The sequence below is a fragment of the Mesorhizobium amorphae CCNWGS0123 genome (genome assembly GCF_001686985.1).
In the GTDB taxonomy this organism is placed as follows: domain Bacteria; phylum Pseudomonadota; class Alphaproteobacteria; order Rhizobiales; family Rhizobiaceae; genus Mesorhizobium; species Mesorhizobium amorphae.
The window spans coordinates 173,014-230,684 of the sequence record NZ_CP015322.1; the positions used below are offsets into that span (position 1 = coordinate 173,014).

Genomic DNA, 57,671 nt, shown 5'->3' on the forward strand with positions numbered 1-57,671 from the left:
TTCTTGATGATCGACGCCATCCCGCCCCCATCTCCCGGACTACTTGGTCAACGAAAACCACTTGGAGTGGTCGGCGGAATGGGAAGCTTTGCGACTGCTAAATTCTTGGAGATTCTGGCTCGCAAAAGCCGCGTTGAAAGAGACCAGGATCACATCCCGTTTATTTGTCTATCGGTTCCCAATATCCCTGATCGTTCGCAGGCAATTTTAGTCGGCAGCGACGCCCCCTTGCGGCAAATTTTGGAACGCGCGTATTGGCTAGAGAAAGTTGGATGCGGAGCAATCGCTATCCCCTGCAATACTGCACATCTCTGGGCCACAGAGATTAAAAAAGCGCTGTCAGTAAAATTGATTGATATGGTAGAGATAACAAGACAAGCCATAGAGGACTCGCGTGGCAGCGAAGCACGCAACCTTCGCTCAATTTCCATCGGAACGAGCGCGTCAATGCACAACGGGCTTTACGCCGGACAAACTGAGAGCGACTTCGGCAAAGAATGTTATCGCAGCAACCCGAAACTTCAGAAAGACACCATCAAGATCATATCTGACGTCAAGTCAGGCAACATGGCAAATGCACAGGACAATCTAACGAGGCTTGTTCAAGCCGTACGATCTTTCGAACCTGACAAAATTATTCTTGGTTGCAGTGAACTATCAGCGATCTGCGGAGACCTCGCATACGACAATGATATTGTCGACCCGATTGATATCCTTGCTGACGCCTGCATTGACTGGTGGGTAGCAGAAAGCCAATCACTTCCGGACACGTTGGCCAGCCGATCATAATGTAGAAAAGATGACCGCGTTAGTAATAGGAAATGTTGGCTCCGACGCCATGGCCACAGCAGTTCCCTCGTTGTCTGACAAGTATTTGCAGAATAATGCAGCGGAAGCAAAAAGAATGATATGGCTTGCTAGGGACGACGACATACTTATCACCTCGACGGCGCCTATATCGCAATCATTTCTAAACTATGTTAATACCCTAAAGAGCGGAAGCAACATCGTGTCGCTAACGACTTCAGGGACATCCACCAAGCGTCCGTTGCCGATCTCGAAAAAAGACCTCCAGGCTGGCAGTCTTTTGTTCAACTCTCTGAGTTTGTTGCCTTCGGACCGCGTTTCGTGTTTGGAGCTGTGAATCGGCCCTTTAATTGCGGGTGATTGTCAATCCGAGTTTCGCTCTGTCATCGCCGGGGTCATGGTCCTTTCCGAGGTCGAATGCCTCATGATGATGTTCGGGTTGGGCGCCTCAACGTGTGCAACGAAGTTCGAAGTCGACGTCAGCCGATTCAACGAGGTCACCACAACCACCGTCCCGGCGGGGACATCACGGGTTTCGGAAGCGGACCCGCGATTGGGATCGAGCGCGGATCTGTCACGCCATCTTTTCGCCGCCCCACTCAAAGCTGGTGGCGTCAACCCAGAGGCAGTGGAGCAGAACCGCGATCTTGCGAGCTACCGCCACTTTTGCCTTTTTCATACCTATCCGCTTCGACAGGCGAACGCCCCACGCCTTCAGCGTCGACCATTTCTTTGTCCGGTGCATGAGGACGCTGGCCGCTTCGTATAAATAGGTCCGCAACAGCCGATCTCCCCAGCGTGAGACACGGCCGTTGACATCTGTTTCCCCAGATTGTTTTCGCCGCGGTGTCAGACCAAGGTAGGCGCCGACGTCACTGGCCGAGGAAAAGCGCGAAGGATCATCGATCGTGTGGCGGTAGGTCAACGCCGTCACGACGCCGACGCCAGGAACCGTCATAAGCCGGCGCGTGGTGTCATCCTCACGAGCAAGGCGTCGTACCTGCCGGTCCAGCTTTTCCTGTTCCCTGCAGGCCTGTTCATGGACGGTCAGAAGCGGCTCGATCACGGATCGAAGCTGATGCCCGTCGACAACCAACGCCACGACCTTTCGCCGAAACTGCGCACCGATTGAGCGACTGAACTGCAGCCCGTACTCTTTCAGCATTGACCGGACTTGGTTCTCGAGATCGCGGCGGATGGCGATAAGTCGCGATCGCGCCACCAGGAGGGATCGGGTCGCCTGGCTCTCTGTGCTTTTGACCTTGACCTCCCGATACCAGCCGACGCGAACCAGCTCGGCCAGGCCGCGGGCATCGTTCTCATCACTTTTGTTCATTCGAACTGAAAGTGCCGCCTTCGCATGTCGAGCATCAATGCAGACAACCGGCATTCCGACCCGTTTAAGCTCATGCCAGAGCCAGCTGGACATGGCGCCCGTCTCGAATCCGATGCGCTCGGCGTGAGGTGCGCGTTTGCGGAGCAACTCGGTCAGTGCTCCCGGATCGGACTTCACTTTTCCTTGGAAGACAGACCTTCCAGCATCGTCGACGACGCAAACGCTGGTCTCTCGCTGCGACACATCCAATCCGACATATTGCTTCACTGCGGCCTCCTCGATCTCAATGGTCGGCGGCTTTTGCCGTCAGCCGAATCTTCGTTCAAAGGAGCGACGGCAGCAATTACGTCATCGTGTGCAAAATTGGCTCCTACGCAGCGCCGATGACGCGCGCCTGGAGTAGGTCGAGTTTTCCTCGGCCGTACATTTGGCGCTTAACGAGCTTGAGTTTGGAGTTCGGCACCGGCTTTCAAACTGGCCCGCTTCTTGCGACCTCTCCCTATCATGCCTGCCTAGGTATCTCATCCGGGTGAGTTGACTGGGGACGGAGCGCTAGAGGAGCACGATGCGCAAAACAGAAACCTTTTATGATGTCATTCGCCGTCAGGGGATTACCCGACGCAGCTTCATCAAATTCTGTAGCCTGACGGCGGCGAGCCTGGGTTTTGGCCCGGACGCGAAAACGGCGATGGCCGAGGCACTCGAAACCAAGGAACGGGTTCCTGTCATCTGGATGCACGGCCTCGAATGCACCTGCTGCTCGGAGAGCTTCATCCGCTCGGCCCATCCGCTGGTCAAGGACGTGGTCCTTTCGATGATCTCGCTCGATTATGACGACACGATCATGGTCGCAGCCGGCCATCAGGCAGAGGCCATCCTCGAAGAGACCAAGCAGAAATACAAGGGCAAGTACATCCTCGCCGTCGAGGGCAATCCGCCGCTCAATGAGGACGGCATGTTCTGCATCGACGGCGGCCGACCCTTCGTCGAGAAACTCAAATATGTGGCCGAAGACGCCATGGCGATCATCGCCTGGGGCGCCTGCGCCTCCTGGGGCTGCGTCCAGGCCGCAAAGCCCAACCCGACCCAGGCAACGCCGATCGACAAGGTGATCCGCGACAAGCCGATCATCAAGGTCCCGGGCTGTCCGCCGATCGCCGAAGTGATGACCGGCGTCGTCACCTTCATCACCACCTTCGGCCGATTGCCCGAGCTCGATCGGCAGGGCCGGCCGAAGATGTTCTATTCGCAGCGCATCCACGACAAATGCTACCGCCGGCCGCATTTCGACGCCGGCCAGTTCGTCGAGGAATGGGACGACGAGGGAGCACGCAACGGCTACTGTCTCTACAAGATGGGTTGCAGGGGCCCGACCACCTACAATGCCTGCTCGACGGTGCGGTGGAACGGCGGCGTCTCCTTCCCGATCCAGTCCGGTCACGGCTGCATCGGCTGCTCCGAGGATGGGTTCTGGGACAAGGGCAGCTTCTATGACCGCCTGGCCACGATCAACCAGTTCGGCATCGAGGCCAATGCCGACCGGATCGGCATGACGGTAGCCGGCGTCATCGGCGGAGCGATCGCGGCCCACGCCGCGATCACCGCCGTCAAGCGCGTCACCACCAAGCGCGAAAAAACCGACGTTTAAAACTCTGGGCAGGGAACACTTATGTCAATCCAAACGCCCAACGGCTTCACGCTCGACAATTCCGGCAAACGCATCGTGGTCGATCCGGTCACCCGTATCGAAGGCCATATGCGGGTCGAGGTCAATGTCGACGCCAACAACGTCATCCGCAACGCGGTGTCCACTGGCACGATGTGGCGCGGCATCGAAGTCATCCTCAAGAACCGCGATCCGCGCGACGCCTGGGCCTTCACCGAGCGGATCTGCGGCGTCTGCACGGGCGCGCATGCGCTGACCTCCGTGCGCGCGGTCGAGAATGCGCTTGGCATCACCATCCCGGAAAACGCCAATTCGATCCGCAACCTGATGCAGCTTGCGTTGCAGGTGCATGACCACGTGGTGCATTTCTATCACCTGCATGCGCTTGACTGGGTGGACGTCGTCTGCGCGCTCAAGGCCGATCCGAAGGCGACGTCTCAGCTGGCCCAGTCGGTGTCCGACTGGGCACTCTCCTCGCCCGGCTATTTCAAGGACATCCAGACCCGGCTCAAGAAATTCGTTGAATCCGGCCAACTCGGTCCATTCAAGAACGGCTATTGGGGTAACGCCTCCTATAAGCTGCCGCCGGAAGCCAACCTGATGGCCGTCGCGCACTATCTCGAGGCGCTGGATTTCCAGAAGGAGATCGTCAAGATCCATACGATCTTCGGCGGCAAGAATCCACATCCGAACTGGCTGGTCGGCGGCCTGCCCTGTCCCATCAACATCGATGGAACCGGCGCGGTCGGTGCGATCAACATCGAGCGCCTAAACCATGTGTCGTCGATCATAGACCAGCTGATCGAGTTCAACGAAAAGGTCTATGTGCCCGACGTCATGGCGATCGGCTCATTCTACAGGGACTGGCTCTTTGGCGGCGGCCTTTCGGGCAAGAACGTGCTCGCCTATGGCGATGTGCCGGAACATGCCAACGATTATTCGGAGGCGAGCCTGAAACTGCCGCGCGGCGCGATCATCAACGGTAATCTTGCCGACATTCTGCCGATCGACCTCGCCGATCCGGAGCAAATCCAGGAATTCGTCATCCATTCCTGGTACAAGTATCCGCACGAGGCCAAGGGCCTGCACCCCTGGGATGGCGTCACCGAGCCGCATTACGAACTAGGCCCCAATGCCAAGGGCACCAAGACCAACATCCAGGAACTGGACGAAGGTGGCAAATATTCATGGATCAAGGCGCCGCGCTGGCGCGGACACGCCATGGAGGTAGGCCCCCTCGCCCGCTGGGTCGTCGGCTATGCGCAGGGCAAGCCTGAATTCAAGGAGCCGATCGAGAAGGTGCTGAAAGATCTCGGTCTTCCGATGTCGGCGCTCTTCTCCACGCTCGGCCGCACCGCGGCGCGCGCCCTAGACTCCGAATGGGCGGGCCGCCAGATGCGCTATTTCTTCGACAAGCTGGTCGCCAATATCAAGGCTGGCGACAGCGCGACCGCTTTCGTCGACAAATGGAAACCGCAGACCTGGCCGAAGGAAGTCAAGGGCGTCGGCTTCACCGAAGCGCCGCGCGGCGCGCTCGCCCACTGGATCAAGATCAAGGACGGCAAGATCGACAACTACCAATGCGTCGTGCCGACCACCTGGAACGCCAGCCCTCGCGATCCGAAAGGCGGTATCGGCGCGTTCGAAGCCTCGTTGGTGGATACCCCGATGTCAGATCCCACCCAGCCGCTGGAAATACTCCGGATAATCCATTCCTTCGATCCGTGCCTTGCATGCTCCACGCATGTCATGAGCCCGGACGGGCAGGAAATGGCAAAAGTGCAGATGAGATGAGGAGGGATATGCGATGAGCCTTTTCGACCCGCTTGCAACCTTGGACGCACACGGCGAAAGAGCCGTGGAGCGCCAGAGCGTCTATGTCTACGAGGCGCCGGTGCGTCTCTGGCACTGGATCAACGCCTTCTCCATCCTCATGCTTGCGCTGACCGGCTACTTAATCGGCAGCCCACTGCTGTCGATGCCGGGGGAGGCCAGCGCCAACTTTCTGATGGGATATATCCGCTTCAACCATTTCGCCGCCGGACAGATCCTGGCCATAGCCCTGATCCTGAGAATCTACTGGGTGTTCGTCGGCAATGTCGATGCCCGACAGATCTTCTACGTCCCGGTCTGGAGCGGCCGGTTCTGGAAGGAATGCGTGCATGAAGTGCGCTGGTATGCCTTCCTGATCAGCAAGCCGAAAAAATATGTCGGTCACAAACCGCTTGCCCAGTCCGCCATGTTCCTGATGTTCACGCTGCCGCTGTTGTTCATGGTCATCACCGGCTTTGCGCTCTACAGCGAGGGCACTGGCCGCGACAGCTGGGAATACAGCCTGTTCGGCTGGTTGTTCTCGATCTGGCCGAACAGCCAGGACGTCCACACCTTCCACCATCTCGGCATGTGGGTGATCCTGGTTTTCACAATGGTCCATATCTATGTGGCTGTGCGTGAGGACATCATGAGCCGGCAGAGCATCATCTCGTCGATGATCTCGGGCGAGCGCATGTTCAAGGACCTGGAGGACTAGGTGCGCAAACTGTCTTCGACACGGCCCCGGGTGCTGGTCCTCGGCATCGGCAACATCCTGTGGGCCGACGAGGGGTTTGGCGTACGCGTGGTCGAAGCTTTTCACCAATCCTATTCGGTGTCGGATAATGTCACCGTCCTCGACGGCGGGACGCAAGGGCTCTATCTCGTGCAGTTCGTGATGGAAACCGATTATCTCATCGTCTTCGATGCCATCGACTACGGGCTCAGCCCGGGCACGCTGAAGATCGTCGAAAACGACGAAGTGCCGAAATTCACCGGCGCCAGGAAGATGAGCCTGCACCAGACCGGGTTCCAGGAAGTGCTGAGCGCCGCCGACCTGCTCGGCCATTATCCGGAAAAGCTGGCGTTGATCGGCTGCCAGCCGGTCGATCTCGAGGATTGGGGCGGGCCGCTGACGGAGCCGGTGAAGGCGGTCATCCCCGAAGCGATCCGGACGGCGGTCGCCGTTCTCAAGGGCTGGGGCATCGAGGCAAGAGCGCGGAGCGGCGGCATCGTCCCCTCGCTCCTCGGCAACGATCTGGATTTTGACAATTACGAACAGCGCGCCAGCCGCATTGATCACCTGAGGACGCTCCCATGAAGTTTCGGAGAATATCGGCTGCATGCGCGGCCCTGGCGTGCTGGGCGTCGCCAATGCCCATACCGGACTTCATGCGGATGGCACGCTTGCCGGTCTCGGCCATCCTTTGGGCGGCCTCCACCATATCCTTGTCGCGGTCGCGGTCGGCTTCCGGCCCGGCACGCTCGGCGGCAGGGACAGCTGGATTGTGCCTTCGTCATCGTCATGACGATCGGCGGAGCGATAGGCATCTACGGCCTGCCGCTGCCGATGGTGGAAACGGGGATTGCCCTCACCGTAGTGGTGCTCGGCCTGCTCGTCGCCTTCGAAGTCAAGGTTCGGGCGCCGGTGGCGGGGATCGCGGGGTATGCGCACTCTTCCACGGGTCATGCCCATGGTTCAGAAACGCCTGCCATGTCGCATGCCACGGGCTATGTCACGGGCTTCCGGGCTGCATGCTGCATGCGGGCGGAACCGCGCTCGCGTCGCTTAGATTTCGGCAAGGCCCGGGCAGAGCGTCTGGCCGGGTTGCCGGAGCTGCCGTCGCCCTAACAGGGGCCGCGCTGCTGGCCGCTTGATATTTCGCTCCCAAGGCCGAGGCCTGCCGTGTGGGCGCTGTCCACACGGTTCCCGATTTCGTAGCTTGAATGACAGAAAAGAGACAACGCCATGTGCATAGGTCTTCCGATGCGGGTCGTCACCGGCGACGAGTGCGTGGCCCAATGCGAGCGTCATGGTACGATTTCTTCCGTGTCGATGATGTTGGTCGGCGCGCAACTGCCAGGCACATATCTATTGACCCATCTGGGCTCGGCCATTCGCGTCCTTGAGGGTGATGAGGCGCAAGCCATCGATGATGCCCTTGCGGGTCTGGCGGAAGCTGTTGAAGGCCGGCCCTTCGAAGCCTTGTTTGCCGATCTCATCGCCCGCGAGCCGGAATTGCCCGCGCATCTGCGTGAGGGGTGAGAGAATAGTGGCCGCATCTGGAAACCGGGATTCCAGCAATTCGACGCGAGCAACCGAGCTGGAAACTCTCCTTGCAGATCAATGGACTCCCCGGATCTGGCACACCGCTTGCTGCTCAACTCCCAAGAACGTTCTGCAAGCTGATTTCTGGAGGAGACAATGCCCTCTTACCTGGTCCGCGTCTTGCGCGAGCAGATGCGACTGCCCATCGTCGACGAAGCGAGCATCGACACCTTCCTGGCGCCGGCCGCGGACAAAGCGGAACATGCCATCCTGTTTTTCACCGGCGATCCTGCGCTGCGACCTGAAGCCGACGACGTCGCCGTCGTTCTTCCCGAACTCCTACGGGCGTTCCCGGGACGGGTGCGGGGCGCCATCGTGCTACGCGCCGCCGAAGACAAGCTCAAGCCGCGGTTCAATGTCGTGGTCATGCCAAGCCTCGTTGTCACGCGCGGAGCCCAGCCGCTTGGCGTGATCGGCAAGATCCGCGACTGGTCGGAATATATGGAGAAGATCGGCAACTGGTTATCTGCGGATGCGCCGGTCATGGCGGCATCCGGCGGGTCGAAGGTCGAGATCACCCATGCCGGCAACCAGATCGCCCGATGAAAGCAGGTTTCTGGGTCGCCCCCGAGGGCGCCGATGCGGCGATGACGGTCATGCCGATCGGCGCGGAGCCGCCGCAGAGCGCCCGCAAGCTCAATTATCTCGCGACCAGCAGCGCCGAGGAGATGATCCGCTGCTGTCGCCGGACGGCGATGCTGCTGCCGCAACTCGCCGATGCGCTCGCCGTGCAGACGGCTGACCAGCCGGGCCGCCTGTTCGACATTACCGATTTTCCGGATGACGAAAGGGAGCTGATCACCCAGACCCTCGGCGAAGGCGAAGTTGCGGGAATTGCCGCGCTGCCGTCCGGCATCCTGGCGCAGATCCAGGAAGCGGTGATGGCCGGCGTCTGGCGCATCCGTTTCACCGACCCGGATAGCCGGCTGCTTGCTGACTATATCGAGGTCGCGTCGATTCCCGCAGCCGTACGTCAGGCCTGTTCGGCACTGCCGGCATCGATTTCCCACGGACCGGCGCCGGCAGGCGCCATGAATGTCATGCCGGTGCTGACCGAGATCGGCGACCGCATCGGCCGCTATAGCGACGGCGATCCTGCTGATATCATCAACTTCTCGCTCTTTCCGATGAGCCCACAGGACATGGGTTTCCTGCAGGCGACGCTCGGCACCGGGCCGGTAAAGTTCACCTCGCGCGGCTATGGCACATGTCGGGTCGTGGCGGCCGGCGTCCGCAACGTCTGGTCGGTGCAGTTCTACAACGCCATGGACACGATCATTCTCGATACGCTGGAGGTTGCCGACATCCCGTCCGTCGTCATCGCTGCCGAAGAGGATTTCAGGGGTTCGGAAGCCCGGCTGCGCGACATCGAAGAGGTCTATTTCAAATGACGAGCTTCGAAAACTTCGGCAAGTGCGATCCGGCGTCCGATGACGACAAGATGGAGTGCGGCATCTGCTGGCATGTCTATGATCCCGCGCAAGGCGACCCGGTCTGGCAGATCCCGCCCGGCGTGCCGTTTTCCGCCCTGCCCAAGGTCTGGCGCTGTCCCAACTGTGACGCCCTGCAATCGAAGTTCATGAGGCTCGGCGATGCACGCTGACGCGGCGGAACGCACGGAAATCAATCCGGCCGAGATGTGCTATCGCCACATTCATGCAACCGCCATGCAGGACGTGCCGCGCTGCAATCCCGCCCTTCGCATCAAGGCGACCGGCTTCCGGATTTATGGCGAGAGAGCCCTCGGGATCATTACAACGCCGTGGTTCATGAACCTGGTGGCGGCAGATATTCCCGGTAGTGTGCAATCGGCTCCGGTTGCCGTAGGAACGACCGTCCGCATCGGTCTCCCCGTAGCCGAGGTCGAGTTCATCGCCGGTGAGCTCGATGCGATCGGCCGGGTCGCTTCCTGCTCGCTGTTTTCGCCGGTCTTCGCGTTTGGGACGATGGAAGCAACGCTGGAGACCGCGGTGGAGGCCGTCCGCGCCTTCTTCGACCCGGCTGCACTTACGCCGGCGTCGGTCCCGTCGACCAACGTCAAACGCCGCGACCTGCTGAGGGGGAATTTCCGCAAGCAGCAGAAGTTGGCGCAATGACCTTCGGTGCGGGCTCGATCCGGATCGACGTGACGGTGTCGCGGGCGCTGGCCTGTTGCGTGGAGATAAAGTCCAACCGCCCGCAGGGACTGGCACGCCTGTTCGTCGGCCGCCGCCCCGAAGAGGCGCCAGTGCTTGCCGGTCAGGTTTTTTCGCTCTGTGGTGTTGCGCAATCAGTGGCAGCGCGGCTTGCGGTGCTGAATGCGGCTGACCTGCCGATGCGCGGCGAGGAGCGGTTCGCTGCCACCGCCAAATTGCTTGCGGAGCGTATCTTCGAGACATTGAGAGCACTGATCCTGCACTGGCCTTTGCCGCTACCCGCCGCCATCGTCGCCTTGGCAGGCAAATATCTGCGCGAGGCGCTGGCCGCTTCGCAGGCGATTATTGCTGGTGCGAAGGCAAAGATCGCCAAATGCGCATTCGTGGCCGAACCAGCGGCGCGGCTTTCCGCTGCGGCTGCCGCCCTTGGCATTCCCGACGGTGAAGGTCAGCCGCCGCGGGATACAGCCTACGCAGCAATCCTCGGCAATATCGATCGTGACCGGATTTTCGTCAGCCGGCGGCCCAACCCGCTGACGGTTGCGGACGATGCAGAGGTTATCGCCCATCTCAGCCGTGAGGCGGGTTATGCCAGCCTGCCGTATCTGGCCGGCCGTGTGGTCGAGACCGGGGCCTATGCCCGGCTAAGCAGCGCCGGCATGCCCGAAGGCCCGCATCTGGCCGAGCGCTTCCTGGCGCGCATTAACGACGTTCGCCTTTGCCTGCAGCAGCTCTCTAATCTCGACCAGCAGGACACGGATGCGTGTTCCTCACTGATGGGCGGCGGACCGACGCCCGGCGCCGGCGGCTATGGTGCCGTGGAGTGCGCGCGCGGCAGGCTCTACCACCTGGCCGAGATCGGCATGGACGGGCATCTTTGCGCCTACCGCATACTCGCTCCGACCGAATGGAATTTTCATCCGGCAGGTCCATTCGTCGAAACCCTGCTGTCATCGCGGATCGGCGTGGGAGAGTCGGCCGCCCGGTCGGTATCCAGGCTGGCCACGTTGTTTGATCCCTGCGTTGCGTTCGAGATCGGCGTTCGCGAGGCTGCTTATGCATGAGATGTCGTTGATGGAGAGTGTGATCGAGATCGTCTGCGAGACGGCGCGGCAGAACGGCGCGAGCACGGTCAAGTCCGTTCGTCTTGATGTCGGAGTCTTGAGCCATGTCAGTCCGGATGCGCTGGTGTTCTGCTACGAAGCGGTACGGCATGGCACGATCGCGGAAAACGCGGCACTTGAGATCAATCGCATCGCTGGCGAAGGCTGGTGCCTCGATTGCACAAAGACGGTGGCGCTCGAGGAGCGGTTCGGAGCCTGTCCGGACTGCGGCCGGCTTCGGGTGCAGATGACGGCGGGCGACGAATTGAAGATCAAGGACGTGGAGGTCATCTGATGTGTACGGTATGCGGCTGCGCAACGGCAGCGATTGAAGGGGACAAGAGCAGGGCCGAGGCTCCTGGCCATGCCGGCGCGCGTAGTGACGATCACGATCATCACCACCATCATCACGATCATGATGCCCACCATTTCCCGGATCAGCATGACCACCACCACGCCGAGGACGGCAGCGTCCACTGCGGCAAGCGCATTGCCGGCGTGCATGTGCCGGGCATGAGCCGGGAGCGTATTATCCAAGTGGAAAAGGATATTCTCTCCAAGAACGACGGCTATGCCGCCGAAAATCGGGCCTTCTTCGTGCAGAACGGTATTTTCGCGTTGAATATCGTCTCGAGCCCCGGCTCCGGAAAGACGAGCCTTTTGGTCCGCGCCATCCGCGAACTCAGGGATCGTGTGGTGATCAATGTCATCGAGGGTGACCAGCAGACGTCCAACGACGCCGCCCGCATCCGCGAAGCCGGCGCCCGCGCCATCCAGATCAATACTGGCAAGGGCTGCCACCTAGATGCCCACATGGTTGGCCACGCGAGGCAAGACCTGGCGCCTGAGCCGGGCTCGATCCTGCTCATCGAGAATGTCGGCAACCTGGTTTGTCCGGCGGCCTTCGATCTCGGCGAGGCCCACAAGGTGGTGGTGCTGTCGGTTACCGAGGGCGAAGACAAGCCGCTCAAATATCCGGACATCTTTGCCGCCTCCGATCTGATGATCCTCAACAAGTCGGACCTGCTTCCGCATCTCGATTTCAATGTCGGGCTCTGCATCGCCAATGCGCTGCGCGTCAATCCGCGGCTGCGGACGCTGGTCGTCTCCGCCCGCAGCGGTCAAGGCATGGAGTCCTTCTGCGCGTGGCTGGAGGCCTCGGCCGCAACGCTGGCGAGGCGCGCCAAGGTGGCCTGACCCATGGCACGCGGCCAGGCATCGGCAGTAGAGGATCCGGTCCAGCGGCTGCGGCTGCGGGTGCGCGGTTGCGTGCAGGGCGTCGGTTTCCGTCCGTTCGTCTACCGGCTGGCGCGGACGATGCGCCTGACGGGCTTCGTGCTTAACGACAGCGCCGGCGTGCTGATCGAGGTCGAAGGCACTTGTGCAGGCCGGTTCGCCGAAGCTGTGCGCATGCAGGCGCCGCCCTTGGCACGAATAGACTCCGTCGACGTGCTGGAGATGGACGCAGCCGGCGGAGAACTCTTCAAGATACTTGAAAGCGTCGGCGGACACGGCGCGACGCGCATCGGCGCCGATGCCGCAACTTGCGCCGAATGCCGGCGGGAGCTGACCGATCCGCAGAGCCGCTTCTTCGGCTATCCCTTCGTCAATTGCACCCATTGTGGCCCGCGCTTCACCATCACCGGCGCCCTGCCCTATGACCGTCGGCAGACCTCGATGGCCGCCTTTCCGATGTGTCCGTCCTGCCGCGCCGACTATGCCGACCCCGAAAGCCGGCGCTTCCATGCACAACCCGTCGCCTGTCCGGCCTGCGGTCCGCAACTCAGTCACCCCGTCGGGGAGATTGCTGCACGGTTGCTGAAAGGCAAAATCGTCGCGCTCAAGGGGATAGGCGGCTTCCACCTGCTGTGCGATGCGCGCAACGATGCCGCCATCCGCCTTCTCAGGTTGCGTAAGGCGCGCCACCAAAAGCCGTTGGCCGTCATGGTGCGGGATATCGAGGCGGCGCGGCTTCTTGCGGATCTGACGGGGGTCGAAGAAGCGCTGCTCATGTCCGCCGCCGGCCCGATCGTGCTGGTGAAGGGTCTTGATGGGCTTTCCAACCTCATCGCACCCGGACTCAAGCGGATTGGCCTGATGCTTGCCCATTCGCCGCTGCATCATCTGCTGTTTGACGCACTTGCCCAGCGTCCGCAAGATGGCCCCGCCGCGCTGATCGCAACCAGCGCCAATCCGGGCGGCGAACCGGTGGTGGCCAGCAATGACGATGCCGAACGCCGGCTTGCCGGGATTGCCGATCTCATCGTCACGCACAATCGCGATATCGCCGTTCGCGCCGACGATTCGGTCATGCAGGTGATCGATGGTGCTCCAAGTTTCCTGAGGCGGGCACGCGGTTTCGTGCCGGAGCCTCTCGATCTCGGCGAGGACGGTCCGTGCGTGATCGCCACCGGCGCCGATCTCAAGAACACGGTCTGCATCACGCGCGGCCGGGAGGCGTTCCTGTCGCAGCATATCGGCGGCCTCGACAATACCGAAGCGATCCGCTTCCAGCAGGAGACGGTCGCGCATCTTAGTTCCATTCTCGATATCAGGCCGGACCATGCCGCCTGCGATCTGCATCCCGATTTCCGGTCAGTGCGGATGGCTGAGAGCCTGGGCCTGCCGCTCGTTGCGGTCCAGCACCACCTTGCCCATATTGCCGCTGTCGTCGTCGAGCATCACGTCACCGGGCCAGTTCTCGGGTTGTCGCTCGACGGGCATGGCTATGGCGCCGATGGCGGCAGCTGGGGCGGCGAGATGCTGATGGTCGACGGATACCGCTGGCATCGGCTGAGCTCGCTTTCGCCGCTGCCGCTGCCGGGCGGCGATCGTGCTGCGCGCGAACCCTGGCGCATGGGGGTCGCCGCGCTGCGGGCCGCAGACCGCATCGATCTTGCACCAAAGCTCTGGCCGGGACATCCCGGCGTCGCGCATCTCGAAGCCATGTTCGCGTGTGGCATGCAGCCGGGCCGGACGTCGAGCCTGGGAAGGCTCTTCGATGCGGCAGCTGCGGTCAGCGGAGTGCGCCTCGTGCAGAGCTACGAGGGACAGGCGGCGATGGAGTTCGAGGCTCTGGCTGAGAGCCCGCACTGTCTTCCCGAAGGCTACAGCTTTGTCGACGGCATGCTCGATTTCCGGCCGCTGATCGTTCATCTGGCCGAGCGGCATCTGTGCGGCGTCAGCGCCTCTAACCTGTTCCATGGCACGCTGATCGCCGGTCTTGCCGATTGGGCGGCGTGCGGGGCGTCGCAAGCCGGCACGAGCAAGATCATGCTCGGCGGCGGCTGCATCATGAACCGCGTCCTCGCTGAAGGCCTTGCGAACGCCTTGCGCAATCTTGGCCTGGAGCCACTTTTGCCGCGGATGATTCCCGCCAATGACGGCGGCATTGCGCTTGGCCAGGCCGCCTTCGCAAGGCAAGTCATCAAGAACGATAGAGGCCAGGTGGACAACCCGAAATGTGCCTAGCCATACCGGTCAAGGTAAAGGACGTGCTGCCAGACAACATGGCGAAGGTGACACTCGACGGCGTCTCGAAGATCATTTCGACCGCGCTTGTCGAGGACGTCAAGGCGGGCGACTATGTCGTGCTGCATGTCGGCTACGCCCTGGGCAAGATCGATCCGCAAGAGGCGGAAAGGACACTGGCCCTGATCCGCGAAGCTGCCTTGGCATGAAATATATCGACGAACATCGCGACGGCAGGCTCGCCAAGGAAATCGCCCGCCAAATCGCCGCGCTTGCCGATCCGGCGCGTTCCTATCATTTCATGGAATTCTGCGGCGGCCACACGCATGCGATTTCCCGCTATGGCCTTGAAGACCTTCTGCCGCAAAATGTGCAGATGATCCATGGTCCTGGCTGTCCCGTCTGCGTGCTGCCGATCGGCCGCATCGATGCGGCAATCGCGCTTGCCATGCGGCCGGAGATCACGCTTTGCACCTATGGTGACCTGATGCGCGTGCCGGGCTCGAACGAATCGAGCCTGCTCAAGGCCAGGGCCGCCGGCGCCGATATCCGCATGGTCTATTCGACACTGGATGCGCTACGGATCGCCGAAGCCGAGCCGGATCGGGAAGTGGTGTTCTTCGCCATCGGCTTCGAAACCACGGCGCCGCCGACAGCGCTGGCGCTCAGGGTCGCGATTGCCAAAGAGCTCAGGAATTTCTCGATCTTCTGCAACCACGTGCTGACACCGGCGGCGATCCAGAATATTCTCGAAAGCCCGGATGTCCGCAAACTGGGCACGGTCAAGATCGACGGTTTCATCGGCCCTGCCCATGTCAGCATCGTGATCGGCACCGAGCCCTACGAATTTTTCGCCGAGGAATTCCAGCAACCGGTCGTGGTGGCGGGTTTCGAACCGCTCGATGTCATCCAGGCGATCCTGATGCTGGTCCGGCAGGTGAACGACGGCCGCCATGAGGTCGAGAACCAGTATATCCGCGCCGTCACGAGGTTCGGCAACGAGAAGGCGCAGGCCCAGGTCGCCAATTTCTTCGAACTTCGCGAGAGCTTCGAATGGCGCGGGCTCGGAGAAGTGCCTTATGGCGCGCTGCGGCTCAGGCCGCAATATGCCGAACACGACGCCGAAAAGCGCTTCTCGATGGTGACGACGGCCGCGAAGGACAACCCGGCCTGCGAATGCGGCGCGATCCTGCGCGGCGTCAAGAAGCCGGCCAACTGCAGTTTGTTCGGCACCGTTTGCACGCCGGACACGCCGATGGGATCCTGCATGGTCTCTCCCGAGGGTGCCTGTGCCGCCCATTGGACCTACGGCCGCTTGCGCGAGCATGCCAAAGCCTTTGAATGAAGGTCCGTCAAACGACGTTATGATAAAAGCCAACAGGCGCAAGCTCGACCTCAAAAATGGCCGCGTCGACCTGTCCCACGGGGCCGGCGGTCGCGCCATGGGCCAATTGATCGAGGACATATTCCACAAGGCTTTCGACAATGAATGGTTGCGGGCCGGCAACGACCAGTCGGCCTTCATGGTGCCGGGCGGCCGTATGGTGATGACCACCGACGGCTACGTTGTTTCGCCGCTGTTCTTCCCGGGCGGCACTATCGGCTCGCTAGCCGTGTACGGCACGATCAACGATATCGCGATGGCGGGCGCGGTGCCGCTTTATCTTTCGGCGAGCTTCATCATCGAGGAAGGCTTTCCGCTAACCGATCTCGACCGCATCGCCGAAACCATGGGTGACGCGTCGCGCGAGACGGGCGTGCCGATCATCACCGGCGATACGAAAGTGGTCGAACGCGGCAAGGCCGACGGCGTGTTCATCTCCACCGCCGGCGTTGGCATGGTTCCAGCCGGGCTCGATCTCCGCTCCGATGCTGCCCGTCCGGGCGATGTGGTTATCGTGTCCGGCTCGATCGGCGATCACGGCGTCGCGGTGATGTCGAAGCGAGAGAACCTCGAATTCGACACAGGTATCGTCTCGGATTCCGCCGCACTGCATGGTCTGGTGGCCGGCATGGTCGAGGCTGCCGGAGCCGCGATCAGGCTGATGCGCGATCCGACCCGCGGCGGCCTTGCAGCGACGCTGAACGAGATCGCCAATGCGTCGAAGGTTGGTTTTCGTATCGATGAGGAGGCCATTCCGATCAAGCCCGAGGTGGCTGCGGCCTGCGAATTCCTCGGCCTCGATCCGCTGAATGTCGCCAACGAGGGCAAGCTCGTCGCAGTCGTGGCGCCCGAAGCCGCTGATGCAATGCTCGCCGTCATGCGGGCTCACCCGCTTGGCAGGGAAGCGGCGCTGGTCGGCCATGTCGTGGCGGACGACGATTGCTTCGTGCAAATGGCAACGTCGTTCGGCGGCGGACGCATCGTTGACTGGCTGTCCGGCGAACAGCTTCCCAGAATCTGCTGAGGAGTGCCGATGCGCATCCTGCTCCTCTGCCATAGCTTCAATTCTCTGTCCCAGCGCCTGCATGTGGATTTGCGCAGAGCCGGGCATGACGTGTCGGTCGAGCTCGATATCCATGACGACCTGACGCGGGAGGCAGTCGCGCTCTTCTGCCCCGATCTGGTGATCGCGCCGTTCCTGAAGCGGCCGATTCCGGCGGATATCTGGCGCAAGACGCTTTGTCTGATCGTCCATCCCGGCATCCGGGGCGACAAGGGACCGAGCGCGCTCGACTGGGCGATCCTCTTTGGGGAAGCCGTGTGGGGCGTGACTTTGATCGAGGCGCGCGAGGATATGGATGCGGGGCCGGTCTGGGCGTGGCGCGAATTTCCGACGCGCCGGACACGAAAATCCAGCCTTTACCGCCATGAAGTGACGGAAGCGGCAGTCGGCTGTGTCCTGGAGGCGATCGGCCGCATCGGGGGGCAGATGGGCGCTCAGCTGCCACAAAACTGGGGCAAGGGCTCCACCCGGCCCGCCTGCCGCAAAGCCGACCGCACCATCGACCCGATGCTCCATACCGCCGAAGAAGCACTCAGGATCATCGACGCGTCGGACGGTGATCCCGGCGCGCTGATGACGATCGCCGGACAACCGTTCCTGGTCTTCGATGCGGCGGTCGCGGCGGGACTTTCCGAACGACCGGGCATGCTGATCGGCAGCTCGGGGCGGGCTGTGGCAATGGCCTTCCGTGAAGGCGCGCTCTGGATCGGCCATCTTCGTCAGCCGGGAGCAAGCAAATTGAAGCTGCCGGCGCTTCATCTTCTCGAAATCGAGGCGGGCCATCTGCCGGTGATCGATGGCCCCCACCCCTGCCGCTATCATGAGGAGAACGGCGTGGGTTTCCTCGAATTCCAGTTCTACAATGGTGCGATGTCGTCCGAGGATTGCGCTGCGCTGCGCGAAACGATCGTCGAAGCGAAGGCGCGTGCGCTGCCGGTGATGGTGCTGGAAGGCGATGCGGATTGCTGGTCGAACGGTATCCACCTTGGCATCATCGAAAACGCCGAGAGCGCCGCGTACGAATCTTGGCGCAACATCAACGCAATGAACGATCTCGTGCGCGAAATCATCGATTGCAACGATTGTCTGGTGATCGCCGCCGTGCTCGGTAATGCCGGTGCGGGCGGCGTCTTCCTGTCGCTTGCCGCCGACGAGATCTGGATGCGCGAAGGTGTTGTTCTCAACCCGCACTACAAGGACATGGGCAATCTCTACGGCTCGGAATACTGGACCTACCTGCTGCCAGCCCGCGTCGGCGACGAGCGTGCCAGGCGTGTAACCCAGGCGCGGCTGCCGATGGGCATCGATGAAGCGCTCGAACTGGGACTCGCCACGTGCCGCCTGCCCGGCGAGATGGAAATCGCCCGCGAGGAAATTCATCGCAAGGCCGCCGCCTTGGCGGGATCGCCCGACATTGCCGCTCGAATCGCCGCAAAGCGGCTGCGTCGTGCCCGGGACGAGGCGATAAAGCCGCTGGCTGCCTATCGTGTCGAGGAATTGCAGCGGATGCGAAACAACTTCTACGGATTCGATCCCAGCTATCACATCGCGCGTCACAACTTCATCCACAAGACGCCCAAGTCGCGCACGCCGGTTACCCTTGCCGTCCATCGCGACAAAAGGGCCAGCGCTGACCGCGGGATGAACAGGCGATGACAAATCCGCACGCCACCGTTCTCATCGTTGGTGACGAATGCTGGTCAAGATGTATGGCAAGCCGGCAGGTAACGCAGTGCCACAGGAACGCTTCTGCAGCCCCGCTGTGTGCACTGGCCCCAAGAAGGCCCGTATCGAAGGCGAACTCGAGCTGGCGCACGTCGGCACGTTGAACGCCCGCTTCGATCTCCCGCTTCAGACCGTATCCGGTGGGTCCAGCCTCATAGCAAAATCTCAATCGTACACCCGGGCGTCCGAGCTTGCGGATGAGGCGGCGTACTGACGCACTATCGGAGGATATCTCTCCGACATATCGAACTTCGCCGGTACGCCCGCTCTCGGCGAGCAACAGCATGCCGATCCTTCGAAGCATCCAATTCCCAGCCGGCGAGAGCGCCCCCAGCCAACTCCATCAGCCCGAGCGCGTCATCAAATTCGCGCGAGCCGCTCCTGGAGTGCCTGGCGATCGGCGACCAGATTGTCGAGGTGCAGGGACTCGCGCCGCAGCCGCGGTTCTTGCGCCAACCGTCGAGCCAGCTCCCGCGTGGCCTCCAGCATGAAGACGCCGCAATCATGACCGTTCTGCTGTTTGGCCATGCGCACTGGCCGCAGGCTGGCGCCCAGCCTTGCTGCGAACTCCGTTGCAATGGGGCGGTGGTACTCTCCCAGCGAGTCGTAGTGATAGCCGACCGGGTTTTCCCGGTCGCGGCGATCAACGAGCAGCAGCGACCAGTGGCTGCCACTATCAGGAACGCCAGCACGGCCATCGTTCACTGGCAGGAACAGGAAGTCGGCCGTATCCTCCTCATTCTGATTATGGACTATGCGCTGGAATTCGCCGAGTGCATCGCGCTCGGGGATCAAGCGCAGTTGATATGATATGAGGGGATCCACGAGGCGCGTCCGGGCAGCCAGATCCGGAGAACGTCCCTGCAACTCCTGGCCCAGGAGCCCGTAATCCGCAGTGATATGGGCGTCGGTCAGCCAATGGGTGGGGCCGAGCGCCAGCCGATCCTGCGGTGCGCTGCCCGAGCCAGAGGCCGGTTCATCCGTCTGGGCAACTCGAGCGTGAGGGGTGGGAAGAATGCGCCCGTCCGGCTCCCGCGCCGTGGAGGTGGGCTCACCGGTGACAGTTTGCGCTCCTGGCACATGTATCCGATCGGCTTCCTGTCTGGCAGGGCCGCGGTCCGCGCCCGCCTCGGGGCACAGGTGGGCGTGCAGGGCGCTCACGCATGGATCGACGTTCTTTCTATCTTGTTGGTGGGGTGGGACGACGGTGATATCGGCTTGTGCATAAAACGGCCTGCGCTCGCTCAACAATCTGGCGATCTTCTGCTCCGGGTTGGGGCCTTGCAGCAGCGGGCGGCTGGTATCGTTCCTGGTGCGTTTTTCGATCACGTCGAGCCTGGTGTCGAGCCAGATCGAGACCGCCTTCTCGCCGATCAGGTGACGGCTCTGCTCACGCATGAACGCGCCGCCACCGGTCGCGATCACGGCAGGGCCTTTCTGGAGCAGATCTGCGATCACACGTGCCTCCATGTCCCTGAAGAACGCCTCGCCATGGACTTCGAAGATCTGCGATATCGATATGCGGGTGTCCTTCTGGATTATCTTGTCGGTATCGACGAAGGGCAGCCGCAGCCGCCTGGCGAGAGCCGGGCCGATGCTGGATTTGCCGGCACTCGGCATGCCAACGAGCACGACCGGCCGTCCATTGAGGGCGGCAAAGATCTCCTTTGCGACCGGTGACCTGGCGGTCTGGGGTGGTCCTGGCTGTTCGGCCGCGCGCACCCCAAAGCTGGCGAGGCTGGTTCTACCCGTTGCCCCCTCTTCGGCTCCCCAGTGGGGGACGTCCATGGCGCCATCGGGGGTCGCAACTTGCTTGCAGGCTCCCCGCACGCGCTGGACGAGTTCACCGGCCTTTTCCAGTCCATCCCCGCCTACTTGCTGCTGAAGCGCGAAAAGCTCCTTGTAGGTATCGTGATTGTCAATCTTGGCCTGGTAGCTGCCTGGCGTGTGGAACTCCAGCTGGAAGCGGTAACCATCCGGCGTGGTGAGCACGCTCTGGATGCCGACAAAATTGGGATTCCGCGTTCTGAACCAGTTGGTGGTCTGGAGCTCGGTGTAGCCGCGCTCCTCGAAGGCCAGCATGGCGGTCTTGAAGGCGCGCGTAAAATCCTGGTCGGGAACTTCGAAGACATGGCGCACGGCGCTGCTGAGCAGCTGTACATCGCTGCCGGTCGGGGCGCTCATGCCGGTGAGATGGGCTGTCATGGAGGCTGCCGATTTCAAGCGGCGCTTCATATGAGGCATGTTCACCTGGATGCCGGCTGTTGCCAGGCTGGTGGCCACGCCGAGCGCTGCCGCGGTGATTGCCTCTTCTTCCTCCCTGGCGCGGGTAGCCTCAATGTTGGCGCGCCGGGATGCCTCCTCGCGGCTCAGCGTCATCGTTGCGCCGTCCGCGGTGCCAAGGTGCAGGCCAGACGGTTTGGGCAAAATGCCCTGCTCCGCAGCGAGCTTGATCGAGGTCTCCATGATTGAAGCCGCCAGCGTGGGATTGTCCTTCAGGTCCCCCAAAGTGGCATCGACATCGAACCCGCCCCGGTTGAGGGTCGCCGCCAGACCCTTGACGTAGGGCACGGCCTTCAACCCCGGCGTCTGATGCAGCAGCCGCTGCAGCTCCTCGCTCTTCTTCATGAACAGGCGGGCACCAGTGTCGGATTTATAGGCGTCGGTGCCGACCTTGACGCCGAGGCTCAGGAGATTGTTTGCGCTTTCGACGAGGTCGTCGGGATTGTAGCCATCCGGGCGCGGATCGATGCGCGCAGGACAGTGGTTGAGCAAAAGCTGGACGAGCTCGCGTGGCTGGGGAGTTGCCGGGTGGGCCTCGGCCAGATCCGGGAACAGGGCGCACAGCGCGGCACTGAGCTCAGGGTTAGCGTCGTTCACGCTTTCGACTGTTTCGGGCCGGCGTTGCTCATCCGGCTTGACCGCCCATGCCTCAAGGGCGGAAATGAGCAGAGCGGCCATTTCGCGGGCGACCGGATGTCTGGCGACCTCGATCTCGTGTCTCGCAGTGTCGAGTTTGTCCTGGATATCCTGCCGGCTCGCCTGTTCCTGGTCTAACAGCTCACGAAGGCCGTGCCTGAGCTCGGGGTTGACGCCCTCGTAGATGCCAAAGATGGCACGCTCGGCAAACCATTGTCGTGCCTCATGGGGCTGAGCCAGAAAGTTGCGCTGCAGGCTGGTATAGGTTTCCAGGACGTTCTGCGTGGCGGCGAGGATCTGGCTGGCGCGGCTGAACTGGTAACGCTCGCCGTCGATGGCCGGAGTGTGCGACTTCGGCGGCTTGAGCGAGCGCAGGCCGCGCGCCTGCTCCTTTTGATCGAACTCGCGCACATGCTCATAAAGCCGCGGCCGGTCGCCGAGTATGATGACGGTGTCGCCGTCGAAGTCGCCGTCAAGCTTCTTCTGTTCACCGGTCGGCACGGCAACCAGCGACCCCGGAGCAAACACCTCCGTCGCCTGCAGGATGCCGACACAGTCGAGCGACGTGTCCACCGTGACCCGGTCCTTGCCCTTGGTCCAGTTCGAATGGCACTTGACGTCCTCGGCAGACATCACCAGCCCACGGTCGGCATAGTCGGCCGGCCACATCTCGTCGGGGACCACGATCAGAATGCCCTTGGCAAAGAAGGTCGGGTCGGCGGCGGCCAATTTCTTCCCCGACTTCTGGGCGACATTGAAGCTGTATTGGATGGCCACGCACTGATCCAGGAACCCTGCCGTCGGGTCCCCGTCAACCGCCGACCTGACCTGCCCGGCGGCAAACGGGCGCAGGTTCGGCTTGTCATAGGGCGAGCGGCCGATCAGCACGCCATCCCTGCCCGTCAACGTCTCGCTCTTGAGCGTCGGCACGTGGACGCGGCCATCACCGGACGGCACGGCAACCGCGCCGGGACCGTCGATATGTCCGGTCGTCACGGTGCGAAACAGCTCTTCGGACGTCAACGCGCGCCCTTGTTGGCTCTCGAGCCAGGTCCTGGCCTTCTCGCGCGCCTCATCCGCCACCAGTTCGCTGCGCGGATAATGTTGCAGTGCCGAGGCAGGAACGGACGATCTCCTTCCCTCACCAAAGGCAGCCATCCGATCGGGGCCATTCCGGGGACCGGCCCGGCGAACAGCTGGCATGAGCGCGGCCAGCGAGGCCTTGATGAAGCCGCAGCCGTCATGCGGCCGCAAGGCGATCGGTCCTGCCTTTCCAGTCAGCTTGAAGGGATGCTGCTCATTGGCAGGGCGGTCCGGCATCAGCGACAGTTTGAAGGCGCCTTCCACGGCGTAGTCGTGAGGCCCCAGACCCTGGATGGCCGGTGGCGCGGCAAACCCCCGGCGCTGCGTGTAATAATAGGCCTCCTTGAACGGAGCCCAGGCGCGCGACAGCCTCTCGAAGTCCGTGCCCGCTGCCGTGTCACTATAAGGAATGGCCAGCAGCTTCCCCCCGGACGGCTCGAGTCGCCCGCCTGGCTGACGCGACGCGATCTGCGCCAGCGTCAATCTCGGCGGCTTCAACTTGCTGCCGCCAAACAGGTCCATCCGGTACGGCACACCCTCGACGGTGAGCGTGCGCGTCAGCATGAATGTGCTGGGCTTGCCTGGCAGTTGCACCGCGACCACCTTCACCGCCCCCGAGGTCAGGCGATGAAAAATCGAATATCGTGTCTCGGCCTCCGTGGCCACTGGTCGCCCCTGCATGTCCACCACCGGCAACTGCATCAGTCCCGCGTCACCCTGCGGCGGTCTGGGCTCGTGATCCATGGTTCGCAACACCTGATGCACGTCGAAGACCGATGCAGGATGCTGGGCGTGGACGGTTGCCGCATTCTGCTCCAGGAATGAATCTACCGCATCCAGCGGGTTATCGGCCTCGATTTCCGCGATCACGTTCCAGCTCATGTTGGAAAGATCGCGCTCGATAAGATCGCGGGTGCGGCCCAGGATGCCTCTGGTCTCCCGCTGCAACTTCTGCTGCCTGTTCCGCAAAACGAACCTGTCGCCCTCGACATAGGGGCGTCTATAGAGTCTCTCGAGGACCGCACGGGTCTTCAACACTTGATAGATCGACAGGGCGGGACAACGGCTCGAGCACGGTCCACGGGCCCGTTCGGCATCGCTTGCGTTGAGGTGCGCCTCGATCTTTTGCTCCACAACGGGTTGGATATCGTTGAGCAGGTTGAGTGCCTGCCTGCGGTGCCAGCGCAGCTGCTTGTGGGGGCTGCGCGCCAGCGGCAGCAGAGCGGCGCAGAGATTACCCACGGTTTCCAGGTTATTCTCGGCGGCAAATCCCGGCGCACGATGCAGTTCCTGAAGGCGATCCAACCCCGTGCGTGCGAGCAACCCGAGATCGTCAACCAGCCGGGCCTTCGCCAGCGCTTTGAAAATGTTGGTGATCGTCAGAGCGTTGGCCTGCTCCAGGCGATCAGTGGCATAGTGAAGGTGGTGGGCGAGCTTGTGCAGCCGGTCCTTCAGCAGAGCGGTCTCATTAATCTCTCCGGCGTCCTCTCCCTTCATGACGCCCCGCGCCAAATCATTGGCGATAGTGCCAAGCGCAGCTGTGGTAAAAACTCCGAATCGGAGGCTTGCCGAGCCGAGTCTGTGCGCGATGTCAATTATCGCCTGATGGCACGCCGCCTCTTCCGGCCACTTGCTGAACCCGTTTGACAGGTTCGCCATGTCCTGGGGAGTAAATTCAGAGAGTTGGTCGGCGCGGCGAAGCATCTCACCGGCGATCGCGACCGTGGCTTCGCGACAGTGGGTCCCGTCGAGCCATTTGCTGAAGCCGTTCACCAGGTTCGCCAGGTTCTGCAGATTAAAACCAGGGAGCTGGTTGGCGCGGCGGAGGACCTCACCGGAGATCGTGGCTATAGCCTCGCGACACTCCGCCTCTTCCGGCCACTTGCTCAAGCCGTTGACCAAGGTCGCCAAGTCCTGTGGAATGAAACCAGAGAGCTGGTCGTCGCAGCGACAGACCTCATCGGCGATCACGACAGTGGCATCGCGCGAGCTCTCCACATGCGGCCACTTGCTGAAACCGTTCACCAGGTTCGCCATGTCCTGCGGATTAAAGCCAGAGAGCCGGCCGGCGCGGCGGCGGACCTCCCTGGCGATCGCGCCTGTTGCCTCGCGACAATCCGCCTGTTCCGGCCATTTGCTGAAACCGTTCACAAGGTTCGACAGGTTCTGGGGAGTAATGCCAGATAGCTTGTTAGCGCGGCGAAGCACCTCACCGGCGATCGCGAGCGCGGCGTGACGCGTGTTCTCCTCTTGCGGCCATTTACTGAAGCCGTTCACCAACGTCGACAATTCCTGCGCATTAAAACCGGGCAGCTGGTCGGCGCGGTGATGGACCTCACCGGCGATTTCGGCAGTGGCGCGGCGATGGACCTCAGCGGCGATTTCGGCGGTGGCGCGGCGACAATCCCCCGCTTCCGGCCACTTGCCGAAGCCGTTTACCAGCGTCGCCAAAACCTGCGGGCTAAAACCAGACAGCTGGTCGGCGCGCCGACTAACCTCACCGGCGATCGCGGCTATGGCCTTGCGACACTCAGCCTCTTCCGGCCACTTGCTAATGCCATTCACCAGGGTTGCCAGATCCTGCGAAACAAAACCAGACAGCGGGACATCGGCATGACCGGCGTGGCGGCCGACCTCACCGGCGATCGCAACTATGGCGCCGCGACAGTCCTGCGGCCATTTGGCCAAGCCGTTCAGCAGGATCGCAAGATTCTGAATGCTGAAATCAGAGAGCCGGTCGCGACGAAGCAGCTCGCCGCCGATAACGACTGCGGCTTGGCGACACTCTTCCGCTTGCGGCCATTTACTGAGGCCGTTCACCAACGTCGACAATTCCTGCGCATTAAAACGGGGCAGCTGGTCGGCGCGGTGATGGACCTCACGGGCGATTGCAACTGTGGCGCCGCGACAGTCCTGCGGCCACTTGCTGAAACCGTTCACCAGGGTCGCCAGATCCTGCCGAGTAAAATCAGACAGCCGGACATCGGCACGACCGGCGCGGCGGCCGACCTCACGGGCGATTGCAACTATGGCGCCACGACAATCCTCCGGCCACTTGCTGAAACCGTTTACCAGGTGCGCCAATCCTTGCGAAGTAGACGCAGCGAGCCGCGCATCGGGGCGGCCGGGGCGGTGAATGATCTCGTTGGCGATAGCAACTATGGCGGGGCGACAGTCGTCCGGCCATTTGGCGAAGCCGTTCACCAGGTTCGCCAATTCCTGCGGATTAAAACCAGAGAGCTGATTGGTGCGGCGAAGGACCTCAAGGGCGATTGCGAGCGCGGCTCGGCGCGTGTTCTCCTCTTGCGGCCATTTACTGAGGCCGTTCACCAACGTCGACAATTCCTGCGGTTTAGATCGAGAGAGCTGGTCGGCGCGGTGATGGACCTCACGGGCGATTGCAACTATGGCGCCATGACAATCCTCCGGCCACTTGCTGAAACCGTTCACCAGCAGCGCCAGGCTCTGACTGTTGAGTTCTTGAAGTATGCTTCTGTCGTCGCGGCAGACTTTGGCGATTCTGATCATGCCATTGCGGCATTCCGCTATCGGGAAATGTCGGCCAAACGATGATGACAAGAGCGAAAGCGCCTTGGGGTCGACTTGGCTGATTAGCGCATGATCAAGCTGCGCCACCCGAGCTGCCATGGCTCTGCAGGCTTCTTTACCCTCCTGCCCTCCAGCCTCCCTGCTCACTGCGTTGCATGTTGTGGCATACCCCCATGATTTCCAGGCGTCGATATCTTGCTCCAAGTTTGGGAGCAATTCACGCGTGAACCGGACGGCCGCCTTTTTCAGAAATATCGCGTGGTTCGGGCCGTCCGCTCTTTGCAGCGCCTTATCATGCTGCACCACCGCAGTTGAAAATCGAACGATGCCGCGGGCGCCATTAATCTCATGCAAGGCGGCATTCAGTTGTTCTTGCGCGATTGCGTTTTGGCTGCCTTGAGCCGAGACATCATCGGTACGCCGCCTTCCTGCTCCTGCATTCAGGTTGGACACGGTTTGCCGACGGGGTGGGCGCCCATCTGCTTGCGAGCCTCCGGCGGCCTGATCGCCGCGCCAGGGCTCGCCGTCGGAATGCCAGGGGCTTTCTTCTGGGGCTGGCGCGTCATCCTCCAGCAGCCAGGAAGATGGACGACGACGCCCAACCGCACGCGGCAAAGCCCCAGGGATCACAGGGGGGGCAACTGAGGAGCTGGCAGGCCTGTCTCGAACGGCATCATTGGCAAGCGGCGGACTGCGAACGGAGGACGTCCCTTCATGTTGAGGCTCAGAGCGCATCCGAGCCACGATGGAAGCGAACGATGGGCTGCCTGTTCCAGGGGCAAAACCTGATTCCGGGCGCGAGCTGCTCGATCCCCGCGCGTTGTCGGCTCTCGAATCCCTAATATGCGACTTCCCGCCTCGGCCAATGCCTGTCACTATCCATCTCCGATGACCACTTAATTGGAAGCTTCGCGTTCGCGGCATGACAACACAAACCGCACGTGCCCCTCGGCAACCTCGCTCCGCTCATTCCAATGCATCCAATAGGGTCACCCTCAACGACGGACGACACCATCGATCTTTCGCCCATAGCGCGGTCATCCTTGGCGAGGACGCGCTTTGATCCTGCACATAGCCTCCGTTGCTGACATACACCTGACTTGCACCCGCCGAGACAAGGACATTGCAATGCGCTGGTCCTTTACTGATGTAGGCTCGCGGGCTTTAACGCCCCGGCGGTGATGGCGCTGGGGGCTTGGCAGAAGATGTCGTGCTGCCCCTCACGTGATTTTGTTCCGAATGCCCCAGCAAAAATGTTAACCGCAGCCAAGCCAGAGCAAGCGTATCGGATGTCCCGGTCCGTAATCTGGCGCGCCTCGCATTCGGCAGAGGCAGACGCGTTGACGAAGATCGGCAATATGCACCGCATTCACCATTCCGAGACTTGCCAGGCGTGGCAACTGATCGTTTGCGCGGCACGATTGCCCGCTTTCAGGATTAGATAGACGAAGGCGAATAGCCGCGTGAGCAATAATCGGTCTGTGCCGCAGTCTCGGGTGGCTCTTGCCATGGCGACGCAGCGTGCCAACCGATCCAGGGTGGATGATTTTTTTGATGACAATCCCTTTCGGCGGAGTCATCTTCGCCTGTCGGCGGGTTCCTCGTCGCCACGTTTTGTTTCGTTCAAGATCTCAGCCCGCGGGAGGCCCAGATGAGTGATCGTCTCAACCTTGACCCGGCCCTCTATCCGAGCGACTTGGAAAGTCTGAAGTCGGTTTTCGACCAGCTTTGCCAAGAGAGCCATATCCAGCCAGGCTCTCCAGAAGCCGAGAACATTGCCTCTGACCTGGTTCGACTTTTCCAGGGTGGACTTAGCGACGAGACCTGCCTGCTCATCGCAGCTCGGGCGCGGCATCAGGATTTGCGGCGGGCAGGCTGACCTTCCCTGCAGGCTCGCCAAATGCTAGGTCCCAAACGGCTCGTAGCGTAGCGGCATTCTGTTTGTGATTTCGGCGGCCTCAGGCGGCAGGAGTGCAATCCCGTCTGCCAGCGCAATGGCCATGAAACTGGCCGGGGATCCACGTTCAAGCATCTCAAGCACAGGTTCACCCGTTTCGGTGCGGCCGGAAATGCGGACAGCCACAAACTCGGTTCGGCCTTGCCCCTTTTTGTGGTTGAAGCCAGCCACCGCCGAGAACCACTGTGGCTGGGTTTCTGTAAGGCCGGCCAACTTTCGCAGGGCGGGCAGGACAATCTGCCGGAACGCCATCAGCGCCGCGTTCGGATTGCCCGGCAACCCGGCAAAAACCGTGTTCCCGATCCTTCCGACTTTCAGTGGCTTGCCCGGCCGCATCGCCACCTTGAGGACGTCAAGGTCGGCACCATGAGCCTGAACGGCCGCCACCATATGGTCTTCCTCGCCCGCCGAGACCCCGCCTCTGGTAACCAAGGCGTCACAGGACGTGACGGCGCGAGCGACAACGTCCGTGAGGAGACCTAGCCTGTCAGGGACCATGCCGAAGTCGACGATCTCTGCCCAAGGACAGCCCGCCAACAACGAACTGAGCATGATCTGATTGGAGTTGTAAATCTGACCGTGTTCGAGGGATTCACCCGGGTTTTTCAATTCGGTTCCGGTCGAGAGCAGTCCTATCCGGATCTTTCGAAGCACCTGGACGTCGACGATCCCCACCGCTGCCAACAAGGTTAGATCCCTAGCTGATAGGCCCCTGCCCCGCCTTACCAGTTCCATGTCGACGCCGACGTCCTCGCCAGCAAGACGGATGTGACGGCCACGACGGGGCCGCTCGCATATCGTCACGACATCGCCAATTTGCTCGCAGTGCTCTTGCATGACCACAGCGTCGAAGCTCGGCGGAACGGGTGCTCCCGTGAATATTCGAAGTGCAATTCGTGGGTCGAGGTTCTCAAGAGCGCGTACGTCGCCGGCGACCACCCGTTCAGCCACAGGGAAGCTCCAAGGCCCTTCCCTCTCGAAATCCGCCGTTCGAACGGCAAACCCGTCCATGGCCGAATTGTCGAACGGAGGCAGCGGAATGGGCGAGTGTATATCGGCCGCGCAAACCCGCCCCAATGCTCCGGCAAGCGAAACCGTTTCCCTGTATCGAACAGGTTTGGCGAGCGCGATGGCTTTGGCTACCGCCGTCTCGAACGGGATAGCTTCGCCACTCTGCCCGGCAGAACAGTCGGCTTTCAAAACAGGTTTAAGCGCGTGAAACACGATCGCTCCTCCCTTGCGCTGTGCTCAAAACGCATGGCCTAATGTTTCTAACCTGACACACTCTTGAGATAGGCGATGACGTTTTTGACGTCGTCGGGATTCTTGAGGCCAGGGAACCCCATTTTATTCGCCGGCACTTTCGCCTTGGGGTTGGCCAGATATTCCATCAGGTTCGGCTCATCCCATACGAGGCCCGCAGCGCCCATATCCTTCATGGCTTTCGAATAAGAATAGCCAAGGGCGGTCCCTGCTGTCCGGCCCACGACGCCTTTCAAGGATGGCCCGACTTTGTTCGCTTCGGTATCAGCGTTGTGACAAGCAGCGCACTTTTTGAAAACCGCCTTGCCGCCCTCGATATCCTGGGCCCGGACAACCGGAGGTAGTAACGCCAAAACCATTGTGGCACCAACGAACAGATATTTCACGTAGGAACTCCCCCGTCCTCTCCTTAGACATTGAGGGCGGCCGATGTCGCCCAGCTTGCTCCAGCGATTCATGCGTTTCTCCCATTTGGCGAAATGCCGTTGCAAACAGCTCTGCAACGCTTGTGCCAACCGTAAAAGCCGGCGATTTCACTACAGGATGCGAATGAACCCCGCCTCCAAGTGCCCACTAGGTCCGAAATGCGACCATGCTGCGCTGCCGGAGGTTCAGGAAGTCGAACAGCCCAAGGTCCCGCTCATTGCTAGACCGGGCCTGCGTTGTGAAGTGCTTGACGTGCAAAACAGGGTCCCTTTGGCCCGGCGGCAGAGCAGAGCCGGTACCGTAATTGCGATCGTCAGGGCGACGGAAGATTTCTGGAATGTTCTGCGTTGCATCTTGGTACCTCCCTTGGGTTCAGAAAAATTGCATGGCCTTCCGGAACTCGACTTCCGCGGGGCTTTGCACCGGCGCCAAGTCACTGACTGATGCCGGCCACCGGGCCCAGACCGGCGGGATGCGCGTTGACATAGATGGAATAGAGCGACGTCTGAGCAGTGATGTAGAGGCGGTTGCGCTTCGGACCGCCGAAGCACAGGTTGGAGACGATTTCGGGAACCAGGATACGCCCGATTAGCGTCCCGTCCGGAGCGTAGACGCGAACCGCATCGGCGCTGGAGGCCCAGATGTTGCCATCGCGATCGACGCGGAACCCGTCGAAGAATCCTGCCTCGCATTCGGCCAGGGTAGCGCGCGGGCGCAGAGAGCGGCCGTCCTCGGCGACATCGTAGATCTTGATCGCACGCGGCAGCCCCTGAACATGGCTTGCGCCGGTATCCGACACATAGAGGATGCTCTCGTCTGGTGAGAAAGCCAGACCGTTGGGCTGAATCAGATCGGTGATGACGGCGCTCACCGCTCCCGATGCCTCGTCGAACCGGTAGACATGGGAGCCGCCGATCTCTGGTCTGGCAATCATGCCTTGGTAGTGGCTATCGATGCCGTAGACAGGGTCGGTGAACCAGATCGTTCCGTCGGATTTTACCACCACATCGTTGGGCGAATTGAGCCGCTTGCCGTTGACGGTTTCGATGAGGGAGCGCCAATGCCCATCATGCTCGAGCCGGGAAATGCGTCGAGCGCTATGCTCGCAAGCCACGACGCGGCCTTCCGCATCGAGCGTATGGCCGTTCTGGCTGTTGCACTGCGTCTCGAAGACGCTAACGGAGCCATCGCCTTCGTCGTAGCGCAGCAGCCGGTCATTGGGGATGTCCGACCACAGCAAATGCCTTGCGGCCGGGATATAGACCGGTCCTTCCGCCCAACGGCTACCAGTCCACAGCCGTTCGAGCTTGGCATGCCCGATCGTCAACTTTTGGAACCGATCGTCCAGAATCTCATAGTCGCTCATATCATAATCTGGAGGGTTATGTGAGGTCGCATCGGTCGTCGCGGCGAGCTCGAGCGACCTCACATAAGCCGGATTGAAGTAAGGCGCGGGTTGTTAGCCGCTGTTATGGAGATAGTAGGGCACGCTGTTTGACGGCGATAGCGAATTCGTCGCGTGCAGCGGTGGCACGACCGAATTTTGGCTTGATCCGGCGACCTTCGCGAGCAGCTTGGCGGGCGATCGGTGGCGATTTTTGCGCTCTCAATGCACACTGTCGGTCTTTCGGTGTGACCAGGGCCAAGCGGTGTCGCGCGCAGGCGGGGCGCTTGGTTTTGCGGGCATATCGGAGGGGGTGCGGATTGTCGGAGTTCATGATGTATCGCACCAGAAAGATGATGGCCGGGGCGGCGAAACAGGCGCAACAGTGATCCCTGTCCTGTGCATGGGACGCCGGCAGTCAGGGCATTCGTAGGACTGCCTGTGCTGTGATTTGCCGGCCTGCTGCTGCCCGCCTGCTGGTGATGGCTGGTCGAGGAGCTGCCTGCAGAGACCGATCCGATCCCGTCGGTGACTATTGGCGAGAAAGCCGAAGTGACGCATGCGGTGGAAGCCGGCGGGAAGCACGTGAAGAAGAAAGCGCCGGATGAACTCGCGCGGGTCAAGGCGCATGATCTTCTCGCGGTCCCGACCATTGCCACGGTAATCCTTCCATCTGAAGGCAACATGGCCGTCATCGACCTCGACGATGCGGCTGTTGGCGATGGCAACACGATGGGTGTAACGGCCGAGATAGGCAAGCACCTGGTCAGGGCCGCCGAACGGTGGCTTCGAATAAACAACCCATTCGACGCGGCGAGCACGCGCGAGATGGCGGGTGAACGCCTCGGCGTCGTTGAGATGGCTGAGTTCGTTGGAGAAGCGGAGTTCACCGTGAGCGAAGACGTCGGCAAGGGCAGTCAGAAAGAGCCGCCGAAACAGGCGCGACAGCACGCGCACGGGCAGAAAGAAGCCCGGCCGGCAAGCGACCCATCTTGACCTGCCGGGCGAGAGACCGCCGCCGGGCACGACGCAATGGACATGGGGATGATGGGTCATGGCCTGGCCCCAGGTGTGAAGCACGGCGACGATGCCGATCTCGGCGCCCAGCCGCTTGGGGTCGGCGGCAACGGCCTGCAGCGTCTGGGCTGCGATCCGCATCAGCAATGCATAGACGACCGCCTTGTTGTGAAAGGCGATCTCGGCGATGCCAGGTGGTAGCGTGAAGACCACATGAAAGTACGGGACCGGCAACAGATCGGCGACGCGTGCATCGACCCACTCCTTGCGGGCCGCGCCTTGACACTTCGGGCAATGGCGATTGCGGCAGGAATTATAGGAGATGCGGGTCCTGCCGCAATCGTCGCAGGCATCGACGTGACCACCGAGCCTGGGTGTCCGGCAAGCTTCGATCGCGCCCATGACGCGTCGCTCGCCGCGGCCCAGATGACCGGCGTTCTCACGCCTGTAGGAACTCCCATGCCGTCGAAAGATGTCGGCGACTTCGAAGGTGGGGCGCAACCGATTACGATTCCGGCGGCGTCACCTCCAGTCGTAATCGATCGAGCGGACTGGCCGTCGACCGGATCGTGTCGGTGGAGACCTGGGCATAGCGCGCTGTCGTCGAGAGGTTGGCGTGTCCGAGCAGGACCTGGATGATGCGAATATCGGTCCCGTTCTCGAGCAGATGAGTGGCAAAGGAATGCCGCAGCGTATGGACGGTGACGTGCTTGGAAAGGCCCGCAGCCGCAACCGCCGAACGACAGGCGGAATGCAGCACCCACGGCTCGATCGGCTTGTCAGAATCGCGCCCGGGAAACAGAATGTCCCTGGGTCGCGCCAAGCGCCAATAGCTGCGTAGGATCCCGAGTAGTTCCGGCGACAGCATGACGTAGCGGGCTTTGCCGCCTTTGCCGCGTGTGATGTGGATCACCATCCTTGAGCTGTCGATATCGTTGGCGCGAAGACCACAGACTTCCGAGACCCTGAGACCGGCGGCATAAGCTGTTGTCAGAGCTACCCGCGCCTTCAAGCTGGAGACAGCCTGCAAAAATTCGACGACCTCGTCGCTGGAAAGAACTACCGGCAACTGGCGAGGCTCGCGCGCATACGGAATATGCTCCGGGATGGTATCCTGACCGAGCGTTACGCCATAGAGGAACCGGAGTGCGCAGACGATCTGGTTCAATCCCGACCAGGAGATGCCCTTCGACACGAGGTGAACCTGGAAGGCATGGATATCGTCAAGGCCCAGCCGATCGGGCGATCGGCCAAAATAGCGGCTAAACTTTGCGACTGCATAAAGGTAGGATTGCTGCGTGGCCGGAGATAGATTGCGGACTGTCATGTCCTCGATCATCCGGCGACGCAGAGGGCTCATCTCAGCCATCTGGATCTCCTGTCTGAAGGATGGGTTTGCAACACCCAAATCCTCTCAGACAGGAGGCGTCTCTCAAAGCGGGCACCAATTGCCGCGACTAGCGGCTTAGTTCAATCCAGGATTGATCTATTGGTCACTTCGAAGATTGCGCAGGGGCCCAGCCTTGCGGGCGACGGCGCGCTTGCGCTGAGCCAGCGATGCCGATGGCTACGAGCAGCCCCACGCCGTTGAACAGGGGGCGACAAGGAACGAGCCCGCCAAACTGCTGGATGCAGGAAATGTGCCAACGGCAAGGATGATGATGCCGTTCATCGTGCCCAGACATTGACGCGCCCGGGCTTGATGGTGGTCGAGCCAAGAAGGGCCCCGACGGCAAAGCCGCCATTTCGCCGCGGGTTTCGATCGATTGGCCGGCCAACGATCATTTCCACCAGGTCATCCGCCCTCGTGTCAGCGACCTTCTTCTGGTTGACCAGCCTGCCGTCGCGCAGCACGGCGACGCGGTCGGCGATGCGGAAGATATCGTCGAGACGATGCGAGACATAAATCATGCCACGCCGCGCTGCTTGAGCGGGCGGCTGGCGTCGAGAACGCGCTCGACCGTCATCGGCAGGAAAGTTGGCCGACAGTGATTGAACTCTCGCTCTACGCGCCAGCCTACGTTGAGGCGAGGAACTATGCCCATAATGAACCCTGTTGGGTCTATCATATTGTCTACTTTCCTTCATTTCAGCCATGCGGGTCATACAATAGGAAGCCTTCGCTGCCTTGTACCCGAGAAAGCCAAAATTCGTGCCACTTTGACCGGCTCTTTCGGACTGGCCGTCGGGCAGCGAGGATATTGAACTGCTCGGCGATCAACAGACTGCGATTGTAGGCATACCTCCCTGTCGCTTGCGCATCGTGTGGGTCATCTAGGTTCCAGAGAGGATTACCGCGGCGCTCGCCCACGACTTAGGCCGTGTGGACTCTTTAGACCCTACAGGAGTTCGCCATCGCGGAACGCATGGACGATGGTACTCAAGTCGCTTCATGCCGCCGTCGCAATGCGATGCAAAATTGGCGATGCCGAAGGGCTCGATCCTCCCGATTTCGGTGTTCCCCTTTGACCTCCCAAGGCCCGGCCTATACCGGGCTTCTGGCGAGATGTGGCGCAGGTAGCCAAGCCGGAGTTCCTCGGCCGAGATGCGCGTTGGCGCCTCAAGTGGACCCATCCATTTACAGATGGCAATGGGCGTACTTCAAGATCTCTATCTTGCGCTCTCCTAAGCATGAAGCTTGGGTATGTTCTACCGGCGCCCGACGATCCCAAAGCAGATCGGGGAAGATAATACCCGCTACATAGATGCGCTCGCTGCCGTCGATGGAACGCAAGACGTTGGTGGATGGAGTGGATGATCCGCGCCATGCTTGCAAATCAGCTTATGTCCGTGATCGACGCTGTCGGACCAATTAGACGACTGAGACACTGCCCCCGGGCCGAACGCGCTTGACAACATGGCGCCAGCCAGTTCAATTCAGCGCATTCACCAGGGGAGTCCCGGCAAGGGGCTGAGATACTGCTGGCTCTCGCGGCGCAGTGACCCGTTGAACCTGATCCAGTTCATACTGGCGTAGGGACGGTGCAAGCGCTTTGCGGGAGTTCACGCCCGAAGACCTCTTTCGGCAGGTCAACCAAAGCGTCTTTTCATCCTTCCGGCACAGAACTGGGTCTCCAATGCAATGAGCAACGGAGCCTCAAGATGAATGCCCTCACCCCCACCGTGTCGACGGGACCACTGCCCGCCTCACGGAAGATCCACAAGCCCGGCGTCCTCCATCCGCAGATCAGGGTGCCGCTGCGCGAAATCTCCGTCCATCCGACGGCGGGCGAACCGCCGGTTACCGTCTACGATCCGTCCGGCCCCTATACAGACCCGACTGTCGAAACCAGCATCGAAAAGGGCCTTGCCCGGCTTCGCCATGAATGGATTACGGCACGCGGCGATGTCGAAGCCTATGATGGCCGCCATGTCCGGCCGGAAGACAACGGATTCGTCACGGGCGAGCGCCTGACACCGGAATTTCCCATTCGCAACCGGCCGCTCAGGGCCAAGGCCGGCAAGGCGGTGACCCAGCTTGCCTACGCGCGCGCCGGCATCATTACGCCTGAGATGGAGTTCGTCGCCATCCGCGAGAATCTCGGCCGCGAGATGCTGCGCGGCCAGTTGCAGCGCGACGGCGAAAGTTTTGGCGCTGATATCCCCGACTTCGTCACCCCGGAGTTCGTACGTGAGGAGGTGGCGCGCGGACGGGCCATCATTCCCGCCAATATCAACCATCCCGAAAGCGAGCCGATGATCATCGGCCGCAATTTCCTGGTAAAGATCAACGCCAATATCGGCAACTCGGCGGTCACCTCCTCGATGGCCGAAGAGGTCGAAAAAATGGTCTGGGCGATCCGCTGGGGCGCCGATACGGTGATGGACCTGTCCACCGGCCGCAACATCCACAATATCCGCGATTGGATCGTGCGCAACTCGCCGGTGCCGATCGGCACGGTGCCGCTCTATCAGGCGCTTGAGAAGGTCGGCGGCATCGCCGAGGACCTGACCTGGGAGGTGTACCGCGACACGCTGATCGAACAGGCCGAACAGGGTGTTGACTATTTCACCATCCATGCCGGCGTGCGGCTGCACTACATCCCGCTGACCGTCGACCGGGTCACGGGTATCGTCTCCCGCGGCGGGTCGATCATGGGCAAATGGTGCCTGCACCATCACCGGGAAAGCTTCCTCTATGAGCATTTCGCGGAGATCTGCGACATCTGCCGCGCCTACGACGTCTCCTTCTCGCTCGGCGATGGCCTTCGCCCCGGCTCGATCGCCGATGCCAACGACGCGGCGCAATTCGCCGAGCTGGAAACGCTCGGCGAGCTGACGCAGATCGCCTGGGCGAAGGATTGCCAGGTGATGATCGAGGGTCCCGGCCACGTGCCGATGCACAAGATCAAGGAGAACATGGACAAGCAGCTCGCTGTCTGCGGCGAGGCGCCGTTCTATACGCTTGGACCGCTGACGACCGACATCGCGCCGGGCTATGACCACATCACCTCAGGCATCGGCGCGGCAATGATCGGCTGGTTCGGCACCGCCATGCTCTGCTACGTCACGCCGAAGGAGCATCTCGGCCTTCCCGATCGTAACGACGTCAAGATCGGCGTGATCACCTACAAGATCGCCGCCCATGCGGCTGACCTGGCGAAGGGTCATCCGGCGGCGAAAGTCAGGGATGATGCCCTTTCCCGCGCGCGCTTCGAGTTCCGCTGGGAGGACCAGTTCAACCTGTCGCTCGATCCCGAAACGGCGCGGTCCTTCCACGACCAGACCTTGCCCAAGGAGGCGCACAAGCTGGCCCATTTCTGCTCGATGTGCGGACCGAAATTCTGCTCCATGCGGATCTCTCACGACATCCGTGCCGAGGCACAGAAAGAGGGCATGGCGGCAATGGCGGCAAAATACCGCGAGGGCGGCGATCTTTACATGCCGGCTGACGAGACCGGCGTACCGCTCATGCCAGAGGCGCCAGAACCGTCATGAGGGTGCTGGTCAAAGGGGCCGGCGTCGCCGGCCTCACCGCGACCTTCGAACTCGCCATCAGAGGCGCGGCGGTTACCGTCGTCGAGACCCGGCATGGCCTCGGCGGCAATGCATCGTGGTTCGCCGGTGGCATGCTGGCGCCATGGTGCGAGCGGGAAAGCGCCGAACAGCCAGTACTGGACCTCGGCCGCGACGCCGCCGACTGGTGGGGTGCGGTGCTGCCCGGCCAGGTGACACGGGCCGGAACGCTGGTTGTTGCTGCACCGCGCGATGCCGGCGAACTCGACCGGTTCGCCAGCCGCACGTCAGGGCATCGGCGCGTCGATGAAGGCGAAATCGCACTCCTGGAGCCCGACCTAGCTGGTCGCTTCCGGCGCGGATTGCTGTTCTCCGATGAGGCTCATCTCGATCCGCGCCAAGCGATGGCAGCACTTCATGACATGCTCGTGGCTATGGGCGTCGAATTCCGTTTCGGCGCCGACGCCCAGCCTCTTTCCGGTTTCGAATGGCAGATCGACTGCACGGGAATGGCAGCAGTCGATGACAGGCTGCGCGGCGTTCGCGGCGAAATGCTGATCCTGCGCACCGCTGATATCTCGCTGTCGCGACCGGTCAGGCTGCTGCATCCGCGCTTTCCACTCTATGCAGTGCCGCGCACTGACCACAGTTTCATGATCGGCGCGACGATGATCGAGAGCCAGTCCGCCGGACCAGTCACGGCGCGTTCGATGATGGAGCTGCTGGGTGCCGCCTATGCCCTCCATCCGGCCTTTGGCGAGGCCGAGATCTTTGAAACTGGTGTCGGCGTCCGTCCAGCCTTTCCCGACAACCTGCCGCGCGTCGAGGCACGTGGAACTACCGTCGCGATCAATGGACTCTATCGCCACGGTTTTCTTCTCGCCCCCGCCATGGCGCGCCAGGCTGCCGACCTGGTTTTCAGTCAAGACAGAACCAAGGAGCTCGCTCATGAAACTGACTGTCAACGGCGAAGCGCATGAGGTTGCCGCCGCCACGCTGGCCGAACTGCTTGCCGCGCTCGACTATGAGGGCGATTGGCTGGCAACGGCGGTCAACAGCGACCTCGTGCACAAAGCCAACCGGGCGGAATTCCAATTGAGCGACGGCGACCGGATCGAAATCCTCTCGCCAATGCAGGGCGGCTAGACCATGTTCGATCTTCTAGGAACGAACCTATCTTCCCGTCTGCTTCTCGGCACCGCTCAATATCCTTCGCCGGCCATCCTTGCCGATGCAGTCAAGGCGTCGGGCACGTCGGTGGTGACCGTCTCGTTGCGCCGTGAGATGGCAGGCGGCAGGGCCGGCGAACAATTCTGGTCGTTGATCCGCTCGCTTGGCGTCAAAATCCTGCCCAACACTGCCGGCTGCCACTCCGTCAAGGAAGCGGTCACGACCGCCAAAATGGCGCGCGAAGTGTTCGGGACGAGCTGGATCAAGCTCGAAGTGATCGGCAACCACGATACGCTGCAGCCGGATGTGTTCGGCCTGGTCGAAGCCGCCCGCATCCTGTGCGATGACGGTTTTACGGTGTTCCCCTATACCACCGACGACCTTGTTGTCGCCGAGCGGCTGCTGGAGGCAGGCTGCAAGGTCTTGATGCCGTGGTGCGCGCCGATCGGTTCGGCGCTGGGGCCGGTCAACATCATGGCGCTGCGCTCGATGCGTGGACACTTCCCGGACGTCCCGCTGATTGTGGATGCGGGGCTCGGACGGCCGTCGCACGCGGCAACCGTCATGGAACTCGGCTTTGACGCGGTGCTCCTGAACACGGCGATCGCCAGGGCGGCCGATCCGGTCGGCATGGCGCGTGCGTTCGGCAAGGCGGTCGACGCCGGTCGTGAGGCTTTCAGCTCGGGAATGCTCGAACCGCGGGACGTCGCCGTGCCTTCGACACCGACTATCGGCAGGGCCGTTTTTTCATGACGCTTGATCCCTTCTACCTGATCGTTGATAGCGCTGTCTGGATCGAACGACTGGTGCCGCTCGGCGTCAAGCTGGTGCAGTTGCGCATCAAGGATAGGGACGAGGCCACGCTGCGAACGGAAATCCGCCGCGCGAACGACGTCTGCGCGGTCCATTGTTGCCAGCTCGTCGTCAACGACCACTGGCGCCTGGCGATTGAGGAAGGCTGCGACTTCGTCCATCTCGGCCAAGAGGATTTGGCGGCGGCCGACCTGATGGCGATCAAGTACTCTGGATTGAAGGTCGGACTATCGACCCACGATCACGCCGAACTGCAAACAGCCCTCGCGGTCGAACCGGACTATGTGGCGCTGGGGCCCATTTATCCGACCAGCCTCAAGAAGATGAAATGGGCGCCGCAAGGGCTCGAGCGGATCTGCGAGTGGAAGCGCCGGGCAGCACCCATTCCCTTGGTCGCCATTGGCGGCCTCAACCCTGATCGGCTCGACGGTGTTTTCGCGGCGGGCGCGGACTGCGCGGCGGTGGTCACCGACATCACGCGAAACGAGAACCCCGAGGCGCGCACGCGAGAATGGATCGAAAAGACAGGCCGATGGCGCTGAGGAGAGACCCTTATGTGCTTGTCGTTGGTGGGTCTGACTCCAGCGGGGGTGCCGGACTTGTGCGCGATATCGAGACGATCTCGTCCCTTGACGTCCGGACCTGTGTGGCTGTAACCGCCCTGACAGTGCAGACACACAATGCGGTCAGCGAAGTGCACCCTTTGCAAGCCCAATTGGTGGCCGACCAGATGCGCGCCGCGCTGCAGGCCAACCAAGTGGCGGCCGTCAAAATCGGCATGCTCGCAACGGCTGAGATCGTCGCTGCCGTTGCCGCAGTGCTGCGTGAAAATCCGCAGGCGCTGGCAGTGCTCGACCCGCTGCTGGCCGCCACGTCGGGCCAAGCCTTGCTGGAAGTGGGCGCCGTCGCCGTCATGAAGCAGGATCTGATGCCACTTTGCTGTATTGTCACACCCAATCTCATCGAACTGGCGCTCCTTGCCGGCTCGGCACTGGCGGTGGATGAGGACGGCGCACTTCGACAAGGACAAAGACTGCTGACCGCCGGGCCTCAGGCCCTGCTGATTAAGGGCGGCCACGCCTCAGGGCCTCGATCAACGGATATTCTCGTTCGGCCCAATCAATTACCCATGCGCTTCGACGCTCCTCGACTGGCAAGAAAGATGCGCGGCACCGGTTGTGCCCTGGCCAGCGCGATCGCCGCGTGTCTGGCGACCGGGGGATCGACTGAGATGGCCGTGCGTCGGGCCAAGCTGTTTGTGTTGGAAAAGCTTCGGCAAACCCCAGGTTAGAATCGGGCTCGATAGGCGCTCCACGTTATCGGCGAAACGGGTCCATTTGTGAGTTCCGGCTGCTTAAGACATTGCTCGCGCGCCATGCGGTAGGGCGCCGACGCCTGACGTCGAAGAAGCGCGCCGGCCGAAAGTTCCCATGCGTCGAAGCCATTTTTGCGTCTGTCCTCGCGTTCAATCTTACGCTATCGACTGCGCCGAGTTTACGGCAACCCGTATTTGATGCGTCAAGCTTGTTTCCACCAAGATAATATGAGATTTGAGTGCCGAATAGATGTTCGTCACGGGCTTGTTGATTCAGGCAAAACCCAAATAGAAAGAGATAAGTATTACAATTGCACTTCATAGGTATATTACTCATTCTTTCGATTCCGTGACGGGCGGCAAAGAAGGGGTTACTGGTGATTTTTCAATCGATTGAAGCGACATTCGAGATATGGGCCTCGTCACTACGCGAGGTGCGGTCTCGGATCAGGGCGATTTTCCCTCAAGAACGCGTGGCGATTTCGGCCGGACTGTTCCTTGAAGGCCTGCTCCGGGACGGGCATCGCAAGACCGGCTGGAAGCGCGCCGAGGCCGCCGGTGACCCCGGGCCATGGCGCCAACAGGCCATTCTGGGTCGGGGCAAATGGGATGCAGACGCCTTGCGCGACATCGTGCGCGAATACGCGCTTGAAACGCTGGCTGACAACGAAGCGGTCCTCGTGATTGACGAGACGGGTTTCATTAAGCAAGGCAAGACGTCCTGTGGGGTAGCGCGGCAGGTCTGCGGCGCGACTGGCAAGATGGCCAACTGCCAGATCGGCGTGTTCGCTGCCTACGCATCCAGGCACGGGCATGCTTTCGTTGATCGCGCGCTGTATCTTCCGAGAGCCTGGACGGATGATCCCGCCCGCTTGGCGCGGGCCTATGTGCCTGCGGGCACGACTTTCGCGACAAAGTCCCGCCTGGCACTGGATATGATCGCACGCACCGTCGGTGCTGACGCACCCTTAAGCTGGGTAGCCGCTGACCGCATCTACGCTGGCGTCGACATCGAGATGGCCCTGCGACGCTGGTATAAGGGCTATGTGTTGGCCGTTAGCTCTAACCATCAGTTCGCTTCCCGAAATCGCCTTTTTCCAGCTGACGGCACGGCCGAGGATATCGCAGGGAACCTCGAGCCCTCCCTCTGGCGGAGCTTGCCTCTGGGAGAGGCAATACAGGGCTCGGAATCATGGGCTTACTACCCGTTCACTACCTCAGACGTCGCGGAGTGCGATAAAGCCCGCTCCGGGTCTTGGATGCCGGGGCTCTTGATCCGACGCGATGCGAACCGCGCTCTCTCCTACTTTTCGACATGGTCTCCAGCCGGGACCGAGATCGAAAAACTGATCGCGGTGCAGCAATGTTGCAGGATTATCGAGGAAGGGCTTCGCACGGCGAAGAGTGAACTCGGCCTCGACCATAACGAAACCCGTTCTTGGCACGGGTGGCACCGCCACGTCTCGCTGGTCATGCTCGCATTCGCGATGGTGTCGACCGTTCGTCACAAGGCGAGCCACGAGCCCCCGGGAGTGGTCGGAAGGCTCAGTCGCCGATTCGAACGCTTGCTGGGGACTCCCAGGAAGTCGAAAACGAGATCGCTTGGCGCCGCGTCTGCCCTCCCACGGCAAGATCAATCCGGCGAATGTCGCCGCACGCCCTTGCCGAGCAATCTGCCGCTCAAAACGCAATAGTAACGTGAGTGTCATTCATGAAATTATCCGTGAAAGGACACTCCCAGCCGTCATTCGAATCGAGGCGGGTTCGCGTGGTCCGGGAGAAATGAAGACATGCGACAAAATGCCGTGATCGGGGTCCACGCGTCAGATCGAGATATCCCGACCTTACCAAGGGCGAAGTCAGGTACTCTGACACCCACTCGAATAGCTCTTGGAGTTTTTCTTGTTCTGGAGCGAGTTTCAACTTTGTTTCAGCAAACGGTTCGGAAGGCGGGGTTCCAGTGCAACAGTCCAGAAAGTTAGAGAACTTGCAGTTTGTCCAGGCAATGTTGAGAGAAATTCGTCAGATAGTGCAGGCAGACGGTGAGAGCCTCCTGACCTATTTGCTCGACATGTCTTACCTTGAAGCCAGCGATCGAATTAGGGCCACCTGGGCCTCGAAAGGTAACAAAGCCAAGTCCGACACCTAAAGAAAAGAGCTAGCGGCCAAGCGCACCCCGGCAGGCATCCGGGTTAGTTCCGACGGCGATCGCACTGGCGAAGAAAATGGACCGCCGCTCTGGCCGGGCTCTTGCTCGGATAGGCACATATTCTTCGTTCAGAGTGTTCGGCTCCGTCCCAAATCATCGCACTTGAGACGACAAGTTGCGAATAGGCTGGAGAAAAGCAATGAGCATGTATATGGCCGGGCACGTCAGTCGGCATCTTCAGCCGCTACGTCGGAGACGGATATATTGGTAAGCAACAGTTCTTCATCGTAGCCGGCCAGCATAGAGGAAGTTGGAGCCTCGTCGGCCACGTTTGGGTCAGGCAAGGGAGCGCATCACCGCCTTGGTTGATTGCCGATGCAAAAGGCCTACCGCCTGCATCCGATGGGGCTCTGTGGAACAGTCCATAGGGACTGGCTAAAGGACAGTTCAGTGACTCCGAGGGATCGGCTTCAATGTGACCCTTTAGGTGAGTTATGCATTGGCCAAACAGCTAAAGGAAGAAGCTCTGGTCGCCTTTCGGCAGCGCGCATGCCTCTGCGCGGCCGGGAGCCCTCGGGACCCGAGTGCGGCGGCCATTTACCGTTTGTTGAGCATATTAGCTCACTGTCAATGCGGCCATGCTAGGTATCTCGTACATGGCCAAGGCCCCGGCAACCGACCCAGTTCCGGGGCCTTTGATTCCTAAAGCCGCTTGAAGTCGGCGAGCCCGAGACGAAGCGCTCACTTCTCGCAAAGGCTCGGGCGAAGGATTTCCAGTTGGAACACTCCGGTTGGTTCCGGCTCCGTCGCAAACTCCAGCTGAGTCGCAAAGGCCGGTTGAACGTCACGCGGCGCTCATGCGGCGAGGATTTTCGGCATCGCCGGCGGCCACGGAACGGTACTCGTCATCGTTGGTGCACGCAGGGGCTCGGAACAGCCGGGTCGTCGGAAGATATCCCGACGCAGCGCCTGCGCAGGCTGAGGCCTCCGTCCATTCAGGCTCAGATCAAGTTCATCGATTCGTGCTTTGGATAGACCTGCTTGCTTCACGAACCATGGCCAGCGATCGGCAGCAGAGAGCGGATGCGTTCGATCACGTTCAACGATTCTTGTTGGGAAATGGAAGCGCCTTTGGCGACGGCGAGCAGATACTGTCGTCCTGGACTGTCGGGGGTCTTATCGATTGTTCCCTGTATGGACGCCCTTGTCGCCTAGCGGAAGCAGAGGAGTATGCCCGCAGTTAACCTTTCGTTAATAATGGCGGGGTAGCCAAGAAGCGTCACTGCCCACCAATGGAATGTGACCTTAAAGACCCGGCCCAATCCCTCCAGATTGGGCCGGGTCTTTTTGTTAGCGAGAGCAAGGGCCGAGAGGTGGCTCTGTGCATGACGATCGTATCGTTTTGCACGGTGTATCGCCTTGATGATCGAGGGCGTACCCCGCCATTCTACTGACATCAAAATCCAGCGTCAGGATGTCGAGAGCCACGGCCAAAGTGCGGTTGGCTTTGCGTTCTGCCGACCTTCTCGGCTTCGAGCGTGCTCCGCGCCTGAATGCCATTGCCCGTCAAAAACTGGTGTCTCCCCGGCTGGCATGCGCACAAGCGCCATCAGTGCTTTCGAGTGCGCGATTGCGCGGATGCGATGAATATGAGTGGCGGGAGCGGAGGTCTGCGATGTGGGGTGACGAAGAGATTTCGGAGCGCCGAGAAAGATCGTTGACGAAAAAGCGCTGCAGCTCCTGCCGCATGGCGCGCAGCGGCAAGCCGCTTTCCCTCGCGAATTTTCATCCCGTCCACTGCCAATGGGGTCAATCCTTAAATGATCTGCTCCTGATGCACGACAACCTCCGCGCGGTGCTCTTCGCCGAAAAGTCACTGGGCGAACTACCATTCAGGCCCTTCCTCTTAGGCGACACCAGGTCGGAACCTCTGGCGGAGCTATTTTGAGCCGGAGGGGACGAGCGACTGCCAGCAAAGATGCAGAAAAGAGCTCATGGACAGGGACCCGGTGCTTCCGCGCCGATTGCAGAATTTTTTGCTCCTCGGCCGTCCCTATTTCGTCTTGACGAGTACGAACCTACTACCTATCTCACGGTCGCGTTAGCACTCGCCACAGGCGAGTGCTAACCACGCTCCGGCAACGGAGAACCGTTCAACAGCACCAGGGACATCCAAAAATGGCAAAGTCGAATTTCCGACCGCTGCATGACCGCGTGGTCGTTCGCCGCGTCGAGTCCGAAGCGAAGACCGCCGGCGGGATCATCATCCCAGATACCGCCAAGGAAAAGCCGCAGGAAGGCGAGATCATCGCCATCGGCTCGGGCGCTCGTGACGAAGCTGGCAAGCTCGTCCCGCTGGACGTCAAGGCCGGCGACCGCATCCTGTTCGGCAAGTGGTCGGGCACCGAAGTCAAGCTCAATGGCGAAGACCTTCTGATCATGAAGGAATCCGACATCATGGGCATCATCGGCTGACACGCTGCCGCCTTTCACCCGCACCATCCAATCTGAATTTCGGGCGAAATGCCCAGGAGTAAAAAATGGCTGCCAAAGACGTAAAATTCTCCCGTGATGCCCGCGAGCGCATGCTTTACGGCATCAACATCCTCGCCGACGCGGTGAAGGTCACGCTCGGCCCCAAGGGCCGCAACGTCGTCATCGACAAGTCGTTCGGCGCCCCGCGCATCACCAAGGACGGCGTCACCGTCGCCAAGGAAATCGAACTTTCCGACAAGTTCGAGAACATGGGCGCGCAGATGATCCGCGAAGTGGCTTCGAAGACCAACGACATCGCCGGCGACGGCACCACGACCGCGACCGTTCTGGCGCAGTCGATCGTCCAGGAAGGCCACAAGGCGGTTGCCGCCGGCATGAACCCGATGGACCTGAAGCGCGGCATCGATCTGGCCGTCACCGAAGTCGTCGCCCACCTCACCAAGAACGCCAAGAAGATCAAGACCTCCGAGGAAGTTGCCCAGGTCGGCACGATCTCAGCCAATGGCGAGACTGAAGTCGGCGATATGATCGCGGAAGCGATGCAGAAGGTCGGCAACGAAGGCGTCATCACCGTCGAGGAAGCCAAGACCGCCGAGACCGAACTCGAAGTCGTCGAAGGCATGCAGTTCGACCGCGGCTACCTCAGCCCGTACTTCGTCACCAACGCCGACAAGATGGTTGTCGATCTTGAGGATGCCTATATCCTTCTGCACGAGAAGAAGCTCTCCAACCTGCAGGCCATGCTGCCGGTTCTCGAAGCCGTCGTGCAGACCTCGAAGCCGCTACTGATCATCTCGGAAGACGTCGAAGGCGAGGCTCTGGCCACGCTGGTCGTCAACAAGCTGCGTGGTGGCCTGAAGATCGCTGCCGTCAAGGCGCCGGGCTTCGGTGATCGCCGCAAGGCCATGCTGGAAGACCTCGCCATCCTGACCGGTGGCCAGGTTATCTCCGAAGACCTCGGCATCAAGCTCGAGAACGTTGGCCTCGACATGCTCGGCCGCGCCAAGAAGGTGTCGATCTCCAAGGAGAACACCACCATCGTCGACGGCGCCGGCAAGAAGGCCGAGATTCAGGGCCGCGTCGCCCAGATCAAGCAGCAGATCGAGGAGACCACCTCGGACTACGACAAGGAGAAGCTGCAGGAACGTCTGGCCAAGCTCGCGGGCGGCGTTGCGGTGATCCGCGTCGGCGGTGCGACGGAAGTCGAAGTCAAGGAAAAGAAGGACCGCGTCGATGACGCCCTCAACGCGACCCGCGCGGCCGTCGAAGAAGGCATCGTTGCAGGCGGCGGCGTTGCCCTGCTGCGCGCTTCGCAAGCCATCACCGTCACCGGCGCCAATGCCGACCAGACGGCCGGCATCGCCATCGTGCGTCGTGCGCTGCAGGCTCCGGCCCGCCAGATCGCGGCCAACGCCGGTGCGGAAGCATCGATCGTTGCCGGCAAGATCCTCGAGAACAAGGGCGCGACGTTCGGCTACAACGCCCAGACCGGCGAATATGGCGACATGATCGCCATGGGCATCGTCGACCCGATGAAGGTCGTGCGTACCGCTCTCCAGGACGCAGCCTCGGTCGCCGGCCTGCTCGTCACCACCGAAGCCATGATCGCGGAGGCTCCGAAGAAGGAGTCGGCTGGCGGCGGCATGCCGGGTGGGATGCCCGGCGGTGGCATGGGCGGCATGGGTGGAATGGATTTCTAAGGTTCACGCCTCTCAACAATCTCGGAAAGGGCGGCAGCAATGCCGCCCTTCCTTTAGCGCGGATCCGGTCGGAATAAGTTCGGCGCTCGCGAAATTTTGGAACGACGGTCGGGCCGCCATCGGCCTCGACGCGATGTCATGATCGAGCCGTCAAGCGGCTTCAGCCGCGTGCGTTGATCGTCGAGGCTTATGGCGAACCACCACGTCGACCTTATAGTCGAGCCGATCGAGGCAGCGCACCAGGCGATCTATCGAGAACTTGCCCGTGCGCCCGGTGACGATCGCGGAGACGTCGGGCTGTTTCATCCCGAGCAATTCGGCTGATTTGGCCTGAGTTAGGCGCCGACGCTTAATGATGGCGCGGATCTCACGGGCCAGCTTGGCCTTCAGCAATTCCTCTTCGGGATTGTCAAAGCCGAGGTCCGCAAACACGTTGCCGCCGCTCACTTCGGCGGTGATGTCTTCTGTCATGACTTTGTTCCTTTCCCATAGTTTTCGCGATAGTGCGCCTCAGCCGCCTTCAATCGCACTGTCACGAGCTCGATTTCGTGCTTGGGCGTCTCTCTGCCCTTCTTCGACTTCTTCTGGAAGCAATGAAGGATGTAGATCACGCCAGCGAAGCGGACGGTGTAGACGGCGCGATAGGTCTCGCCGTCAAAGTCATCGACCACCTCCAGGATGCTGCGGCCGCCAAATCCCTTAAGGGCTTTGACCGCCGGATGCTCCTCGCCATTCTGGGCGTCGTTGATTGCAACACCCATGACACGGCGAATGACACGGCGAACATCGACGGGAAACTCACGCAGGTCGTCCTTCGACGATCCCATCCATACTGCGGGCTTTTGGTTTTCATTCGCACTTACATTATAGCATACAGACTATAATTTTTCAACGAGAATCCTGACACTTCTTAGCCGTTGAAAAATAACAGACTCGGGGTCAAACAGGCATTTTTGCCAAGGGATCGTATTTTCGTATGAACGCATTTTGGAGCACACCGGCCGTTTCCAGACCGGCACAATACCGCGTCAGATAGCCGTTGATCGCGCCTTGCAAGTCCGACCAGCCTGGGCCGCCCGATATCGGTGATAGCGCCGGTTTTGCTCTTCTTTTTGATGAGCCATCCGCCCTTGCTTTACCCTTCGTGGAGACCCAACTCGCGCAAATTCATGTCAGCTTCATAAATCCGTTGCGACTATTCCGTACATAGACGATGGCGGCTTTGTTTAGCTGTCGCCCGTGGAAAAGGATCGAAAAAATGTCCAAGATCACCGGAAATACCGAAACGATCGAAAACGCCGGCTCCCCTGCCTTCGACCCATCCAAGCCTGTCGAGCAAGTCCGCGCTGTCGCCGAGCAGGGCCTTGAGCGGTCGAAGGAGGCATTTTCCAAATTGAGTTCGGGCGCCGAAACGACTCAAAAGGCTTTTGAGTCGACCTTTGAAATGGCCAAGACCACCAGCAACGAGGTGTCCCAGCAGATGATTGCCTCTCTGCGGGCCAATGCCGAAGCTGGCTTCACGCACCTCGAAGCACTGGTTGCCGTGAAGTCGCCCTCCGAGTTCCTCGAGGTGCAGATCGCTTTCGTGCACAAACAGATCGAAAAATCCGCCGAGCAGGCCAAGGTCCTCCAATCCTTGATGCTGAGAGCTACCGAGGATGTATCCAAGCCGATCAAGGATGCTTTTGAGATGGCTTTGAAGGAACTCAAGGCAGCCGCCTGATTGGCTCAGGCAATCGGGACCGAAAGTCAGCACCTCGCCCACTGGGCACCTCGTCCGCGGGTGTCGATGAGGCTGCCTGTTTTAAGGAAACCAGTGGGTCAGCAGTTGAGGAGAAACGAATGAACCCGGAGGCTTTCAGCAGTCCACTTTTCGTGAAACGTGCAGCGTATGTCGTGCAAGAGATTGCCGGCCTTGCGGACGCTATCGATTTTCTCAACGACTGGCCAGAAGATCGCAGAGACATGATCCACGAAGCCGCCCTCAGGGCGTGCTATGATGCATACGACGGGCGAAAACCTGTAAGCGTAGCGCGTAACGCCTTTTTCGGCTTTGCGAAACGTGTCGCCATATTGGAGGATGCAACCTCCGCAATGCAGTGGCTCGCTGCCTGCAAGTCGGGCAGTGGAAAAGTCCAACTGTAGGCGTCGGCGAAGAGGGCCTCGGGAAGAAGGGCAGGCGCCGCACGGGAGGCAGCACTAGGAAACCCTGGACTTGACGATGCGTCAGTCGATGAGCGGCAGCGCCCGAGCGCAGTGACGGCGCCGTCAAGCGCCTGGCAGCGCGCCCCTCGTCGACATCTCGAAAACATCGAGCAGGATGGCCAGCCCCACGCCGCACGCGGTGAAGATGAGGCCCGCCATGAAGATGCGGTTGGCGCGTTCGTAGATGGGTCGGCGCAGCGAACTCATGTCGAGCAGCATGGACAGCGCCCGCATCTGCAACGCGATGCCGAACAGGATCGGCACAACGGCGAACAGATCGTAGAATCGCCATGGCATGGGGTTAGCAGCCCAATGCGTGACGAAGCCGAGCGAAAAGGCAAGCAAGATCCCCACGACGGTGATTGTGCCGTTGCGGAAAATCGTCTCGATCAGCTCTTCCTTCGGATCGTTCTCGTCCAAGCGCCCTCCCCTCCATCAGCCGTAGCATGTCTTTGCGCGGTTAAGATTAAGCTCTCGGGGAATCCCTGTACATCGCCGCCAATTAGTCAAGGGCCGAGGCCTGAGGCCGCAAGGCAACCGCTTCAGGTTTGCGCTGCCCGTTGTATCGCTTAGCGGGGAGCCATAGGGCTTTACCGTGAAGTGAACGAGGGAACAGCGCCTGCCACTGGAGCTGCGCTCAGAGCGGGCGTGAGCGCAGGTCAAGCGCGTCAGGATTGAAGCTTCTATTGTCGAACTGCCCATGACAGCCGGAAGTGCGTACAACGAAATAACGAAGGGCACGGTGGTGTCGGGTCGCCCATCAGACGCCCTCGTATCTAGGGGCGAGAATGAAATCGAAAACCGGGTCGGGCTGGTCACGCATCGGCTCTCGCAAAACAGCTGGGGAAGTTACGGCCGCTTCGGCGTGTACTGCGAGCGCGGCAGGCGTCATTCCGAGTGCGGCCTCAAAGGGCCGGCTAGGCAGAGACGTCACCTGGCGAAAAAGGGCTGCAGCTCTCGCCGCATGGCGCTCGGCAGCGCCCCGCTTTCCCTCGCGGATCTTCACCCCGGCCGCCGCCAACAGGATCAATCCCTTGAAGAAAGGGCGATGCTGAGTGCTTCGTTTCGCAGCGTGCCAAAGAGGCTCCCAAGCCTCATGAGCTTCCCAGTAATAGCCGTGATTGAAAAGGTCCACACCCCATCGAAACCCCTTCGAGTTGAGGGATTCCTCGACGGCAACAACGGCCACCGGGTCGCTTTGGTAACTGTGGCCTAACGGATCGCGAACCGGATGAGGATGCTTGCCAGGCAGGTAAGCATAGCCCGGAAAGTTCTTTTCGGGCAGCAAGCGAGGATGTGACATAGACCCCAGAAATCATGAAAGCACGTCAATGACAATTCATGTCACATGGAATCTGATGGGACACGGCCCTGCATTGGTTGCTGGATCCTTCCATCCCTGAGATTTCAGCTTACGCCTTACACGCACGAAGCCGGATGTTTCCGGCGGCAAAGCGCCATTCGGTAGCAACCGCCACCACCTAACCCGAACTGCCGTTCATGTGTCATGGCGGCGTTGTCGTGCCGTCACGATTCTGTCGATCATTTTTCCGAGCGTCAGTTCGCGATAGCGCTCGTCAAGGCAGCTGTCGGAAGCGAACGTCTCCAAGATTTTTAGGGGATCGACACCCAATTCATCTACGACTCTTCGGCCGTAACGATCGCTCCTTAGGTAGTTAAAAATCTCTCGGAAGCAGCGATTAACTTCCTTGATATCGCCGTCGTCCAATGCATCTCTTATGTAGACTTCCAGGATGGCAATCGTTGCATACAACTGTTTCCACGCGAATTTATCTCGCCGCATGGTGGCCGGCGACAGCATATTCGCGACTCGACTCTTGAGGCAGAGGACTGGATGCATGACAGCAACATCTGCCCGCAGCAGCTTTCCGTCCGAATCTGCTTCAAGCCGGATGACCGAAACGCCGTTTTCCAACTCGCGTTTTGTGAGACCCAGAACGCCGTGCATGAAGTCGATCTGCAACTTCTTTCCGTTGACCTCGGCCACGACAACTGCCGTGTTCGGCGTGTTCATATCATCTGCATTTGGAAGATAGACTTTCCCACCAAGCGCCTGCGCCAGGCTCTCTGCCGCCTTCTTCGTGCCGAAATAGTCGATGTCCTTACTCGTCAGTTCGGAGCTGGACGACAACTCAGGAGTTCGGTCTTGGTAGAACCATGCCCACAGGTTGGTAGCCTGGCCGCCGATGACAAATGTGGCATCATCGATCGTAAGTTTTGATGCTATCTGGAGAACGTCTACCGGGCCGAAACGCGCAGGCTCGTCACTCATCTCAACGCGACTGAGGCCCTGCGAACAAGAAGCCGGGCCTTCGACCGATCCAGGGACGAGAAAAAGCCATTCTCATCGCGAAGTTCCTTAGCGGAAATCTGCTTGGACGCAAGGCGCGCAAGGTCGACATCACGGGAACGCTGCTTCTCCGCGCGACGATCCTTCACGTTGAAATGGCCAACCTTAACGCTCACGACTACCTTCCTCGATCGAGCAATATATCTGCCCGACCTGCCTGAAAGTCAATGCGGCGGGCGGCTGCATGGCAACCAGTGTTAACCGTCACTGAAATGCGGGTGAAGCAGTTAGCGAGTTTGGCCCATGCTCGTTTACGGCTCGTTGCCTCGAAGTTAAAGAACCGATCGACTCCTGCGGCCAGATCCACTAATGGCCCGCTTATGTCAGGCAGATCCGCATACGGCGCTGATTTCGACGGCCTCCCGAAGCCGCCGCATCGCCATGTGTATCGGCGACCATCGCCTCAGGAGCCTGAACATGAGTACCCACGCCTCTAGTTCCCGCACGCCCCGCCTAGATTCTAGAACGTCCGGACCGGTGGCGTTTCATCCACGTCAATCACGACGCTGAGGCGCGGAGGTGCGAAATACCAGGACGGCCAGCACTTCCTGATGTCCCCGGGATGCCGGGACATGCCCATCCAGCACCTCGTCAAGATTGACGAAGAGAAAGCCTACGCGATCTTCCGTCAGTTCCGCTGGCCTAAGACCCAGGGCGAGCCTGTCTGCCCCCCTTGCGGCGTTCTCGACTGCTACGTACTCCGCAGGCGTCGCCGCGAGTACTCAGTCACCTCCAGCACCGTGTTCGCCTTCCGCAAGCTCAGCTTTTGCAAGATGCACCAATCGCTGGCGTTCAACGTGAGCAGTTTGAGGACGGGCCGAAGGCCGGGCACTGGTGTTGAACCAGATTTGGGCTTGGCGGGGCAGCCGCGTGCTATCGTCTTTCATTGAAAAGCACGGCCGGCGTCAGCTATTGCGACAAGGTCCGCGACATCCGCAATGATCGGCGCGCCCATGAACACTTGACCCAAGCGCCTTCGGATAGCTCGGCTCGGCCAGCGTTTTGACAAACTTTGCCAAAATATGCCATGCTGGTATAGGGTACGGAGGGCACTATGGCAACGATGAACGTATCACTACCCGACCCGATGAAGGATTGGGTCGAGGGGCAAGCCAAAACGGGCCGCTACGCCAACGCGAGCGATTATGTGCGCGATTTGATCCGCCGGGATCAGGAGCGAAATGACAAAATCGCGGCCATGAAGCGTTTTGTCGATGATGGCCTGAAAAGGGGCGCCGGCAAACGTTCCAGGGAAACGCTTTTTGCGGAAGCGGCCAAACGCGCTGAGACGCCGCGCGGCAATGGCTAATGGGAATTCGCCTCTCGTTAACAGCGGAAGAGGACATTATCGGTATTGCCGAGCAGGCAGTGCACCTGTTCGGTGCTGTGCAGGTCAGAGAAGATCATGACGAGATGTTCGCGATCTTCGATCTGATCGCTGCCAATCCGCGCATGGCCCGGGAGCGGCTTGAACTATCGCCGCCAATACGTATTCAACCATTCGAGGCCCATCTCATCGTCTACCTGATCGAAGCCAACGACGGCATACTCATGTCCGTGTGCGCCACGGACATGGGTCCTCATGACGCCTCAGGATCGATGATCCCCCATCAGCCTCTGGGATTGCACACCCAAGGCTTGGGAATAGTCTGGCACAGGATAAACTTTCTGGCAGCACGACATCGGCGCAAGCCGTGCCTTTGCCATTGAGTTGACTGGAGCGTTGGTACTCAATTTCCTCCCTATCTGACTTCGACCTGGGTCATTGTCCGGCAATCAGCGTTTGTCGATCTGGCCGCCTGTCTTTACTTCCTGCTCGCAGTCGTCGATTTCGAACAGATCGATCGCCGGGATACAAAACGGCAAACGGGATCCGCTTTTGATCCGATCCCCCCTGGTCAAGCTGTTCGCCAGTCTCGCTGCCTGACCGGCACTTCGCCAATTCGCGTGCAGACATTGCAACAGATCCTTCAAAGAAATTCATACACTCTTAGCAACACCAAATTCGTTGGAATGGTAAGCTCATCGTCGAATCCGAGGTAAGTAGGTCAAAAGCCTGGCGACACTTACTCTCAATGGTCAAACTGCAATTCTTTGCGGCAACAGCAGAAGAGCGCACATCATGGGTTGTTGAAAAACTCTACTGTCGCCTCAAAACAAGTGCGCGCTCAAAAATAGGAATGGTTCCTCGCGAACATGGCCAGTGTCTAGCGCCGGATTAAGCAACAACATGATTTGGTTCGAAAGCTGCAGCATCTGCGGAGATTGCCAAATGACAAATTCATTAGGACGAGTGCCATGTCTTTCTATGTGGCTTGATGCTGACCAATGATGACGCTGGTCAGCCGGCTACGCACGGCAGCGCATTTGGATCGCCTTCGAATCCTGGGCCTTTGCGCGCATGCGGACCTAACTGTCTGCGAACTAGCGGAGATTCTGGGCGTGCGTCGCGAGCGGATTGTGCGACACGTCCGGCTGCTCGCCAGAGCCGACTTTCTTTGCTGCAACGAACAACGTCCGTGGCGCTCGTACCATCTGAAAGCAGGCAAGGACGGCGGGCTGGTTCAACTATTGGTCGATCTCCTGCCCCATGGCGCCGGCTATCATAAACGGGACCTGCAGCGGCTCGAAGCGATCCGAGACGCGCGGCCGAAGGGACCGCCTGCCTGATCGTGAAATAAATCAATCCAAGCGGAGCGAGAAGCTACCATGGACAACACCACCGACGGCGCCATCGCGCAGCCCGAAACCTCCGCATGGTCTCCCTTGGCCGCGGTTGATCGCCGCGTTCACGAACTGCTTCTAAGACAGGAGCGGCAGGAGCGGACAACGCTCAAACTCATCGCCTCTGAGAACTTTGCCTCCTCGGCCGTTCTGGAAGCGACCGGTTCGATTTTCACGAACAAGTATGCCGAGGGGTACCCCGGTGCACGATACTACGCGGGAAACGAGATCGTCGATGAGCTTGAGAACCTTGCGATTGAGCGGTTGAAAACACTATTTGGCAGCGAGCATGCCAACGTCCAGCCTTATTCCGGCTCGCCGGCCAACCAGGCTGTCTATCGCGCGCTTTTGAGCCCCGGTGACAAAGTCATGGGCTTGCCCCTTCCGGAAGGCGGCCATCTCACTCATGGTTGGGCCATCAATTTTTCCGGAACAGACTATAAGCGGGTGCCCTATGGGCTGCACGAAAAGACGCAGCAAATTGACTATGACCGTTTGCGCGAAACAGCAAAGCGCGAACAGCCTCGGCTCATTTGGGTTGGCGGTACTGCTTATCCCCGTATCTTTGACTACGCGCTGATGGCAGAAATCGCTCTGGAGACGAACTCCTATCTCGTGGCCGACATCGCGCACATCAGTGGCCTGATTGTCGCAGGAGCGCACCCGAATCCGGTTTGCCATTGCGACGTCGTCACCAGCACCTCTCACAAATCGATCCGCGGTCCCCGCGGTGGCTTCATTTTGTCGAGGAACGAAGATCGCTATCAGGCTCTGTACCATCCCAAGAGCAAATACAATCTCGCCAGGCGGATAGATCGCGCTGTCTTCCCTCAACTGCAAGGAGGGCCTCATATGAATGTTGTCGCTGCGCTAGCTGTCGCTTTGCAGGAAGCCGCGACCCCGGCCTTCCGCAGCTACGGTCACCAGATCGTCAAGAATGCCAAGGCTCTGGCCCAGGCGCTTCTGGAGCGAGGTTATGACCTGGTCACCGGGGGGACTGACAATCACATGCTGATCCTTGATCTGCGTGATCGACCACTGTCAGGAAAAGCTTATGCCGAGCGGTTGGCAAACGCTGGCATCATTACGAACTTCAATATGGTGCCGGGCGACCCGCGCGACCCGGCGGTCGCAAGCGGAATTCGCTTGGGGTCGCCAGCAGTGACCTCAATGGGCATGCGCGAGGGGGAAATGCTGCAGATCGCCGATTTCATTGACTTGGTCTGCCGTCAGCCCAACGATCCGGATGTTCACACCAGCGTGCGAAGAGACGTCGCCGACTTCTGCGCTGCGTTCGGGGTGCCCGGCATCACCGACATCTAAGGCGAGCTCATCAAAATGCTCCATACAACTCCACACCCGAAGCGAGGCATTTCATGGCTAGGCAGTTCGTGTTCTCTTCTGAATCCGTCGGCGCGGGACATCCGGATAAATTGGCCGACAACATCTCGGATGCCATCCTCGATGCGGTCCTGCGCTCCGATCCAAAGGCGCGCGTCGCCTGTGAAGCTTTGGTGAAGACCTGTGAGGCGTTGGTCAAGACAGGGATGGTCGTTCTGGCTGGCGAGATCACCAGCGATGCGCAGGTCGATTACAGCCAAGTTGCCCGAGACACGATTCTCGATGTTGGATACGATGATGATGCCGTTGGCTTTGATGGTCGGCGTTGCGCCGTCGTCCTGGCCCTCACCGAGCAGTCGCCCGACATTAGCCAAGGCGTTGACGAGGGTCGGGGGCAGGATCTCGAGCAGGGCGCGGGGGATCAAGGCCTGATGTTCGGGTTCGCATGCAGCGAGACCGATACACTGATGCCCTTGCCGATCCAGCTCGCTCATCGCTTGACGAAAAGGCAGGAAGAGGTCCGCAAAGCAGGACAGCTTAGCTGGCTGCGTCCGGACGTGAAGTCGCAGGTGACTGTCCGCTATGAAGGTTTGCGCCCAGTGGGGCTGGATACCATAATCCTGTCGACGCAACATGCGGAAGAGGTCTCACAAGATACAGTCCGGGAAGGCGTCGTCGAGGAGATTATAAGGCCGGTCTTGCCGACCGATTTGGATACGGCGGGGATCAGGATCTTGGTCAATCCAACGGGGCGGTTCGTGGTGGGTGGGCCGCGCGGCGACTGCGGCCTTACAGGGCGCAAAATCATCGTCGATTCCTATGGTGGGATGGGGCGTCACGGCGGCGGCGCCTTTTCGGGCAAGGACCCGTCCAAGGTAGACCGCTCGGCTGCCTATGCGGCCCGCTATGTCGCGAAGAACATCGTTGCTAGCGGACTTGCGGAGGTCTGCGAGGTTCAGCTTGCTTACGCGATCGGCGTGGCCAGTCCGGTTTCTGTCATGGTCAATACTTTCGGAACGGCGAGGATTGAGGAAAAAAGGATCGAGGGCCTCGTTCTTGAGCTGTTCGATCTCAGACCGAAGGGCATTATCAAAATGCTTGATCTCTTACGTCCGATATACCGCAAGACCGCGACATATGGACATTTCGGCCGTGAAGAGCCTGAGTTCACCTGGGAGAGGACAGACAGAGCCGAAGACTTGCGGCGCGCGGCAGGGCTCGCAGCCGCATGAACGCCGACGTCGACTGGATTGTCATTTGGAAAACCCATTCCAACTCGCCAGATCCGCACGTGGCCGCAGAAAGCCGGCAGGTTCATCGCGGAGACATTGATGCCGGATTATGACGTGCTTTGCATCGGCAATGCCATTGTCGACATCATCGCCCAGTGCGACGAGGACTTCCTCGAGACCAACGGCATCATCAAGGGCGCGATGAACCTCATCGACACCCAGCGCGCCGAACTGCTCTACAGCCGCATGGGCCCGGCCATCGAAGCGTCTGGCGGCAGCGCCGGCAACACGGCGGCCGGTGTCGCCAGTTTCGGCGGCCGCGCCGCCTTCTTCGGCAAGGTTTCGAACGATGCGCTGGGCCAAATCTACGCGCACGACATCCATGCGCAAGGCGTCGCCTTCGACACCAGGCCGCTCAAGGGCGAGCCACCGACAGCGCGCTCGATGATCTTCGTCACCCCCGACGGCGAGCGTTCGATGAACACTTATCTCGGCGCCGCCGTCGAACTCGGGCCGGAGGATGTCGAGGCCGACAAGGCTTCCGGCGCCAAGGTCACCTATTTCGAGGGCTATCTGTGGGACCCGCCGCGGGCCAAGGAAGCGATCCGGCAGACGGCGAAGCTGGCGCACGCGGCAGGCCGCGAAGTGTCGATGACACTCTCGGATTCGTTCTGCGTCGACCGCTACCGCGACGAGTTCCTCGACCTGATGCGTTCGGGCACCGTCGACATCGTCTTTGCCAACAGCCACGAGATCAAGTCGCTCTACCA

At 60.7% G+C, this 57,671-nt stretch carries 49 protein-coding genes, 6 pseudogenes and 1 riboswitch (1 of these 56 running past the window's edge); of the genes and pseudogenes, 41 read left to right on the forward strand and 14 right to left on the reverse strand.

The features are described 5' to 3' along the window. The first annotated feature begins 6 nt into the window (after positions 1-6). Complete coding sequence (locus A6B35_RS34925; protein ID WP_081482277.1) at positions 7-789, forward strand: aspartate/glutamate racemase family protein; 783 nt, start codon at positions 7-9, stop codon at positions 787-789. Positions 790-1,381: 592 nt separating this feature from the next. Here the strand turns inward: A6B35_RS34925 and A6B35_RS30805 are convergent. After that, a complete protein-coding gene (locus A6B35_RS30805; RefSeq protein ID WP_006205725.1) occupies positions 1,382-2,410 on the reverse strand; it encodes an IS110 family RNA-guided transposase in 1,029 nt (342 codons plus the stop codon). Between the two features lie 298 nt (positions 2,411-2,708). Here A6B35_RS30805 and A6B35_RS30810 point away from each other — a divergent pair, with 298 nt between their 5' ends. From A6B35_RS30810 to A6B35_RS30890, 18 genes and pseudogenes are all read left to right on the forward strand, one after another. Continuing rightward, a complete protein-coding gene (locus tag A6B35_RS30810; protein WP_065518353.1) occupies positions 2,709-3,791 on the forward strand; it encodes a hydrogenase small subunit in 1,083 nt (360 codons plus the stop codon). Positions 3,792-3,812: 21 nt separating this feature from the next. After that, the gene (locus A6B35_RS30815; RefSeq protein WP_006205723.1) at positions 3,813-5,603 is read left to right on the forward strand and encodes a nickel-dependent hydrogenase large subunit; all 1,791 of its coding nucleotides are present in this window, start codon (positions 3,813-3,815) and stop codon (positions 5,601-5,603) included. Between the two features lie 13 nt (positions 5,604-5,616). Further along, positions 5,617-6,339, forward strand: a complete 723-nt coding sequence (gene cybH, locus A6B35_RS30820) for a Ni/Fe-hydrogenase, b-type cytochrome subunit (RefSeq protein WP_006205722.1) — start codon at positions 5,617-5,619, stop codon at positions 6,337-6,339. Next, a complete protein-coding gene (locus tag A6B35_RS30825) occupies positions 6,340-6,942 on the forward strand; it encodes a HyaD/HybD family hydrogenase maturation endopeptidase (RefSeq protein WP_006205721.1) in 603 nt (200 codons plus the stop codon). 22 nt (positions 6,943-6,964) lie between these two features. After that, positions 6,965-7,473: pseudogene (locus A6B35_RS30830) on the forward strand (HupE/UreJ family protein). A 117-nt stretch (positions 7,474-7,590) separates the two neighbouring features. Further along, positions 7,591-7,887, forward strand: a complete 297-nt coding sequence (gene hypC / locus A6B35_RS34930; RefSeq protein ID WP_006205718.1) for a HypC/HybG/HupF family hydrogenase formation chaperone — start codon at positions 7,591-7,593, stop codon at positions 7,885-7,887. Between the two features lie 159 nt (positions 7,888-8,046). Beyond that, the gene (locus A6B35_RS30835) at positions 8,047-8,496 is read left to right on the forward strand and encodes a thioredoxin domain-containing protein (protein ID WP_006205717.1); all 450 of its coding nucleotides are present in this window, start codon (positions 8,047-8,049) and stop codon (positions 8,494-8,496) included. Further along, complete coding sequence (locus A6B35_RS30840) at positions 8,493-9,341, forward strand: hydrogenase expression/formation protein (RefSeq protein ID WP_006205716.1); 849 nt, start codon at positions 8,493-8,495, stop codon at positions 9,339-9,341. The genes A6B35_RS30835 and A6B35_RS30840 overlap by 4 nt, the downstream gene beginning before the upstream one ends. Continuing rightward, complete coding sequence (locus tag A6B35_RS30845; RefSeq protein WP_006205715.1) at positions 9,338-9,553, forward strand: rubredoxin; 216 nt, start codon at positions 9,338-9,340, stop codon at positions 9,551-9,553. Before A6B35_RS30840 ends, A6B35_RS30845 begins: the two co-directional genes overlap by 4 nt. 64 nt (positions 9,554-9,617) lie before the next feature. Continuing rightward, positions 9,618-10,046 (forward strand): [NiFe]-hydrogenase assembly chaperone HybE, encoded by a 429-nt coding sequence (gene hybE, locus A6B35_RS30850; RefSeq protein WP_244426084.1) that lies wholly within the window; start codon positions 9,618-9,620, stop codon positions 10,044-10,046. Between the two features lie 131 nt (positions 10,047-10,177). Next, complete coding sequence (locus tag A6B35_RS30855) at positions 10,178-11,149, forward strand: nickel-dependent hydrogenase large subunit (protein ID WP_244426082.1); 972 nt, start codon at positions 10,178-10,180, stop codon at positions 11,147-11,149. Then, positions 11,142-11,483 carry a hydrogenase maturation nickel metallochaperone HypA gene (gene hypA, locus A6B35_RS30860; protein ID WP_006205712.1) on the forward strand — a complete coding sequence of 114 codons (342 nt, stop codon included), beginning with the start codon at positions 11,142-11,144 and terminating at the stop codon, positions 11,481-11,483. The genes A6B35_RS30855 and hypA overlap by 8 nt, the downstream gene beginning before the upstream one ends. Further along, on the forward strand, positions 11,483-12,385 hold the full coding sequence (gene hypB / locus A6B35_RS30865) for a hydrogenase nickel incorporation protein HypB (protein WP_006205711.1): 903 nt from the start codon (positions 11,483-11,485) through the stop codon (positions 12,383-12,385). The genes hypA and hypB overlap by 1 nt, the downstream gene beginning before the upstream one ends. Positions 12,386-12,388: 3 nt before the next feature. After that, the gene (hypF, locus tag A6B35_RS30870; protein ID WP_006205710.1) at positions 12,389-14,659 is read left to right on the forward strand and encodes a carbamoyltransferase HypF; all 2,271 of its coding nucleotides are present in this window, start codon (positions 12,389-12,391) and stop codon (positions 14,657-14,659) included. Beyond that, positions 14,650-14,868 (forward strand): HypC/HybG/HupF family hydrogenase formation chaperone, encoded by a 219-nt coding sequence (locus A6B35_RS30875; protein ID WP_006205709.1) that lies wholly within the window; start codon positions 14,650-14,652, stop codon positions 14,866-14,868. Before hypF ends, A6B35_RS30875 begins: the two co-directional genes overlap by 10 nt. Then, positions 14,865-16,004 (forward strand): hydrogenase formation protein HypD, encoded by a 1,140-nt coding sequence (gene hypD, locus A6B35_RS30880; protein ID WP_006205708.1) that lies wholly within the window; start codon positions 14,865-14,867, stop codon positions 16,002-16,004. The genes A6B35_RS30875 and hypD overlap by 4 nt, the downstream gene beginning before the upstream one ends. After that, positions 15,985-17,067, forward strand: coding sequence for a hydrogenase expression/formation protein HypE (hypE, locus tag A6B35_RS30885; protein ID WP_280517388.1), 1,083 nt, complete (start codon positions 15,985-15,987; stop codon positions 17,065-17,067). Before hypD ends, hypE begins: the two co-directional genes overlap by 20 nt. Positions 17,068-17,076: 9 nt before the next feature. Continuing rightward, positions 17,077-18,762 (forward strand): enoyl-CoA hydratase-related protein, encoded by a 1,686-nt coding sequence (locus A6B35_RS30890; RefSeq protein WP_006206929.1) that lies wholly within the window; start codon positions 17,077-17,079, stop codon positions 18,760-18,762. 178 nt (positions 18,763-18,940) lie between these two features. On the opposite strand, the pseudogene A6B35_RS37620 reads toward A6B35_RS30890, so the two are convergent. Both A6B35_RS37620 and A6B35_RS30900 read right to left on the reverse strand, forming a co-directional pair. Beyond that, a pseudogene (locus A6B35_RS37620) lies at positions 18,941-19,175 on the reverse strand (hypothetical protein); the annotation flags it as partial. 16 nt (positions 19,176-19,191) lie between these two features. Further along, positions 19,192-26,835: a shikimate kinase gene (locus A6B35_RS30900; protein WP_244897189.1), complete on the reverse strand. Its 7,644-nt coding sequence runs from the start codon at positions 26,833-26,835 to the stop codon at positions 19,192-19,194. Positions 26,836-28,033: 1,198 nt separating this feature from the next. Here A6B35_RS30900 and A6B35_RS35880 point away from each other — a divergent pair. Beyond that, a complete protein-coding gene (locus A6B35_RS35880) occupies positions 28,034-28,261 on the forward strand; it encodes a hypothetical protein (RefSeq protein ID WP_085983187.1) in 228 nt (75 codons plus the stop codon). 24 nt (positions 28,262-28,285) lie between these two features. Here the strand turns inward: A6B35_RS35880 and A6B35_RS30925 are convergent, their stop codons facing one another. The 6 genes and pseudogenes from A6B35_RS30925 to A6B35_RS34940 form a co-directional block, all read right to left on the reverse strand. Next, a complete protein-coding gene (locus tag A6B35_RS30925; RefSeq protein ID WP_006206153.1) occupies positions 28,286-29,563 on the reverse strand; it encodes a molybdopterin molybdotransferase MoeA in 1,278 nt (425 codons plus the stop codon). 47 nt (positions 29,564-29,610) lie between these two features. Next, positions 29,611-29,961, reverse strand: a complete 351-nt coding sequence (locus A6B35_RS30930; protein WP_040584132.1) for a c-type cytochrome — start codon at positions 29,959-29,961, stop codon at positions 29,611-29,613. 500 nt (positions 29,962-30,461) lie between these two features. Further along, positions 30,462-31,394 carry an SMP-30/gluconolactonase/LRE family protein gene (locus A6B35_RS30935; protein WP_040584131.1) on the reverse strand — a complete coding sequence of 311 codons (933 nt, stop codon included), beginning with the start codon at positions 31,392-31,394 and terminating at the stop codon, positions 30,462-30,464. A 348-nt stretch (positions 31,395-31,742) separates the two neighbouring features. Then, complete coding sequence (locus tag A6B35_RS30940; protein WP_040581808.1) at positions 31,743-32,930, reverse strand: IS91 family transposase; 1,188 nt, start codon at positions 32,928-32,930, stop codon at positions 31,743-31,745. A 4-nt stretch (positions 32,931-32,934) separates the two neighbouring features. Then, positions 32,935-33,798 (reverse strand): tyrosine-type recombinase/integrase, encoded by an 864-nt coding sequence (locus A6B35_RS30945; RefSeq protein ID WP_006199609.1) that lies wholly within the window; start codon positions 33,796-33,798, stop codon positions 32,935-32,937. Between the two features lie 124 nt (positions 33,799-33,922). Next, positions 33,923-34,160 (reverse strand): annotated as a pseudogene (locus A6B35_RS34940) (ABC transporter permease); the annotation flags it as partial. A gap of 777 nt (positions 34,161-34,937) precedes the next feature. Between A6B35_RS34940 and A6B35_RS37625 the strand changes: the two are divergent. The 12 genes and pseudogenes from A6B35_RS37625 to groL all read left to right on the forward strand — a co-directional run bounded on the left by A6B35_RS37625 (position 34,938) and on the right by groL (position 47,028). Further along, complete coding sequence (locus tag A6B35_RS37625) at positions 34,938-35,120, forward strand: Fic family protein (protein WP_157999193.1); 183 nt, start codon at positions 34,938-34,940, stop codon at positions 35,118-35,120. A gap of 190 nt (positions 35,121-35,310) precedes the next feature. Then, a riboswitch (TPP riboswitch) is annotated at positions 35,311-35,427 on the forward strand. 104 nt (positions 35,428-35,531) lie between these two features. Next, positions 35,532-37,367, forward strand: a complete 1,836-nt coding sequence (thiC, locus tag A6B35_RS30955; protein WP_006199668.1) for a phosphomethylpyrimidine synthase ThiC — start codon at positions 35,532-35,534, stop codon at positions 37,365-37,367. Then, a complete protein-coding gene (thiO, locus tag A6B35_RS30960; RefSeq protein WP_006199667.1) occupies positions 37,364-38,365 on the forward strand; it encodes a glycine oxidase ThiO in 1,002 nt (333 codons plus the stop codon). Before thiC ends, thiO begins: the two co-directional genes overlap by 4 nt. Next, positions 38,334-38,531 (forward strand): sulfur carrier protein ThiS, encoded by a 198-nt coding sequence (gene thiS / locus A6B35_RS30965; protein ID WP_006199666.1) that lies wholly within the window; start codon positions 38,334-38,336, stop codon positions 38,529-38,531. The genes thiO and thiS overlap by 32 nt, the downstream gene beginning before the upstream one ends. Positions 38,532-38,534: 3 nt before the next feature. Beyond that, positions 38,535-39,308: a thiazole synthase gene (locus tag A6B35_RS30970; RefSeq protein ID WP_006199665.1), complete on the forward strand. Its 774-nt coding sequence runs from the start codon at positions 38,535-38,537 to the stop codon at positions 39,306-39,308. Continuing rightward, positions 39,305-39,910 carry a thiamine phosphate synthase gene (locus A6B35_RS30975; RefSeq protein ID WP_006199664.1) on the forward strand — a complete coding sequence of 202 codons (606 nt, stop codon included), beginning with the start codon at positions 39,305-39,307 and terminating at the stop codon, positions 39,908-39,910. The genes A6B35_RS30970 and A6B35_RS30975 overlap by 4 nt, the downstream gene beginning before the upstream one ends. After that, on the forward strand, positions 39,901-40,659 hold the full coding sequence (locus A6B35_RS30980) for a hydroxymethylpyrimidine/phosphomethylpyrimidine kinase (RefSeq protein ID WP_006199663.1): 759 nt from the start codon (positions 39,901-39,903) through the stop codon (positions 40,657-40,659). The genes A6B35_RS30975 and A6B35_RS30980 overlap by 10 nt, the downstream gene beginning before the upstream one ends. Positions 40,660-41,060: 401 nt before the next feature. Beyond that, positions 41,061-42,212, forward strand: a pseudogene (locus tag A6B35_RS30985) (IS701 family transposase); the annotation flags it as partial. Between the two features lie 2,033 nt (positions 42,213-44,245). After that, positions 44,246-44,417: pseudogene (locus A6B35_RS35885) on the forward strand (Tn3 family transposase); the annotation flags it as partial. Positions 44,418-44,507: 90 nt separating this feature from the next. Beyond that, positions 44,508-44,780, forward strand: a complete 273-nt coding sequence (locus A6B35_RS36345; RefSeq protein WP_006199660.1) for a hypothetical protein — start codon at positions 44,508-44,510, stop codon at positions 44,778-44,780. A gap of 230 nt (positions 44,781-45,010) precedes the next feature. Beyond that, positions 45,011-45,307 (forward strand): co-chaperone GroES, encoded by a 297-nt coding sequence (gene groES, locus A6B35_RS31000; protein ID WP_006199659.1) that lies wholly within the window; start codon positions 45,011-45,013, stop codon positions 45,305-45,307. A 65-nt stretch (positions 45,308-45,372) separates the two neighbouring features. Continuing rightward, positions 45,373-47,028, forward strand: a complete 1,656-nt coding sequence (gene groL / locus A6B35_RS31005) for a chaperonin GroEL (protein ID WP_006199658.1) — start codon at positions 45,373-45,375, stop codon at positions 47,026-47,028. A gap of 150 nt (positions 47,029-47,178) precedes the next feature. On the opposite strand, the gene A6B35_RS31010 is transcribed toward groL, so the two are convergent. Together A6B35_RS31010 and A6B35_RS31015 are read right to left on the reverse strand one after the other, a co-directional pair. After that, entirely contained in the window at positions 47,179-47,499 is a 321-nt protein-coding gene (locus tag A6B35_RS31010; RefSeq protein ID WP_006199657.1) for a helix-turn-helix domain-containing protein, read from the reverse strand. Further along, positions 47,496-47,855 carry a type II toxin-antitoxin system RelE/ParE family toxin gene (locus A6B35_RS31015; protein WP_006199656.1) on the reverse strand — a complete coding sequence of 120 codons (360 nt, stop codon included), beginning with the start codon at positions 47,853-47,855 and terminating at the stop codon, positions 47,496-47,498. The genes A6B35_RS31010 and A6B35_RS31015 overlap by 4 nt, the downstream gene beginning before the upstream one ends. Before the next feature lie 431 nt (positions 47,856-48,286). Here A6B35_RS31015 and A6B35_RS31020 point away from each other — a divergent pair, with 431 nt between their 5' ends. Then, complete coding sequence (locus A6B35_RS31020) at positions 48,287-48,751, forward strand: phasin (RefSeq protein ID WP_006199655.1); 465 nt, start codon at positions 48,287-48,289, stop codon at positions 48,749-48,751. 119 nt (positions 48,752-48,870) lie between these two features. Continuing rightward, complete coding sequence (locus tag A6B35_RS31025) at positions 48,871-49,173, forward strand: DUF982 domain-containing protein (RefSeq protein WP_006199654.1); 303 nt, start codon at positions 48,871-48,873, stop codon at positions 49,171-49,173. A gap of 123 nt (positions 49,174-49,296) precedes the next feature. Here the strand turns inward: A6B35_RS31025 and A6B35_RS31030 are convergent, their stop codons facing one another. The 3 genes from A6B35_RS31030 to A6B35_RS31040 all read right to left on the reverse strand — a co-directional run bounded on the left by A6B35_RS31030 (position 49,297) and on the right by A6B35_RS31040 (position 51,526). Then, a complete protein-coding gene (locus A6B35_RS31030) occupies positions 49,297-49,653 on the reverse strand; it encodes a hypothetical protein (RefSeq protein ID WP_006199653.1) in 357 nt (118 codons plus the stop codon). 340 nt (positions 49,654-49,993) lie between these two features. Beyond that, positions 49,994-50,521: a DUF309 domain-containing protein gene (locus A6B35_RS31035; protein ID WP_244425829.1), complete on the reverse strand. Its 528-nt coding sequence runs from the start codon at positions 50,519-50,521 to the stop codon at positions 49,994-49,996. A 210-nt stretch (positions 50,522-50,731) separates the two neighbouring features. Continuing rightward, complete coding sequence (locus A6B35_RS31040; RefSeq protein ID WP_006199651.1) at positions 50,732-51,526, reverse strand: hypothetical protein; 795 nt, start codon at positions 51,524-51,526, stop codon at positions 50,732-50,734. Between the two features lie 650 nt (positions 51,527-52,176). Between A6B35_RS31040 and A6B35_RS31045 the strand changes: the two genes are divergently transcribed. The 7 genes and pseudogenes from A6B35_RS31045 to A6B35_RS31075 all read left to right on the forward strand — a co-directional run. Continuing rightward, positions 52,177-52,494 carry a transposase gene (locus tag A6B35_RS31045; RefSeq protein WP_006199649.1) on the forward strand — a complete coding sequence of 106 codons (318 nt, stop codon included), beginning with the start codon at positions 52,177-52,179 and terminating at the stop codon, positions 52,492-52,494. A 164-nt stretch (positions 52,495-52,658) separates the two neighbouring features. Then, positions 52,659-52,913 carry a type II toxin-antitoxin system ParD family antitoxin gene (locus tag A6B35_RS31050; protein WP_006199648.1) on the forward strand — a complete coding sequence of 85 codons (255 nt, stop codon included), beginning with the start codon at positions 52,659-52,661 and terminating at the stop codon, positions 52,911-52,913. Beyond that, positions 52,913-53,190 (forward strand): annotated as a pseudogene (locus tag A6B35_RS31055) (type II toxin-antitoxin system RelE/ParE family toxin). The gene A6B35_RS31050 and the pseudogene A6B35_RS31055 overlap by 1 nt, the downstream one beginning before the upstream one ends. Positions 53,191-53,932: 742 nt before the next feature. Continuing rightward, positions 53,933-54,274 (forward strand): ArsR/SmtB family transcription factor, encoded by a 342-nt coding sequence (locus A6B35_RS31060; protein WP_006199646.1) that lies wholly within the window; start codon positions 53,933-53,935, stop codon positions 54,272-54,274. A gap of 39 nt (positions 54,275-54,313) precedes the next feature. After that, complete coding sequence (locus tag A6B35_RS31065; protein ID WP_006199645.1) at positions 54,314-55,651, forward strand: serine hydroxymethyltransferase; 1,338 nt, start codon at positions 54,314-54,316, stop codon at positions 55,649-55,651. A gap of 53 nt (positions 55,652-55,704) precedes the next feature. After that, complete coding sequence (gene metK / locus A6B35_RS31070; protein ID WP_006199644.1) at positions 55,705-56,901, forward strand: methionine adenosyltransferase; 1,197 nt, start codon at positions 55,705-55,707, stop codon at positions 56,899-56,901. Positions 56,902-57,000: 99 nt separating this feature from the next. Next, a protein-coding gene (locus tag A6B35_RS31075) for an adenosine kinase (protein WP_006199643.1) crosses the window boundary here: on the forward strand, positions 57,001-57,671 show its 5' portion. Its footprint extends 322 nt past the window's final position; 671 of the gene's 993 nt are visible here — the first part of the coding sequence; the start codon lies at positions 57,001-57,003; its stop codon lies off the right edge, out of view.

Coding starts and splice junctions, on each gene's coding strand:
- A6B35_RS30935 (WP_040584131.1), bottom strand. CDS start 31,394: ATGAGCGACTATGAGATTCTGGACGATCGGTTCCAAAAGTTGACGATC.
- cybH (WP_006205722.1), top strand. CDS start 5,617: ATGAGCCTTTTCGACCCGCTTGCAACCTTGGACGCACACGGCGAAAGA.
- A6B35_RS31020 (WP_006199655.1), top strand. CDS start 48,287: ATGTCCAAGATCACCGGAAATACCGAAACGATCGAAAACGCCGGCTCC.
- A6B35_RS30875 (WP_006205709.1), top strand. CDS start 14,650: ATGTGCCTAGCCATACCGGTCAAGGTAAAGGACGTGCTGCCAGACAAC.
- A6B35_RS30890 (WP_006206929.1), top strand. CDS start 17,077: ATGCGCATCCTGCTCCTCTGCCATAGCTTCAATTCTCTGTCCCAGCGC.
- A6B35_RS30970 (WP_006199665.1), top strand. CDS start 38,535: ATGTTCGATCTTCTAGGAACGAACCTATCTTCCCGTCTGCTTCTCGGC.
- hybE (WP_244426084.1), top strand. CDS start 9,618: ATGCAGGACGTGCCGCGCTGCAATCCCGCCCTTCGCATCAAGGCGACC.
- A6B35_RS30835 (WP_006205717.1), top strand. CDS start 8,047: ATGCCCTCTTACCTGGTCCGCGTCTTGCGCGAGCAGATGCGACTGCCC.
- A6B35_RS31040 (WP_006199651.1), bottom strand. CDS start 51,526: ATGAGTGACGAGCCTGCGCGTTTCGGCCCGGTAGACGTTCTCCAGATA.
- A6B35_RS31050 (WP_006199648.1), top strand. CDS start 52,659: ATGGCAACGATGAACGTATCACTACCCGACCCGATGAAGGATTGGGTC.
- thiO (WP_006199667.1), top strand. CDS start 37,364: ATGAGGGTGCTGGTCAAAGGGGCCGGCGTCGCCGGCCTCACCGCGACC.
- A6B35_RS35880 (WP_085983187.1), top strand. CDS start 28,034: ATGAGTGATCGTCTCAACCTTGACCCGGCCCTCTATCCGAGCGACTTG.
- thiS (WP_006199666.1), top strand. CDS start 38,334: ATGAAACTGACTGTCAACGGCGAAGCGCATGAGGTTGCCGCCGCCACG.
- A6B35_RS30810 (WP_065518353.1), top strand. CDS start 2,709: ATGCGCAAAACAGAAACCTTTTATGATGTCATTCGCCGTCAGGGGATT.
- A6B35_RS31060 (WP_006199646.1), top strand. CDS start 53,933: ATGATGACGCTGGTCAGCCGGCTACGCACGGCAGCGCATTTGGATCGC.
- A6B35_RS30815 (WP_006205723.1), top strand. CDS start 3,813: ATGTCAATCCAAACGCCCAACGGCTTCACGCTCGACAATTCCGGCAAA.
- A6B35_RS30930 (WP_040584132.1), bottom strand. CDS start 29,961: ATGGTTTTGGCGTTACTACCTCCGGTTGTCCGGGCCCAGGATATCGAG.
- A6B35_RS31045 (WP_006199649.1), top strand. CDS start 52,177: ATGCCCATCCAGCACCTCGTCAAGATTGACGAAGAGAAAGCCTACGCG.
- A6B35_RS31065 (WP_006199645.1), top strand. CDS start 54,314: ATGGACAACACCACCGACGGCGCCATCGCGCAGCCCGAAACCTCCGCA.
- A6B35_RS30845 (WP_006205715.1), top strand. CDS start 9,338: ATGACGAGCTTCGAAAACTTCGGCAAGTGCGATCCGGCGTCCGATGAC.
- hypB (WP_006205711.1), top strand. CDS start 11,483: ATGTGTACGGTATGCGGCTGCGCAACGGCAGCGATTGAAGGGGACAAG.
- A6B35_RS34925 (WP_081482277.1), top strand. CDS start 7: ATGATCGACGCCATCCCGCCCCCATCTCCCGGACTACTTGGTCAACGA.
- A6B35_RS30975 (WP_006199664.1), top strand. CDS start 39,305: ATGACGCTTGATCCCTTCTACCTGATCGTTGATAGCGCTGTCTGGATC.
- hypA (WP_006205712.1), top strand. CDS start 11,142: ATGCATGAGATGTCGTTGATGGAGAGTGTGATCGAGATCGTCTGCGAG.
- A6B35_RS31025 (WP_006199654.1), top strand. CDS start 48,871: ATGAACCCGGAGGCTTTCAGCAGTCCACTTTTCGTGAAACGTGCAGCG.
- hypC (WP_006205718.1), top strand. CDS start 7,591: ATGTGCATAGGTCTTCCGATGCGGGTCGTCACCGGCGACGAGTGCGTG.
- groL (WP_006199658.1), top strand. CDS start 45,373: ATGGCTGCCAAAGACGTAAAATTCTCCCGTGATGCCCGCGAGCGCATG.
- A6B35_RS30945 (WP_006199609.1), bottom strand. CDS start 33,798: ATGGCTGAGATGAGCCCTCTGCGTCGCCGGATGATCGAGGACATGACA.
- A6B35_RS36345 (WP_006199660.1), top strand. CDS start 44,508: ATGTGGGGTGACGAAGAGATTTCGGAGCGCCGAGAAAGATCGTTGACG.
- hypE (WP_280517388.1), top strand. CDS start 15,985: ATGCCAAAGCCTTTGAATGAAGGTCCGTCAAACGACGTTATGATAAAA.
- A6B35_RS31015 (WP_006199656.1), bottom strand. CDS start 47,855: ATGGGATCGTCGAAGGACGACCTGCGTGAGTTTCCCGTCGATGTTCGC.
- groES (WP_006199659.1), top strand. CDS start 45,011: ATGGCAAAGTCGAATTTCCGACCGCTGCATGACCGCGTGGTCGTTCGC.
- A6B35_RS30840 (WP_006205716.1), top strand. CDS start 8,493: ATGAAAGCAGGTTTCTGGGTCGCCCCCGAGGGCGCCGATGCGGCGATG.
- hypD (WP_006205708.1), top strand. CDS start 14,865: ATGAAATATATCGACGAACATCGCGACGGCAGGCTCGCCAAGGAAATC.
- hypF (WP_006205710.1), top strand. CDS start 12,389: ATGGCACGCGGCCAGGCATCGGCAGTAGAGGATCCGGTCCAGCGGCTG.
- thiC (WP_006199668.1), top strand. CDS start 35,532: ATGAATGCCCTCACCCCCACCGTGTCGACGGGACCACTGCCCGCCTCA.
- metK (WP_006199644.1), top strand. CDS start 55,705: ATGGCTAGGCAGTTCGTGTTCTCTTCTGAATCCGTCGGCGCGGGACAT.
- A6B35_RS30980 (WP_006199663.1), top strand. CDS start 39,901: ATGGCGCTGAGGAGAGACCCTTATGTGCTTGTCGTTGGTGGGTCTGAC.
- A6B35_RS31010 (WP_006199657.1), bottom strand. CDS start 47,499: ATGACAGAAGACATCACCGCCGAAGTGAGCGGCGGCAACGTGTTTGCG.